This is a genomic window from Sulfurimonas gotlandica GD1 (assembly GCF_000242915.1).
Lineage (GTDB): Bacteria > Campylobacterota > Campylobacteria > Campylobacterales > Sulfurimonadaceae > Sulfurimonas > Sulfurimonas gotlandica.
Map to the genome: position 1 here is coordinate 865,071 of NZ_AFRZ01000001.1, position 56,993 is coordinate 922,063.

At 33.2% G+C, this 56,993-nt stretch carries 65 protein-coding genes (1 of these 65 only partly in view); 35 read left to right on the forward strand and 30 right to left on the reverse strand.

The window, feature by feature from the left end; translation table 11 throughout:
- Both SMGD1_RS04075 and hpf (SMGD1_RS04080) read left to right on the forward strand, forming a co-directional pair.
- Positions 1 to 10 carry the 3' end of a hypothetical protein gene (locus tag SMGD1_RS04075; RefSeq protein ID WP_008338888.1) on the forward strand. 467 nt of this gene lie to the left of the window's left edge, so only the last 10 of its 477 coding nucleotides appear in the window; its start codon lies beyond the left edge, outside the window; its stop codon occupies positions 8 to 10.
- 56 nt (positions 11 to 66) lie between these two features.
- A complete protein-coding gene (gene hpf / locus SMGD1_RS04080; RefSeq protein WP_008338709.1) occupies positions 67 to 600 on the forward strand; it encodes a ribosome hibernation-promoting factor, HPF/YfiA family in 534 nt (177 codons plus the stop codon).
- On the opposite strand, the gene recG is transcribed toward hpf (SMGD1_RS04080), so the two are convergent.
- The 9 genes from recG to SMGD1_RS04125 form a co-directional block, all read right to left on the reverse strand.
- Positions 597 to 2,396, reverse strand: coding sequence for an ATP-dependent DNA helicase RecG (gene recG, locus SMGD1_RS04085; protein ID WP_008338790.1), 1,800 nt, complete (start codon positions 2,394 to 2,396; stop codon positions 597 to 599). The genes hpf (SMGD1_RS04080) and recG overlap by 4 nt on opposite strands.
- Before the next feature lie 71 nt (positions 2,397 to 2,467).
- Positions 2,468 to 3,751, reverse strand: coding sequence for a M16 family metallopeptidase (locus SMGD1_RS04090; RefSeq protein WP_008339051.1), 1,284 nt, complete (start codon positions 3,749 to 3,751; stop codon positions 2,468 to 2,470).
- A complete protein-coding gene (locus tag SMGD1_RS04095; RefSeq protein ID WP_008338811.1) occupies positions 3,751 to 4,803 on the reverse strand; it encodes a dehypoxanthine futalosine cyclase in 1,053 nt (350 codons plus the stop codon). The genes SMGD1_RS04090 and SMGD1_RS04095 overlap by 1 nt, the downstream gene beginning before the upstream one ends.
- Positions 4,788 to 5,231 carry a DUF302 domain-containing protein gene (locus tag SMGD1_RS04100; RefSeq protein ID WP_008339071.1) on the reverse strand — a complete coding sequence of 148 codons (444 nt, stop codon included), beginning with the start codon at positions 5,229 to 5,231 and terminating at the stop codon, positions 4,788 to 4,790. The genes SMGD1_RS04095 and SMGD1_RS04100 overlap by 16 nt, the downstream gene beginning before the upstream one ends.
- Positions 5,231 to 7,636, reverse strand: coding sequence for a multiheme c-type cytochrome (locus SMGD1_RS04105; protein WP_008339173.1), 2,406 nt, complete (start codon positions 7,634 to 7,636; stop codon positions 5,231 to 5,233). The genes SMGD1_RS04100 and SMGD1_RS04105 overlap by 1 nt, the downstream gene beginning before the upstream one ends.
- 3 nt (positions 7,637 to 7,639) lie before the next feature.
- Complete coding sequence (gene nusB, locus SMGD1_RS04110; protein WP_008338849.1) at positions 7,640 to 8,044, reverse strand: transcription antitermination factor NusB; 405 nt, start codon at positions 8,042 to 8,044, stop codon at positions 7,640 to 7,642.
- On the reverse strand, positions 8,044 to 8,508 hold the full coding sequence (gene ribH / locus SMGD1_RS04115; RefSeq protein ID WP_008338954.1) for a 6,7-dimethyl-8-ribityllumazine synthase: 465 nt from the start codon (positions 8,506 to 8,508) through the stop codon (positions 8,044 to 8,046). The genes nusB and ribH overlap by 1 nt, the downstream gene beginning before the upstream one ends.
- Positions 8,509 to 8,524: 16 nt before the next feature.
- On the reverse strand, positions 8,525 to 9,319 hold the full coding sequence (kdsA, locus tag SMGD1_RS04120) for a 3-deoxy-8-phosphooctulonate synthase (RefSeq protein ID WP_008338833.1): 795 nt from the start codon (positions 9,317 to 9,319) through the stop codon (positions 8,525 to 8,527).
- Positions 9,320 to 9,384: 65 nt separating this feature from the next.
- On the reverse strand, positions 9,385 to 10,290 hold the full coding sequence (locus SMGD1_RS04125; RefSeq protein ID WP_008338698.1) for a DMT family transporter: 906 nt from the start codon (positions 10,288 to 10,290) through the stop codon (positions 9,385 to 9,387).
- A 47-nt stretch (positions 10,291 to 10,337) separates the two neighbouring features.
- Here SMGD1_RS04125 and SMGD1_RS04130 point away from each other — a divergent pair, with 47 nt between their 5' ends.
- Positions 10,338 to 11,090 (forward strand): DnaJ domain-containing protein, encoded by a 753-nt coding sequence (locus SMGD1_RS04130; RefSeq protein WP_008338749.1) that lies wholly within the window; start codon positions 10,338 to 10,340, stop codon positions 11,088 to 11,090.
- 62 nt (positions 11,091 to 11,152) lie between these two features.
- Positions 11,153 to 11,446, forward strand: coding sequence for a hypothetical protein (locus SMGD1_RS04135; protein ID WP_008338878.1), 294 nt, complete (start codon positions 11,153 to 11,155; stop codon positions 11,444 to 11,446).
- 47 nt (positions 11,447 to 11,493) lie between these two features.
- On the opposite strand, the gene SMGD1_RS04140 is transcribed toward SMGD1_RS04135, so the two are convergent.
- Positions 11,494 to 11,940: a phosphoribosyltransferase gene (locus SMGD1_RS04140; RefSeq protein ID WP_008339107.1), complete on the reverse strand. Its 447-nt coding sequence runs from the start codon at positions 11,938 to 11,940 to the stop codon at positions 11,494 to 11,496.
- A 61-nt stretch (positions 11,941 to 12,001) separates the two neighbouring features.
- On the opposite strand from SMGD1_RS04140, the gene SMGD1_RS04145 reads away from it, so the two are divergent.
- The 4 genes from SMGD1_RS04145 to der all read left to right on the forward strand — a co-directional run bounded on the left by SMGD1_RS04145 (position 12,002) and on the right by der (position 15,636).
- A complete protein-coding gene (locus tag SMGD1_RS04145) occupies positions 12,002 to 12,979 on the forward strand; it encodes a hypothetical protein (RefSeq protein ID WP_008338807.1) in 978 nt (325 codons plus the stop codon).
- Positions 12,980 to 13,051: 72 nt separating this feature from the next.
- A complete protein-coding gene (locus SMGD1_RS04150; protein ID WP_008340722.1) occupies positions 13,052 to 13,636 on the forward strand; it encodes an LPP20 family lipoprotein in 585 nt (194 codons plus the stop codon).
- Complete coding sequence (locus tag SMGD1_RS04155) at positions 13,636 to 14,037, forward strand: hypothetical protein (protein WP_008339157.1); 402 nt, start codon at positions 13,636 to 13,638, stop codon at positions 14,035 to 14,037. The genes SMGD1_RS04150 and SMGD1_RS04155 overlap by 1 nt, the downstream gene beginning before the upstream one ends.
- Positions 14,038 to 14,145: 108 nt before the next feature.
- On the forward strand, positions 14,146 to 15,636 hold the full coding sequence (gene der / locus SMGD1_RS04160) for a ribosome biogenesis GTPase Der (RefSeq protein ID WP_008338923.1): 1,491 nt from the start codon (positions 14,146 to 14,148) through the stop codon (positions 15,634 to 15,636).
- Between the two features lie 31 nt (positions 15,637 to 15,667).
- Here der and hemJ read toward each other — a convergent pair whose 3' ends face one another.
- The 3 genes from hemJ to hpf (SMGD1_RS04175) all read right to left on the reverse strand — a co-directional run bounded on the left by hemJ (position 15,668) and on the right by hpf (SMGD1_RS04175) (position 17,211).
- Entirely contained in the window at positions 15,668 to 16,183 is a 516-nt protein-coding gene (gene hemJ, locus SMGD1_RS04165) for a protoporphyrinogen oxidase HemJ (protein WP_171801014.1), read from the reverse strand.
- A 22-nt stretch (positions 16,184 to 16,205) separates the two neighbouring features.
- Entirely contained in the window at positions 16,206 to 16,805 is a 600-nt protein-coding gene (locus SMGD1_RS04170; protein ID WP_008338777.1) for a hypothetical protein, read from the reverse strand.
- Between the two features lie 76 nt (positions 16,806 to 16,881).
- A complete protein-coding gene (hpf, locus tag SMGD1_RS04175) occupies positions 16,882 to 17,211 on the reverse strand; it encodes a ribosome hibernation-promoting factor, HPF/YfiA family (RefSeq protein ID WP_008338770.1) in 330 nt (109 codons plus the stop codon).
- A gap of 110 nt (positions 17,212 to 17,321) precedes the next feature.
- On the opposite strand from hpf (SMGD1_RS04175), the gene trpS reads away from it, so the two are divergent.
- Both trpS and SMGD1_RS04185 read left to right on the forward strand, forming a co-directional pair.
- Positions 17,322 to 18,287 (forward strand): tryptophan--tRNA ligase, encoded by a 966-nt coding sequence (gene trpS, locus SMGD1_RS04180; RefSeq protein WP_008338822.1) that lies wholly within the window; start codon positions 17,322 to 17,324, stop codon positions 18,285 to 18,287.
- A gap of 84 nt (positions 18,288 to 18,371) precedes the next feature.
- Positions 18,372 to 19,226: a nitrate- and nitrite sensing domain-containing protein gene (locus SMGD1_RS04185; RefSeq protein WP_008339159.1), complete on the forward strand. Its 855-nt coding sequence runs from the start codon at positions 18,372 to 18,374 to the stop codon at positions 19,224 to 19,226.
- A 10-nt stretch (positions 19,227 to 19,236) separates the two neighbouring features.
- Here the strand turns inward: SMGD1_RS04185 and SMGD1_RS04190 are convergent, their stop codons facing one another.
- From SMGD1_RS04190 to hemB, 3 genes are all read right to left on the reverse strand, one after another.
- Positions 19,237 to 20,427 (reverse strand): multiheme c-type cytochrome, encoded by a 1,191-nt coding sequence (locus SMGD1_RS04190; protein ID WP_008338771.1) that lies wholly within the window; start codon positions 20,425 to 20,427, stop codon positions 19,237 to 19,239.
- Between the two features lie 141 nt (positions 20,428 to 20,568).
- Positions 20,569 to 21,489, reverse strand: coding sequence for an ornithine carbamoyltransferase (gene argF / locus SMGD1_RS04195; protein WP_008338829.1), 921 nt, complete (start codon positions 21,487 to 21,489; stop codon positions 20,569 to 20,571).
- 43 nt (positions 21,490 to 21,532) lie between these two features.
- Positions 21,533 to 22,504 (reverse strand): porphobilinogen synthase, encoded by a 972-nt coding sequence (hemB, locus tag SMGD1_RS04200; protein WP_008338879.1) that lies wholly within the window; start codon positions 22,502 to 22,504, stop codon positions 21,533 to 21,535.
- Between the two features lie 72 nt (positions 22,505 to 22,576).
- Between hemB and ribA the strand changes: the two genes are divergently transcribed.
- Together ribA and SMGD1_RS04210 are read left to right on the forward strand one after the other, a co-directional pair.
- Positions 22,577 to 23,140 (forward strand): GTP cyclohydrolase II, encoded by a 564-nt coding sequence (gene ribA, locus SMGD1_RS04205; protein WP_008338816.1) that lies wholly within the window; start codon positions 22,577 to 22,579, stop codon positions 23,138 to 23,140.
- A gap of 178 nt (positions 23,141 to 23,318) precedes the next feature.
- Positions 23,319 to 24,452, forward strand: a complete 1,134-nt coding sequence (locus tag SMGD1_RS04210; RefSeq protein WP_008338944.1) for a tyrosine-type recombinase/integrase — start codon at positions 23,319 to 23,321, stop codon at positions 24,450 to 24,452.
- Between the two features lie 185 nt (positions 24,453 to 24,637).
- On the opposite strand, the gene SMGD1_RS04215 is transcribed toward SMGD1_RS04210, so the two are convergent.
- The 4 genes from SMGD1_RS04215 to SMGD1_RS04230 are packed head-to-tail and all read right to left on the reverse strand — an operon-like array spanning position 24,638 to position 26,814.
- On the reverse strand, positions 24,638 to 25,411 hold the full coding sequence (locus tag SMGD1_RS04215; protein ID WP_008340730.1) for a hypothetical protein: 774 nt from the start codon (positions 25,409 to 25,411) through the stop codon (positions 24,638 to 24,640).
- A 15-nt stretch (positions 25,412 to 25,426) separates the two neighbouring features.
- Positions 25,427 to 25,645 carry a hypothetical protein gene (locus SMGD1_RS04220; protein ID WP_008340732.1) on the reverse strand — a complete coding sequence of 73 codons (219 nt, stop codon included), beginning with the start codon at positions 25,643 to 25,645 and terminating at the stop codon, positions 25,427 to 25,429.
- The gene (locus SMGD1_RS04225; protein WP_008340733.1) at positions 25,646 to 26,158 is read right to left on the reverse strand and encodes a DUF1493 family protein; all 513 of its coding nucleotides are present in this window, start codon (positions 26,156 to 26,158) and stop codon (positions 25,646 to 25,648) included. It abuts the gene before it with no gap.
- The gene (locus tag SMGD1_RS04230; protein ID WP_008339183.1) at positions 26,158 to 26,814 is read right to left on the reverse strand and encodes an N-6 DNA methylase family protein; all 657 of its coding nucleotides are present in this window, start codon (positions 26,812 to 26,814) and stop codon (positions 26,158 to 26,160) included. The genes SMGD1_RS04225 and SMGD1_RS04230 overlap by 1 nt, the downstream gene beginning before the upstream one ends.
- 499 nt (positions 26,815 to 27,313) lie before the next feature.
- On the opposite strand from SMGD1_RS04230, the gene SMGD1_RS04235 reads away from it, so the two are divergent.
- From SMGD1_RS04235 to SMGD1_RS04245, 3 genes are read left to right on the forward strand one after another with little or no spacing between them, the layout of a single operon-like run.
- Positions 27,314 to 28,285, forward strand: coding sequence for a hypothetical protein (locus SMGD1_RS04235; protein ID WP_008338827.1), 972 nt, complete (start codon positions 27,314 to 27,316; stop codon positions 28,283 to 28,285).
- Positions 28,286 to 28,331: 46 nt separating this feature from the next.
- Positions 28,332 to 28,667 carry a hypothetical protein gene (locus tag SMGD1_RS04240; protein WP_008340737.1) on the forward strand — a complete coding sequence of 112 codons (336 nt, stop codon included), beginning with the start codon at positions 28,332 to 28,334 and terminating at the stop codon, positions 28,665 to 28,667.
- The gene (locus tag SMGD1_RS04245; RefSeq protein ID WP_008340740.1) at positions 28,660 to 28,962 is read left to right on the forward strand and encodes a hypothetical protein; all 303 of its coding nucleotides are present in this window, start codon (positions 28,660 to 28,662) and stop codon (positions 28,960 to 28,962) included. Before SMGD1_RS04240 ends, SMGD1_RS04245 begins: the two co-directional genes overlap by 8 nt.
- Here SMGD1_RS04245 and SMGD1_RS04250 read toward each other — a convergent pair.
- Entirely contained in the window at positions 28,959 to 29,423 is a 465-nt protein-coding gene (locus SMGD1_RS04250; protein WP_008338985.1) for a J domain-containing protein, read from the reverse strand. The genes SMGD1_RS04245 and SMGD1_RS04250 overlap by 4 nt on opposite strands.
- Before the next feature lie 370 nt (positions 29,424 to 29,793).
- On the opposite strand from SMGD1_RS04250, the gene SMGD1_RS04255 reads away from it, so the two are divergent.
- The 3 genes from SMGD1_RS04255 to SMGD1_RS04265 are packed head-to-tail and all read left to right on the forward strand — an operon-like array spanning position 29,794 to position 34,238.
- The gene (locus SMGD1_RS04255; protein WP_008339045.1) at positions 29,794 to 31,446 is read left to right on the forward strand and encodes a site-specific DNA-methyltransferase; all 1,653 of its coding nucleotides are present in this window, start codon (positions 29,794 to 29,796) and stop codon (positions 31,444 to 31,446) included.
- Positions 31,443 to 33,740 carry a DEAD/DEAH box helicase gene (locus SMGD1_RS04260; RefSeq protein ID WP_008338924.1) on the forward strand — a complete coding sequence of 766 codons (2,298 nt, stop codon included), beginning with the start codon at positions 31,443 to 31,445 and terminating at the stop codon, positions 33,738 to 33,740. The genes SMGD1_RS04255 and SMGD1_RS04260 overlap by 4 nt, the downstream gene beginning before the upstream one ends.
- A gap of 24 nt (positions 33,741 to 33,764) precedes the next feature.
- Entirely contained in the window at positions 33,765 to 34,238 is a 474-nt protein-coding gene (locus SMGD1_RS04265; protein ID WP_008340744.1) for a hypothetical protein, read from the forward strand.
- A gap of 118 nt (positions 34,239 to 34,356) precedes the next feature.
- Here SMGD1_RS04265 and SMGD1_RS04270 read toward each other — a convergent pair whose 3' ends face one another.
- The gene (locus SMGD1_RS04270; RefSeq protein WP_241761439.1) at positions 34,357 to 34,830 is read right to left on the reverse strand and encodes a CZB domain-containing protein; all 474 of its coding nucleotides are present in this window, start codon (positions 34,828 to 34,830) and stop codon (positions 34,357 to 34,359) included.
- 65 nt (positions 34,831 to 34,895) lie between these two features.
- Between SMGD1_RS04270 and SMGD1_RS04275 the strand changes: the two genes are divergently transcribed.
- The 6 genes from SMGD1_RS04275 (at position 34,896) to SMGD1_RS04300 (ending at position 37,665) form a co-directional block, all read left to right on the forward strand.
- Positions 34,896 to 35,459, forward strand: a complete 564-nt coding sequence (locus SMGD1_RS04275) for a PAS domain-containing protein (protein WP_008339130.1) — start codon at positions 34,896 to 34,898, stop codon at positions 35,457 to 35,459.
- A gap of 33 nt (positions 35,460 to 35,492) precedes the next feature.
- Positions 35,493 to 36,071 carry a 16S rRNA (guanine(527)-N(7))-methyltransferase RsmG gene (gene rsmG, locus SMGD1_RS04280; RefSeq protein ID WP_008338835.1) on the forward strand — a complete coding sequence of 193 codons (579 nt, stop codon included), beginning with the start codon at positions 35,493 to 35,495 and terminating at the stop codon, positions 36,069 to 36,071.
- Positions 36,071 to 36,310 (forward strand): PP0621 family protein, encoded by a 240-nt coding sequence (locus tag SMGD1_RS04285; RefSeq protein ID WP_008340747.1) that lies wholly within the window; start codon positions 36,071 to 36,073, stop codon positions 36,308 to 36,310. The genes rsmG and SMGD1_RS04285 overlap by 1 nt, the downstream gene beginning before the upstream one ends.
- Positions 36,310 to 36,702: a hypothetical protein gene (locus SMGD1_RS04290; RefSeq protein ID WP_008339181.1), complete on the forward strand. Its 393-nt coding sequence runs from the start codon at positions 36,310 to 36,312 to the stop codon at positions 36,700 to 36,702. Before SMGD1_RS04285 ends, SMGD1_RS04290 begins: the two co-directional genes overlap by 1 nt.
- 14 nt (positions 36,703 to 36,716) lie before the next feature.
- On the forward strand, positions 36,717 to 37,238 hold the full coding sequence (locus SMGD1_RS04295) for a C40 family peptidase (protein ID WP_008338883.1): 522 nt from the start codon (positions 36,717 to 36,719) through the stop codon (positions 37,236 to 37,238).
- A 73-nt stretch (positions 37,239 to 37,311) separates the two neighbouring features.
- Positions 37,312 to 37,665, forward strand: a complete 354-nt coding sequence (locus tag SMGD1_RS04300; protein ID WP_008338785.1) for a c-type cytochrome — start codon at positions 37,312 to 37,314, stop codon at positions 37,663 to 37,665.
- Here SMGD1_RS04300 and SMGD1_RS04305 read toward each other — a convergent pair.
- Positions 37,662 to 38,663 carry an alanine racemase gene (locus SMGD1_RS04305; RefSeq protein WP_008339168.1) on the reverse strand — a complete coding sequence of 334 codons (1,002 nt, stop codon included), beginning with the start codon at positions 38,661 to 38,663 and terminating at the stop codon, positions 37,662 to 37,664. The two genes, SMGD1_RS04300 and SMGD1_RS04305, sit on opposite strands and share 4 nt — an antisense overlap.
- Positions 38,664 to 38,681: 18 nt before the next feature.
- Positions 38,682 to 39,746, reverse strand: a complete 1,065-nt coding sequence (locus tag SMGD1_RS04310) for a PAS domain-containing protein (protein WP_008339036.1) — start codon at positions 39,744 to 39,746, stop codon at positions 38,682 to 38,684.
- A 78-nt stretch (positions 39,747 to 39,824) separates the two neighbouring features.
- Between SMGD1_RS04310 and SMGD1_RS04315 the strand changes: the two genes are divergently transcribed.
- From SMGD1_RS04315 to SMGD1_RS04340, 6 genes are all read left to right on the forward strand, one after another.
- Positions 39,825 to 40,823 carry an agmatine deiminase family protein gene (locus tag SMGD1_RS04315; protein WP_008339017.1) on the forward strand — a complete coding sequence of 333 codons (999 nt, stop codon included), beginning with the start codon at positions 39,825 to 39,827 and terminating at the stop codon, positions 40,821 to 40,823.
- Positions 40,824 to 41,030: 207 nt separating this feature from the next.
- Positions 41,031 to 43,046 carry a TonB-dependent receptor gene (locus SMGD1_RS04320; RefSeq protein ID WP_008338970.1) on the forward strand — a complete coding sequence of 672 codons (2,016 nt, stop codon included), beginning with the start codon at positions 41,031 to 41,033 and terminating at the stop codon, positions 43,044 to 43,046.
- A 96-nt stretch (positions 43,047 to 43,142) separates the two neighbouring features.
- Positions 43,143 to 43,889, forward strand: a complete 747-nt coding sequence (locus SMGD1_RS04325; RefSeq protein WP_008338699.1) for a GGDEF domain-containing protein — start codon at positions 43,143 to 43,145, stop codon at positions 43,887 to 43,889.
- A 67-nt stretch (positions 43,890 to 43,956) separates the two neighbouring features.
- Entirely contained in the window at positions 43,957 to 45,018 is a 1,062-nt protein-coding gene (gene ispG / locus SMGD1_RS04330) for a flavodoxin-dependent (E)-4-hydroxy-3-methylbut-2-enyl-diphosphate synthase (protein ID WP_008339178.1), read from the forward strand.
- Positions 45,018 to 46,466 carry a replicative DNA helicase gene (locus tag SMGD1_RS04335; RefSeq protein WP_008339119.1) on the forward strand — a complete coding sequence of 483 codons (1,449 nt, stop codon included), beginning with the start codon at positions 45,018 to 45,020 and terminating at the stop codon, positions 46,464 to 46,466. Before ispG ends, SMGD1_RS04335 begins: the two co-directional genes overlap by 1 nt.
- 152 nt (positions 46,467 to 46,618) lie before the next feature.
- Positions 46,619 to 47,728, forward strand: a complete 1,110-nt coding sequence (locus SMGD1_RS04340) for a ComEC/Rec2 family competence protein (protein WP_241761440.1) — start codon at positions 46,619 to 46,621, stop codon at positions 47,726 to 47,728.
- Here SMGD1_RS04340 and SMGD1_RS04345 read toward each other — a convergent pair.
- Genes SMGD1_RS04345 through SMGD1_RS04355 form a run of 3 tightly spaced genes read right to left on the reverse strand, consistent with a single transcriptional unit; the run spans position 47,675 to position 50,690 of the window.
- A complete protein-coding gene (locus tag SMGD1_RS04345) occupies positions 47,675 to 48,508 on the reverse strand; it encodes a YihY family inner membrane protein (protein ID WP_008340752.1) in 834 nt (277 codons plus the stop codon). The genes SMGD1_RS04340 and SMGD1_RS04345 overlap by 54 nt on opposite strands.
- Before the next feature lie 26 nt (positions 48,509 to 48,534).
- Complete coding sequence (locus SMGD1_RS04350) at positions 48,535 to 49,920, reverse strand: FAD-linked oxidase C-terminal domain-containing protein (protein ID WP_008338718.1); 1,386 nt, start codon at positions 49,918 to 49,920, stop codon at positions 48,535 to 48,537.
- The gene (locus tag SMGD1_RS04355) at positions 49,917 to 50,690 is read right to left on the reverse strand and encodes a plasminogen-binding N-terminal domain-containing protein (protein ID WP_008339079.1); all 774 of its coding nucleotides are present in this window, start codon (positions 50,688 to 50,690) and stop codon (positions 49,917 to 49,919) included. The genes SMGD1_RS04350 and SMGD1_RS04355 overlap by 4 nt, the downstream gene beginning before the upstream one ends.
- 111 nt (positions 50,691 to 50,801) lie before the next feature.
- On the opposite strand from SMGD1_RS04355, the gene SMGD1_RS04360 reads away from it, so the two are divergent.
- The gene (locus tag SMGD1_RS04360) at positions 50,802 to 51,986 is read left to right on the forward strand and encodes a peptidoglycan DD-metalloendopeptidase family protein (RefSeq protein ID WP_008338964.1); all 1,185 of its coding nucleotides are present in this window, start codon (positions 50,802 to 50,804) and stop codon (positions 51,984 to 51,986) included.
- The gene (locus SMGD1_RS04365) at positions 51,979 to 52,542 is read left to right on the forward strand and encodes an NUDIX domain-containing protein (protein ID WP_008338885.1); all 564 of its coding nucleotides are present in this window, start codon (positions 51,979 to 51,981) and stop codon (positions 52,540 to 52,542) included. The genes SMGD1_RS04360 and SMGD1_RS04365 overlap by 8 nt, the downstream gene beginning before the upstream one ends.
- Here the strand turns inward: SMGD1_RS04365 and SMGD1_RS04370 are convergent.
- The 3 genes from SMGD1_RS04370 to SMGD1_RS04380 all read right to left on the reverse strand — a co-directional run bounded on the left by SMGD1_RS04370 (position 52,539) and on the right by SMGD1_RS04380 (position 55,527).
- Positions 52,539 to 54,395, reverse strand: a complete 1,857-nt coding sequence (locus SMGD1_RS04370) for a primosomal protein N' (protein ID WP_008338854.1) — start codon at positions 54,393 to 54,395, stop codon at positions 52,539 to 52,541. The genes SMGD1_RS04365 and SMGD1_RS04370 overlap by 4 nt on opposite strands.
- A 10-nt stretch (positions 54,396 to 54,405) precedes the next feature.
- Complete coding sequence (locus SMGD1_RS04375; protein ID WP_008338766.1) at positions 54,406 to 54,873, reverse strand: pilin; 468 nt, start codon at positions 54,871 to 54,873, stop codon at positions 54,406 to 54,408.
- Positions 54,874 to 55,041: 168 nt separating this feature from the next.
- Positions 55,042 to 55,527, reverse strand: a complete 486-nt coding sequence (locus SMGD1_RS04380) for a type II secretion system protein (RefSeq protein ID WP_008338812.1) — start codon at positions 55,525 to 55,527, stop codon at positions 55,042 to 55,044.
- 197 nt (positions 55,528 to 55,724) lie between these two features.
- On the opposite strand from SMGD1_RS04380, the gene flgB reads away from it, so the two are divergent.
- From flgB to fliE, 3 genes are read left to right on the forward strand one after another with little or no spacing between them, the layout of a single operon-like run.
- A complete protein-coding gene (flgB, locus tag SMGD1_RS04385) occupies positions 55,725 to 56,156 on the forward strand; it encodes a flagellar basal body rod protein FlgB (protein WP_008339011.1) in 432 nt (143 codons plus the stop codon).
- 9 nt (positions 56,157 to 56,165) lie between these two features.
- Complete coding sequence (gene flgC, locus SMGD1_RS04390; protein ID WP_008338793.1) at positions 56,166 to 56,657, forward strand: flagellar basal body rod protein FlgC; 492 nt, start codon at positions 56,166 to 56,168, stop codon at positions 56,655 to 56,657.
- A gap of 14 nt (positions 56,658 to 56,671) precedes the next feature.
- Entirely contained in the window at positions 56,672 to 56,980 is a 309-nt protein-coding gene (fliE, locus tag SMGD1_RS04395; protein WP_008339134.1) for a flagellar hook-basal body complex protein FliE, read from the forward strand.
- Positions 56,981 to 56,993 lie beyond the last annotated feature (13 nt).

Below are 56,993 nucleotides of genomic sequence, written 5' to 3' on the forward strand. Positions count from 1 at the left end.
GAAATTATAATTTATATAAACCTTTTAATGCTATAATTCGAAATTAAAATATTAAAAGGTCATATTATGAATATTTCTCTTACGGGAAGACAGTTAGAACTTACTGAGCCTATCAAAGCTCATATGAATACATCTATCGAAACACTTAGCAAATATAACATGGATATTATTTCTGTAAATGTTGTTGCTTCTGCGCAAACAAAAAAAGGTAAAGAGCACTCAGTAGTTGAGTTTGTTATCAACCTTGCTCACAAAAACTCAGTAATCATCAAACAAAACGATGATGATTTATATGCTGCTATTGACTTAGCTATTGCTAGAGCTCAAAAAGCTTTACGTCGAATGCATGACAAAGAAGTTGGTCATCGTGTAGTTGGTCTTAACGAGATTAAATCAGAAACTGTAAATCTTAAAGAAGAAGCGGAAGCTAACGAAGATGAAATCGTACCAGTAGAACTTGATCTTTACAAACCTCGTGAAGTTGAAGATGTTCTAAACGACTTAAAAGAAACTGGCAAACTGTTTGAAATCTTTTTAGATAACGAAGATAAAACTCGTGTTCTTTACAAAAGAAACGACGGTAAATTCGGACTTTATTAGCCACTACCCAGAAGTAAAGATTTCTTTACTTCTGACACTATCTCAATATCCTCTGACAAATCAACCCATTTAAACTGACTTCCACTTTGAGAAGCACCTTTAAGTAAATCACCACTTTTTCTAAACTTTAAATCTAAATTTGCAATATCAAAACCACTTGTAGTATCTACAAATCTATCCAGTCTATCTGTTGTACTTTGATTTGTATAGAGATAACAGTAGCCTTTTAAACCTGTTCTACTAACTCTACCTCTTAGCTGATGAAGAGTCGATAATCCTAATCTCTCAGCTCCAACTATGACAACAGTAGTAAGTCTAGGAAGAGATATACCAACTTCTACAACCGTAGTAGCGATTAAAAGACTTCCCTTTTCACGAAAGTCTAAAAGCACTTCCTCTTTTTGTTTATCTTTTCCATGAGTTACATAGACATTATCAAAGCTTTTTTCCCAATATCCTCGTGCCTCATCAATACTCTGATAGTCTAAAACTTCACTCTGCTCCACTAATGGATAGACTAAAAGGACTTGATTATTTTTAGCTATTTCTTCTTCTATATGCTCTAGTAAATCTTTAAAATCATTTTTATGTATTACTTTACTTGTTATATCTTTTGTAAATGGTGTAGAAGTAATCAAGCTAACATCTATGTGAGCTGTCTCTATCATGGCCTGTGTTCTTGGAATTGGAGTAGCACTAAACTGTAAAAAATGCGGTTTCTTAGCTCCACTACTAACTAACTTCTCAAGCATATTTCTTTGAGCCGTTCCAAACCTGTGCTGCTCATCTACCATAACAAGACCTGCATCTGGAAGTTCTCTGTATAAAAGAGCATGAGTACCGATGATAAAATCAAACTCTTGTAAGTCTATTTTTTTAGTTTTATTAGTTACCAAAACACTTTTTGCATCTGGTAAAAACTTTTGTGCTTCTTCAAATAACTGATTTGCAAGTATGGTAGTTGGAGCCATTAAAATAGAGCGACGTGGCAACATCATAGATGCAGACGCTAAAATCACCATAGTCTTACCACTTCCAACATCACCCACTATCATACGTCTAGATGCTACATCTTTTTTAAAGTCATTTTTTATGTCATCTATTGCATCTGTCTGTTCATTTGTAAGTTTAAAAGGAAGAGAAGAGTTCCAAGTTTCATAGTCAGCATCTACTTTAACTATTGGCTCAAAGTATCTTCGTTTTGCTGATAGTTGTTTCATATAAGTGAATAGTTCTAAATATTTAAGTGCATCTATGGTTTTGGCATCTAACTCTTTTAAGTTCACAAGAGTAGTAGGAAAGTGAAGTTTCAATATCTCCTGTGCTATCTCTTCTTTTAAGCCCTCTGAGAGCAAGTTTTCTAGTGTTAGGTTATTTTGTACAAGGCGAAGCATAACGTCGCTTCTAAGCGCTGATTTGTACTTTGGAGTGATAGAACCTACAGTTGTAGTTTTTCTAGGCATGCTCATACTACAGTTTCCGGTTTTGCAGTCTATGACGCCATAGAAATAATCTCTATCTCCAACTTTAAACTGATGCATCATATATGGTTTTGGACGAAATAGTACACCGCTTATAGTATGTCCTAAATTGTGAGAGTAAAAAGTTATCTGGATTGTATTTGGAGCGCGAAAAACTGACTCAACTGTCGCATCTATTAGTTGAGGCTTGCCAATTTGGATTCTATTATGAAGAGTCAAGTCTTCATAGGAGTGAGGAATATTAAGAGCGAGTTCACACCAAGAGTTGACACCTAGCTTTTTAAACTTTGACTCTAAATCTTTTGTGAGGTTCATATTATTTCCTTGAGTTGCTAATACTACCTCTTTTTCTGAACCTCATCTAAAAATATTTCAAATTGCAATAATTATTTAGTAACTATTGCAAAACTCATCTCTAAAATCTCTTTATGATTTTTAATAAACTCATTAAGATCTTTTAGTTTTAACTCTTTTATTAGCTCTAACTCTTTTACAGAGTGTCCCAGTTCTTGACCTTTGTAAAAATCCATAAAAGTGCGGTTAAGTCTTTGACTCATTGTCTCAACTCTTAAAGGCTCACTTCCAAGAAGGAATTTTTTAGTCTGTTGTAACTCATCTTTTGTCACACCATTTTTTACAAACTCTGCAACAACTTCTCTAACAGTTTTTTGCGCATCTTCAAGAGACTCCAGTTTAGTCTGTAGGTAACCTGTCATATAACTGCTAGATTGACTAACGCTTACTCTTGCGTAAGCAGAATAAGCCAGACCTTTTTTAACTCTTATCTCTTCCATCAGACGTGAGCCAAAACCACCAGTTCCTAAAATATAAGTAGCAACTCTGGCTTTATAGTAATCCTCTGAATCATACTTAATATTATATGGTGATCCAAAATATACATAGGCCTGTTTAGTATCTCTTTTTAAAACAGACTCAGAAGCTTTTTCAGTTACATTATAGCTCTCTAATGGAATCAACTTACCCTTAGGCATAGCATTGATAATTATTTCTATCTCAGCCTTTGCAGAATTAATATCTACATCACCACCAACTACTACAATAAGTCTTGAACTCACAAGATGCTCTTTTACAAATTCTTCTACATCTTCAAGCTCTATGCTTTGAACACTCTCTAGTGTTCCAGATCCTGGATTCGCAAGTGGTGTCCCTTTAAATAGAACCGCTTTTAACTCATTAGATGCTACATAATCAAAATCATTTGCCTTTGAACTTAGTGAACCCAGAGTTGTAGTTTTTACTTTGCTTATAGCTTCCTCTGAAAAGTTAGGATCTTTTAGTAGAGCATTAAATTTCTTTAAACCCTCAGAAAACTCCTCTTTTAAACAACCGACTTCCATAACAAAAGTCTCTTGACCAGTAGAAGATGCAATATGAATAGCTTTGCTCTCAAGTGACTCTGCAAAAGCAGATGAACCCAGCTTTTTAGTTCCCTCGCCCATAACTCTTGCACTGAACTTTGCAAGTCCTGCTTTTGTAGTATCTGTTATACTTCCGCTGTTTTGAAAGATAAACTGCATAGTGACAAGAGGAAGTCTCTTGTCTTCTTCAAAAATCACAGGTACTCTCAATCCGTTTGTTTCAATATATTCTATAGTTGCTGCCATAATTATTTGTCCTGTTATTAGTAAAGTAAAAATTAATTTTTTCATTATGCAAACTTCTCTAAAGTTTCATAAGCTGTATTGCGTACTGCCGGTATCTCACCTATATCTTTGATAAGAGCTACCATCTCTTCTTTAGCCATTGAGTAAGCTGCACCTGCACTGCTTACAACATTCTCTTCCATCATAGTCGAGCCTAAGTCATTTGCTCCAAACCTAAGAGCCATCTGACCGATGTAAGCACCCTGAGTTACCCATGAGCTTTGGATATTTGGCACATTATCAAGGTAGAGTCTAGCTACTGCTAAAAGTCTTAAGTATCTGTTTGATGATGGTTTGTCCATATCTGGAATAAGTCTTAGAAGCTCAGTGTTCTGACCTTGAAAACTCCACATAATGAATGCACGGAATCCCCCTGTCTCATCTTGAAGTTTTCTAACCATTTCAAAGTGGTCAATAATATCTTCATCACTCTCAACAGTTCCATACATCATAGTTGCAGTTGACATGATACCAAGCTTATGAGCTTTCCTGTGAATATCAATCCAAACTTCAGAGTCAATCTTCTTAGGTGCGATAATATCACGAACCTTATCACTAAGTATCTCAGCTCCAGCGCCAGGAATAGATGCAAGACCTTTTACTTTTAGTCTCTCTAAAACCTCTTCAACACTGATGCGAGAGACTTTAGCTATAAAGTCTATCTCAATGGATGAGAAACCATGTATAGTAATTTCTGGATATTTAGTATGGATATGCTCAACTAAATCCTCATACCACTCTATCTTTAGCTTTGGATGTACTCCACCTTGAAATAATATCTGAGTTCCGCCAATCTCTAAAAGCTCATCTATCTTTGCATCTATCTCATCGAAAGTAAGTACATAAGCATCTGCATCTTTTTCGTGTCTGTAAAAAGCACAAAACTTACAATCAACCCAACAGATATTTGTGTAGTTAATGTTTCTATCTACAACAAAAGTAGTTATACCTTTTGGATGAAGCTCTTTTTTACGAGCCGAAGCCATCTTTCCAAGTTCTTTTAAGTCAGCATTTTTTATTAGATCTAATGCTTCTTCTTTAGTTAATCTTTTTTGCATTTTCCCGCTCTAGTAGTTATTTTATCCATACTGTTATTTATCTTTTCAACTTTTTTTGGTGCATTTACTATATGCTTATCTGCTAGCCAAGAGCCATCTCTATAAGCCATTTTAACTTTAGAATCGCTGTCTCTGTAAACTAAAATTCTCAGTGGCAAATCAAGACCAACTGTCATGTCCTGCTGCATAAGTGCAGTACCAAGTTTAGCATTTCCAAAAATTACCATCTTAGACTCATTTAATTTCATATCAACCATCTTTGCATTCCCATGATGATTGATAAGAGCAAATACACTCAATCCTTTTTCTTGAACAATTCTTTTAATATTTTCAGCCGTTTCATCAACACTGCAACTACTCTCTTTGACAATGATATCATTTGCTAAAAGAGATGTTGCAAGTGCTATTAAAGTTATGATTTTTCTCACTATTTCCAGCCTTCATTTCTTGGATTTCTTGGCTCTTTTTTTAAAAAGAATATATATATTGCAAACATTATAAGTAGTGTTACTAAAAATCCGCCTATTACTTGAAACCACGCTCCAATATTTAAGAGTTTGTTTAGCATTCCTGAGTGTGTTTTTGTATCTATATTTATCTCAGCCATTTCTGATATATGTGCTATTGCAGAAACTGCAAGATTACCTTTTGGTATATCTTGGTGACAAGAGATACAAACGCCACGGCGGTCAAGCTTTTCTCTCTGCTCTTTACTAAGCGGCCCAGAGAGTTTGAAGTGATGACCGACTGTCATAAGCTGAGTTCCATTTTCATCTATAAACTGAGAGTAGTCATGTTTTAGATTTGGGATTGCCGGAATCTGCTCATCTGTAGTCTTTGGGAGTATTTTTCTATCAGGGCTCATCAAGTCAATGATAGTAGTCTTACTTGGATCAGCATTTAGTTTTCCGCCACCAATACCAAGTCCGAGAGCTTTGTCAGAGGTATGACAAGACTCACAGCTTCTTGACTCTTTTTGAATTGTGTGAGGCTGAATTGGTGCCATATCTATAGCGTTTTGTCCCTCTTCACCAGCACCCTCAACATTTGGAATCTTAAAGATATGATTTTGAAGAAGTGCTTTTCCATCTTTACCTATAACTGTAATAGTAGTCTGACAACCTGGAACAACAGGAGATACTCTACCCTCACCGTTTTGAGCTAAGGCTGGGTCTTCCCATCTCAGGTAACTTCTAGTCTCTGTCACTTGCCCTGGAACCAGATACTTTTTCAAGTCTCTCATCCCACCAGTAGTCCCGTGAATATCTTTATCATGTGAAGCTTTTAAAAAATCAGGATTTTGCCTACCTTCTGAATAATCAATCTTTACATGACAACCGTAACACTGAGGAGCCCAAGTCGCATGACAAGTATAACACTCCATCTTTGTTGTATGTGGTTCAACTACATCCATAGCAATAAGTGCTTTTTTAGAGAGTGCTTCTGTTTCTTTTAATAGTTTAAGTGGTTTTAGCTCTATATCTTTTCCAGATGCCAGATGCATAATGATCTTGTTACCTTTTTTTACCGCTTTTGGAAGTGGATTTCCACGAGCAGTTAAAATATAACCATCTTCTGGTTCTGGGACATAACCCTGTTTTAGATACTCAGCTACGCTCGATGCTACACCTCTACCTTTGCCAGTTGCGGCAGTTGTATTAAACTCATCAGAGTAACCGATAGGCAACTCCCAAGGATATTTCTTTGTAGTACCGTGACAATCCTGACACTCTATCTCAACAGCTGCCAGATTTGCACCACTCAAGAAACCATCACCGTGAAGGTCATTTGAAGTGTGACAATCCTGACATAGCATCCCTTTTTGGTAGTGTATATCTTCTTTCATATGCAAGTAACGTTTTGTATGAAGTTTAGGTTGTCCATTTCCCTCTGAGTCAAATGTTGACTGATACTCAGTCTCCATAAGTCCTTGGTAAGAAACACCGATGCGTTTTCCACGGTTATGACAAGTCGAACATGTCTCAACTGGAACACCAGAGTAGTTTACGTCGTGAACTTGTACTTTTACTTTTCTTGAACTCTGGATTTGGTGAGTTAAAAGGTGACCGCTTTTCTTAGAAATCTTCTTATCTCCACCCTCATAAAAGCCCTCATTTGAGTAAGGTATGTGACAAGATGCACACCCTATTCCTCTGTAATCACCTCTTTTTTGTCTGCCTTTAGAACCAGTATGGCATCTAAGACACTCTTGGCGAAGGTAGGTAAAAACAGCTAAAGATGGGTCTTTATGAACTTCTTCTACAGTAGGTGCATCTGGGAGTTCATGCATCTCCTCTGGAAAAGCTTGCGGTTCCATAGTTGCAAGCTTTTGCATATATTTTTTATATACATCAGTTCCAAGACGCTTATCTGGATTATCTGGATTTTTGGTGTCGTAAGTTCCAGCACTGTGCTGATAACCCTCTTTTGCACCAAAACTCCACATAGCCCCTTGAATTTTGCCCTGCTCTGTCATCATAAGTGAGTTCATTTGAGCGCCCACTTGATTTGGATGACATGTTCCACAAGTGTTTTTATTTATCCATGTACTTCCCGGTGCAGGATAATAATCTTTTGGTCCCTTATTTGTTTTAAAATACTTAACTGTACCTTTATGTGCATACTCTACACTTTTGTTGTACGGGTTTCCACCGTGACAAACGATACAATCGTTGCCTTTATGACCAGCCTTCTCGGCGACTTCTAAAATTGCCTTCATCATACCAGAGTCTCTATCTCTGATATCTTCGATACCTTTATGACAAACTATACATTCGTTAGCGCCAAAAAGCAAAGAAGATAGAAGTATGATAAAAAAAGCAATTTTATTCATAAATTATTCGGGCTTATCTTTTGAGATAGCATCAAGAACACCATTGATAAACTTAGGAGACTGCTCAGTTCCAAAAGCTTTTGTAATCTCTACGGCTTCATTTATAACTACAGCTGAATCAAGCTCACCAAAAAGAATCTCATAAGTAGCTAGTCTCAGAGTTGCTCTTTCTATAGCTCCAAGTCTCTCAAAATCCCACTCTTTTAAATGTTCGATGATAGCTTTGTCACAAGCTTCAAGATTCTCCATAACACCTTCAAAAAGTGCCAATGCAAAATCTTTTTGTTTGTTACGAATCTTTTTCTCTTCTAAAATCTCATCTGTATGATCTGCAATACTTCCATTTCCCAAGTCATAAGCGTAAAGCAGACTAACAACTGCCATTCTTGCGTGATGTCTAGTTGCCATTAGATGTTCTCATATAGGTCTAGCATCTCAATAACTGTTGTCATTGCTTCAAAACCTTTGTTACCAGCTTTTGTACCGGCTCTCTCAATAGCTTGCTCGATAGTGTCAGTTGTTAAAAGACCAAATGAAACTGGTTTTTGGTACTTAAGACTCATAGTAGCGATACCTTTAGTTGCTTCAGCAGAAACATAATCAAAGTGAGGAGTTGCTCCACGGATAACTGCGCCTAAAGCACAAATTGCATCGTACTTGCCAGATGCTAAAAGTTGGTCAACTACCATTGGAAGCTCAAATGCACCAGGAAGCAGAACGTGTGTTAAATCCTCTTCATTGCCACCATGACGAAGAAATGCATCTTTTGAACCCTCAACTAATCTATCAACAATAAAGTGATTCCATCTTGTACTAACTATTGCAATTTTTTTGCCGTTTATAACTTTTAACTTACCTTCAACTAACTTCATCTATTTTCCTTATATTTTATTTTATTTCTTGAATCTTTTTAATTTTTTCTATTAAATTCTCAAGCTCATCTAGTTTTATCATGTTTGGACCATCGCTTAGTGCTACACTTGGGTCAAAATGTGTCTCCATAAAAAAACCATCCACACCAACTGCAGCAGCACCAGATGCAAGATATGGAACCATAGAAGAATCTCCGCCTGTTTTTCCACCTACAGCCGTTGGCATCTGAACAGAGTGGGTTGCATCGAAAATAACCGGTGCAAAATTTCTCATAATTACTAAGTTTCTCATATCAACTACCATGTTGCCATAGCCAAAAGAGTTTCCTCTCTCGCAAAGATATACTCCGTGCTTTTTAGAGTTTTCATACGTAGCCTCATTACAACCTCTAGTTTGAAGAACTTTGAGAACTGGATAAAGCATAGCATCTCCGCTTAAAAACTGCCCTTTTTTGATGTTTACAATTTTATCAGTCTGCCCACAAGCAACTAACAAATCTGTTTGACGACATAAAAAAGCTGGGATTTGAAGCATATCTACAACCTCAGCAACAGTCGGTACTTGAACTGATTCATGTACATCTGTAACGATTTTATAACCAAAATCATCTTTTACTTTTTGTAGGATTCTTAGACCCTCTTGCATGCCAAGCCCGCGAAAGCTCTCCAAAGATGTTCTATTTGCTTTGTCAAAACTGGCTTTAAAATAAAAATCTATAGACTCATCTGCATGATACTTCTCTAAAGATTTAGCAATTTTAAAGATATTTTCTTCACTCTCAATGACACAAGGCCCCGTAAGTAATACCATCAATTTACCTCTATATATCGTTTAAAAATAAAGGGAGATTATATCATAATGGTATTAATCTAAATTTATTTTGCTCTTGCCACCATAATCCCAGCAATTACAATGAGAATTATTCCAGATGCTGTTGTCATACTCGGCAGTGAATCACCTAAAAACAAGCCTACTAAAATGGCAAAAACTATATTTGTGTAGCTCACAGCTCCGACTATTCCAGCCTTTGTTTCTCCATATGCTTTTGTCATATAGTATTGAGAAAGAGTTCCTAAAAGTCCGAGTCCAATGACATATAGCCAGACTACGCCACTTGGCATCACAAACTCGCCTAACATAAAATCCAACTCTGGCATCTGGATGTATTCTGAGAGTATAAAAAGAAATATAGGACCTATTGTTCCAACAAGAGTAAAAGAGAGAACAATCGCTCTAGTATCATAATAGTTTCTAAGTTCTCTAACAGAAGTGTATGCCAAAGCTGCCCCTATACCGCTAAATATTCCCAGTATATCGTACTTTGTAAATCCTATGGCACTCGGCTGCGCTATAAGTAAAATACCACCAAAACCTACAAAAACAGCTAACCATGCAGATGCTGAGAGTTTCTCTTTTAAGAAAAGCCATGCGAAAATGGCTGTAAAGATAGGAGCAGTTTTACTAAATGTAACTGCATCTCCTAGTGGAATATTTGCGATGTTGTAAAAGTATGCAAGAAGTGCAGTAAAACCCATCACACCGCGAAAAAGAAGCAGGAAAGGTTTTCCGCCTTTATGAGTCATAGGGTTTTTATAAACAGCGTAGCCAATCAAAACTACGCCAAAAACATTTCTAAAAAACACTACTTCGAGTGAAGACATATGCTCAGATGCAAGCTTAGCAAATGCACCCATAATTGCGAACATAAATGATGCCATAAGCATATACTTAACACCACTGTTTAAATTTTTAATTCTATTCATAGATGCAATTATACCCATCTATTAACTTCCATTTTATATAATTATGCGAATTATTAAGGATTATTATGGGAAATTTATTACTACTGCTCATCGTGGGTGGTTTTTTTTACTGGATATTTCAGAGCTACTCTAGATACACTTCATACTCCAAAGAAGCTTTTAAAAACTTCTCTGTTTCAAAAGAGTCTTTAGAAAAAAGTGACTTAGGTCTTTTTGTAGCACTTGTTGCAAAAGTGGCTAAAGCTGATGGCAGAGTTGATGTACTTGAAGCCGAGCTTATCGGCATCATGTTTGATGATATTTCAAATGTTTTTCCAGAGCCTGCAAAGACTAAAGATATCTTAAAAGATATATTTAATCAAGAAAAAGACAGAACTGACAACATTCAAGATATCGCTTTCAAACTTGGTTCTGCTATAAAAAGAGACAGAGCTAAACAACAGCAGTTTATGGGCTTCTTAATTCAGTTGGCATTTATTGATGGTGAAGTGTCAAAAAGTGAAGATATGGTTCTTCAAACTATCGCTTTGGCATTTGAGTTTGATCCAAATGCTTACCACGCTATATTTGAGCAGTTTGAAAAAATGATGAAAAACATTCATCCAAAAGCAAATATCGCAGATGCATATAAGCTTCTGGGTGTGAATTCTAGTGATGATATAAACACGATAAAAAAAGCTTATAGAAAACTCATACGAGAGTACCATCCTGACATTATTAAGTCTCAAGGAAAAGGTGAAGCATATATGCAAGAAGCTACAGCAAAAACACAAGAGATAAACCAAGCCTATGAAATGATAAAAAAGGCTAAACAATAAAAAAACTAATCATTTTCCTAGCTACTATTATTAATGTTTTTGCAAGTGATTATGGTTCTCTTTTGTTTCATGGAAACTGTGTAACATGTCATTTTGAGACAAAAGCTGTCTCAGCACCTTCAATGATTGAGATAAGAGAACACTATATGAGAGCATTTTCAAAAAAAGAAGATTTTGTAGCATATATGTCAACATGGGTAAAAGACCCTAAAGAAGAGACTTCTATAATGTTAGATGCAATAAAGAAGTATGAGCTTATGCCCTATCTACATTTTGATTTGGAATCTTTGCAAGAAATATCTGCTTATATTTATGAGACTGACTTTTCAAAAGAGCATAATGGACATAAGGAATAAAACTCAATTCACCTTGCAGCCCAGGCTGTTCTCTCTTGAGCTAACACTCAATTCACCTTAAAGTCCCTCTCCCAAAAAAAATCAATCCAGTCATCTGCTTCATTTACCCAAAAATTCGGTTCAAATACAGAGCTCTTTTTATAAAAAAGAGTAGCTGATTTAAACTCAATATCTTTATGTAGAGATTTTAGATGTGGAATCACTGCTTTTAGTGTATCTCCACTGTCGGCTATATCATCAACTATCAAAACTCTAGATGTATCCCTAAAATTACAATCACCAAAGATGCTAATAGTTTCTCTCTTTTGAGTCTTGTCATAAAGTTCTGTTCTAATAGTCTGAACTTCGCGTATGTCTAGTCCTTCTGCAATAGCATGAGCCAAGGTAAGTCCACCTCTAGCTATTGCGACTATAACCTCAGGTTTGAACTCTTTAACATCTAAGAGTAACTTTTTTGTATCGATTCTAAAATCTTCATAAGAGTAATATTTCATAATTGAATTATACTTAATTTAAAACTCTTAAGGTAAAATTTTAAAAAAACTGGAAAATGAAATGTATAAAAATATCTTATTTGCTGTAATAATTGCTATCTTTGCTGGGTGTTCTGCTCCAAAACCACAACAAGCACCTAGCTGGTTCACAAATCTACCAAAAGATTACAAAAACTTTTATGCAGTTGCAGCTGCAAGCGATGAAACAAAGGCAAAAAGTATTGCTATAAATGAACTTAGAAAAAATATTATCAAAGATTTAGATGCTTCGTTTAGCACTCCAAATCACAGCCTCTCTCCAAGTTCTCAAATGCTAAACGAGATTATTAGTGCTAATTTGCATCTAGCTAACACGCTATCTATGAGAGCTATTAAGGTAGAAAAAACTGAGCTATTCAACGGGCAAATTTTAATGCTAATTTCAATACAAAGAGAAGAACTTTTTAAAAAAATTAACTCTGATTTAAACACTAAGATAAAAAGATTAGGACAATTCTACAGTTTAAATAAAGATACAATCCCTATAAAAAGATATGTATATCTAAAACCATTAATGTCTCAATATGCTTACCTTGCTTCTAGAACAGCATTTGCACAAATCAGCATCTCTACATATAACTCAAATAACAACTTTAGGCTCTTAAAAGAACTTGAAAATGAATACAACAATTTGCAAACATCAATCAACTTCTACATACTAAGTGATGGAAATTCAAGAGTATATACAAAGACTATTAAAGATGCGATTGAAAAAGATGGACTTAGTGTTTCAAATAAATCTAAAGATAGCCATACACTAAAACTTCTTATTAGTTCTTCAACAGATAACACTAATGAATACACTTTTAATGTAAGTAAAAATCTAGTAAAGTTTACAACTTTTGATGCTAATAAAAACCAAATTCTTTTTAGACAGCATACATTTATCGGTAAGTCTAGAAAAAATCACCAAGATGCAAAAGAGCAAACAATAGAGCATATTAATGCAAAAGTAAAACAATTAGGTATATTTGACTTTATAGGCATACAAAGCAAATAAATTTTCTAGTTAATAAATATTGTTTAAGATTAGTCATAGTATAATCAATCATAATTTAAAAAAGGAGATCATATGATCAAAACTTTATCGTCAATAGCATTAGCAGGTATTATAGCTGCAACAATTACAGGATGTGGTGGCGCTACGCCTGCACCTCAAGCAGAAGAAGAATTTGATAACCGTTGTAAACAAGAAAATGTATTAGCTCCAAAGTGGACTTGTGTTCCTATGGTTGAAGGTGCTTATGCGGGTGTTGGTGTTGCTGCAAAAAGTGCTGCAGGTATGGGTCATATGAGAAGAGTTGCTTTAGCTAACGGTCGTTCAGATTTAGCTCAACAAATCAAGTCTCAAGTAAAAGACAAAGTTGAAACATTCACTCGTACAACTGGCGTTGCTGAGGGTGAAACTGTAGATCAAGTAAATACTGCTGTTTCTAAACAAATTGCAAAAGTTGATTTACAAGGTTCAAAAGGTGTTGATGCTTGGACTGCTCCATCAGGTTCTCTATACATGTTAGTTACTGTTCCAGAAGCTACTGTAAATGGTGAAGTAAAAGAAGCTGTTAAAAATAGCTTTAAAAATGACCAAGCACTATGGCAACAATTTCAATCTAAAAATGCTTTAGAAGGTTTAGATAAAGAGTTTCCAACTAACTAATGAACACGTTTTTAAGCTCTTTATTACTCGTGCTGTTTGTTTTTGCAGGTTGTAACTCTCAACCTGCTCCAAAAATCAGTGCCACACCGACTTGGATTTTAAATCCCAATCAAGATGGAAAAAATGGTGCGGTTGGAAGTTCTATGAGAACTTATGACCAAAAGACATCTACTCAAAGAAAACTTGCAATTACTCGAGCACTCGATGAGCTTTCACTCCAAAGAGGTGTAAAAGTTGAAATGAGCTTGACTAAGCAAGAAAGTTACAAAAATGGTAATGGAAGCACTCAGATGGATGTAGGAGCCAATTACCAAACTAACAGTACAATTACTGCACATATAGAAAATGTTTACGAAGATAAAATCTCTGGAGAACTTTTTATATGGATGGTAATGGACTAAAAGCTTCTCTCTTTTGAGAGAACTTCTCCAAACAATTCCTTAATCCCCGATAAATTAGATATAATTCCAAAAATATTTCTACTTTTATATATTCACAAGGCAATTATCATGAAAAAAATCGCAATTATCGGTCGTCCAAATGTTGGAAAAAGCTCACTTTTTAATCGTTTAGTTAAAAAAAGAGATGCCATTACATCTGACATTGCTGGAACCACAAGAGATGTGAAAAGAAGAAATACCGTGATTATAAACAAAGAAGTAGAACTTCTTGATACAGGCGGACTGGATAAAGGCTGTGAACTATTTGACAAGATAAAAGAGATGTCACTAAAAGCTGCTTATAAAGCTGACATAATTTTATATATGGTAGATGGCAAAAGTATACCTGAAGATGAAGATAAAAAACTTTTTTACGAACTTCAAAATCTTGGAAAAGAGGTAGCCTTAGTTGTTAACAAAATAGATAACGACAAGATGAAAGAAAACCTTTGGGACTATTATGAGTTTGGGACAGATGCTATCTTTGGTATTTCAGTAGCTCACAACAGAAACACTGTTGAACTTCTTGATTGGATTGCTTCTAAAATTCCAGATAGTGATATTATTAAAGAAGATGAAGAGGGTGAAGATGAGATCCAAATCATTGAGCCAGAACTTGATGATGAAGATTTCTTTGCTAATGCAAGAAAGCATGATGAAGATGATGATGGATTTACTTATTGGGATGATGATGAGATGGATGGAGTCATTCAGGATGATACTATCTATGGAAATAATGACCGTATAAAAGAATTTAATGAAGAAGATGTAAACCATATTAAAATTGCGATTATTGGTCGTACAAATGTTGGTAAAAGTTCCCTTTTAAATGCTCTTTTAGGTGAAGAACGTTCAGTAGTAAGTAGTGTAGCTGGAACGACAATAGACCCTATTGATGAGACAATAGACTATAAAGGCAAGCAACTTACTTTTGTTGATACGGCAGGTCTAAGAAGAAGAGGTAAGATTTTAGGTATTGAAAAATACGCTCTAATGAGAACTACAGAGATGCTAGATAATTCTAACATGGCACTAATAGTTTTAGATGCAAGTGAACCTTTTTTAGATTTAGATGAAAAAATTGCTGGTCTTGTAGATAGCAATAGACTAGCTTCTATAATTGTTTTAAACAAGTGGGATATATCTAAAAGAGAAGAGCATGACAAAATTATTAAAGAAGTAAGAGAGAGATTTAAATTTTTAGCATATGCACCAATCATTACTATCTCTGCAAAATCACATCAAAGAGTTGATAAACTTCACGATATGATTTTAGAGATAAATGAAAACTACTCTCAGAGAATTCCAACTTCAAAAATAAATGAAGTACTTGAACGTGCACTTCGTCGTCACACACTTCCAAGTGTTAGTGGACAAGTTATCCGTATCTACTATGCAACGCAGTATGAGACACGACCACCGAAGATAGCAATTGTTATGAATAAACCAAGCGGTCTGCACTTCACATATAGACGATATTTAACTAATCAGATGAGAGAAGCATTTAACTTTACGGGGACTCCGCTTCTGTTTAAAGCTAAAAAACGCGGAGAGAAGTAAACCACTTTTGGCTTGAAGAGCTAGTTAGTTCCTAAGCCTCTTTGGGTATTTGTTTTATCACTCTGTAAATAACAAAAGCACCAATTGCCAAGGTTATGAAAGTGAAAACAAAAGAAAATGTTTTAGTAATTACATAACCTACAATTAACAAAGATAATACAGTCGGGACTTCATTATAAGCTCTAAAAAAGTTTCCACTTTTAGAATAGTTATCACGTTCTAGTTGAACTCTATAGTATTCTAAAGAAAATGAATATACCATTAGTACAATAACCACTAAAATTTTAGCATACATCCATATATCGTCTTGTAATAACTCTGGTCTTAGAAATAGCATCCAAAGTCCGCTAATTACAGTTGCCCACATTGCAGGAAGTCCTATATATTTGTACATTTTATATTCTTGAATTTTTACAACTTCTACAAAATCAGGTTTATTTTTATGTTCTGTGTGATACACATATAATCTTGGCTGATAAAAAAGCATTGCCATCCATGACAAAACTGCCATAATATGAAATACTACAATCCATAAATAATAATCCATAATATTCATCTCTATAACCCTATTAAAAGTTTTTTTCTAAAGAGAAAGCATAGTAGTTAGACCCACCCTTATTAACATTATTAATCAAACCAAAAACACCTGAACGATGCTTTACGGCAAAACCAAGATAAGTCTCTTTTAAAGGTTCATATCTAACCAACCTGCCAATATCAAAATCAAAACTAAAATCTATATAATTTAGAAATTTAGAGTTGTTATCATTGTTTTGAATTGCTTCTTGTTTTTCAAAATATAAAATGTCACTTGTATAAGAAACACCCTCACCAAATCCAAGTCTAACTCTATTACTTAAAAAATCTATATTCCAATAAACTTTTACATACAATGTAGCTTCATAGATATCATCTTGTAATCCAGCTTCATCAAAGTAAGATAAACCACTTTTTACATAAAAATCTAACGGAAGTTCAAAAGCATCTTTCTTAAGAAGGTAGCCACCATCAAGGGCAGTTACTTTTAAATCTTGAGGATATGATTTAACATCCAAAAAAAGTACTTCACCAAAATCACTATTAGTAACTGGCCCATGGGCAATTCTAAGTGAATAATTATTATCTGCACTCAAGTTTAAAAACAAAAATAATAAAACTATGTATTTCAAAAGTATTTCCTATTGAGGGTATGTTGGAGAGTTTTGTACACCCAAAAGCGGGCGTACAATTATTGAATAAACTTGATTAAGCGTCAAGAGTTTCTAAATCTTTTACGGAAGAATTGTTGTGATCAATAACTTTTGTATGTAGGCGACGAAGTGCTTTAGAAGCTCTATCAATTGCTAAATCAATTGCAGCGTCTAGATTATCATCGCTTTGATTAATAACAACTGGTTCAGCGTGTGCAATATGAATATCGAATTCAACTGAAACACCTTTTTTTTCAGCTTTAAGGCTAACATTTACTGTAGTAATATCTAATGTATATTTTGAAAATCCTTCAATCGCAGACTCAATGTGAGCTCTAGTATTGTCGTGAAGTGTAATATCTTTTGCGCGAACTTGTACATTCATAATAAATCCTTTAAGTGGGGTGGCTTCTAGCTACCCCTATATATAAGCAATAATAACAGAATAAAGCTGAGATTGGTATAATACGACTTAAAAATTTAGGATTTTTACAAATGAGAGTATTTACAGGTATTCAACCCTCTGGAGATTTACATATAGGAAACTATTTTGGCTCTATAAAGCAAATGGTTGACGCTCAAAAAGATAGTGAAACTTTTGCTTTTATTGCAAATTACCATGCACAAACAAGTGTTAATGACGGAAAACGACTTGCTGAGCTTACTATGCAATGTGCAACTGACTTTCTTGCACTTGGAATTGATCCAAATAAATCAACATTCTGGGTTCAATCAGATGTAAAAGAAGTTTTAGAACTTTACTGGGTATTGTCATCATTTACTCCAATGGGCCTACTTGAAAGAGCTCATAGTTACAAAGACAAAACTGCTCGTGGTCAAGCTACTAACCATTCACTTTTTTCTTACCCTGTACTTATGGCAGCGGACATCTTACTTTTTAGCTCAGATGTTGTTCCAGTTGGAAAAGATCAAATACAACATGTTGAAATCGCTAGAGATATTGCTACAAAATTCAACAATCAATATGGTGATATTTTAGTAATGCCTGAATTTCGCGTTCAAGAAGATGTCCAAACAGTTCCTGGAATTGATGGACAAAAAATGTCTAAGAGTTATGGGAACATTGTTAACATCTTTGGTGAAGAAAAAGCACAAATGAAAACAATTAAAAAAATTGTTACAGAGAATGTTGCTATGGAAGAACCAAAAGAGTTTGAAAACTGTAATGTATACAATATGGCTAAACTATTTTTAGAAGGTGATAATCTTATAGCTCTTCAAAACAGATATAAAAATGGTGGGGAGGGTCACGGTCACTTTAAAATCTATCTTGGTGAAGTAATGTGGGAATATTTTAGAGAGTATAGAGAAAAACGTGCCTACTATGAAAAGAACCAAGATGAAGTTAGAGAGATTTTAAACATGGGAGCAGTTAAAGCAAGAGAAGTATCTATGCCTATGATTGAGAAAATTAGAAGTGCTACAGGAATTAAATACTAATAATTTTTATTACTTGCCCTAAGACAAGAAAATTTCCCTGAAATGTCGTTATAATAATTAGACAAAAATTTCAGGGAGACAGTTATGCGTATCTTTCTTTTAATAGCCGCGTTAATTTTTAGCCTAAATGCTAAGTCACTATTTAGTAATTCTAACCAAGCAGACAATTCAAAGTATATCGGTGCCTTAAAAGACCTTATAATTTCAACACAAAAAACACGTGGTCTTACAAACAACTATTTAAATGGAAATACTACTTCCATGCTGTTAGTTTATGGCAACAGAAAAGAGATGAAAAAAGCTATTGGTATAATGGAATCACTGCCTCTAGCATCTGATCCTATTATTAACAATAGAGCAACAAACATTAGTGAATCACTTATCAAGCTAAACCGAAAAGCTTTTAAAAAAGAGCCTGCTGTAGTGTTTGAACAGTATACAGAATTAATAGAGCAGACACTAATGCTTGCACAGACAGTAAGTAAGCATGGTTCAAAAAATCTCAATCCACTTGGTAAAAAACTATCAACTGTAATGATGGAAGTTATCTTACCACTATCTGAGTATGTAGGGCAAATGAGAGGTATGGGTTCTGGTATCGTTGCAAAAGGTGCGATTACAAAGATTCAAAAAGCTCAAATGCAAGCTATAATGCACGAAGTAAATACTCTAACGACTCAACTAATTCTGGATATAAAAGTGATTGCTTCTAGTAATAAAAAAAGTTTTACTTCAAACATAGATGCTAAACTGAGCTCGATTGAAGAGTCTAGCAAAGATTATGTCTCATTGACAAATGCTGAACTTATGGGGAATAAACAAATTGCTTTTGATACAGACACATATTTTAATAAGGGAACAGATTTGATTTCATTGCTTATTGATGTTTATAATATTAACAATAAGATTATACTTGATGATTCTAAGGGATGGTTGTAAACCATCCTAACTATTTAAGTCTTAAATTTTCAGATGTTATTAAACTCTTTGTAGACCAAATAGCTTCTTTTAGATTCAAGATAGAACGAACTTCATCGTTAACAAGACGATAATAAACTTTCACATTTATACTTGTAGCATCAGCAATATTTTTTACTTTTAAAACTTTTTTACCAAGAGCTGGAATGCTCATGTCTTCGGAAGCTTCTACTGCCAAGTGAGGGATAGTTGCTTTTGCTCTTTTTCTTTTGTAATATCTAGTTAAAGATATGGACTTACTATCTATATCTTTATCACCTTTTTTATAAGTTACATCTACAATCAACTCTCTTGAACCAAAACCGCTTGGAATATTATGAGGCTGTGGATTATTAAGAACTATAATTATTTCACCATCTTTTTGCCACATATTAAGATTTAATGCTTCACTCCACATTTTTTGAACATGAGCACCGGAAAATGTGTGTGATCTTACATCTCTCTTTTTAGTTTCACCATCAACTGATCTTAGCGTAGCAGCTACCCCAGAGACTTTAGGCCCCATATGGCAATCTATACACTCTTTGTCACTTTTTTGGTATTCACTTTGCATATCTGTAAATACTAGTCCCTCTACAGACTTGTCGTTAGCATGACATACAAAACACAATTGATCAGATTTTTCATCCATAAAGTCGCGATGCTCTATCTTATGATATGGTGATTTAGCGTCACTAAATGGACCTACCATTGTTCCAGACTTAGTCCAAGAAACACGGTTCATGCCTCTGTGAGAGCTATCTCTATCATCATGTATCTTATCTATGTTATGACATACCACACAGTTTATACCTTCACTGATAGCACTGTTTTGAGTTGCTTTGTTTACTGCTGAGTCTTTATCTAACTTCATCAAGACTTTAACTTCATAATCAAGGTCTGTGCTCGTTACAGAGATTCTTGGATTATGACATGTGGCACACTCTATTTTTACACTGTTTAAACTTTTTCTTGTTTTTCTTGCAACATATTCTAATGTAGCTCTAAAGTATTCATCTTTTAAGTAATGACTTTTGGAGTGCCAAGATTGTTCCCAATCTTTTACAATTTGCAAATGACAAGATTTACACTTTTGTGAGGTTTGATATTCTTTGGAGACTTCTACTACTTTGGCGGCATATAATGCTGTTACTATAGCAACAATAATCAAAACAACTCTCATTTTGTTTCTTCCTATTGAGCATACTTTAATTAAAGTATTTCTACTCTCTAGCATGTCTCATAAATATGACAAAATTCTAACAGAAAGAAGCTGAGAGTGACATTATTATGACAAAATCTTAATTTTGTTAGAGAAAGTTTTTTACCTTTGTTTGTCTAACCAGACCATTAATCCCTTTTGTGCGTGCAGTCTATTTTCTGCTTCATCAAAAATAATCTCTGAATATTTTTCAAATACTGATTCACTTACTTCTAATCCTCTGTACGCTGGCAAACAATGTAAAAATCTAGCATCTTTTGTAGCAAGCATCATCATCTTTTCATCAACCATAAAGCCTTTGAAAATTTTTATTCTTTCTTCTTTTTCTTCTTCTTGTCCCATTGAAGTCCATGTATCCGTTGTGATTACAGTAGCACCTCTAACCGCTTCATTTGGGTCATTCATTGTCTTAATAACAGCTCCGCTCTCTTTTGCTAAAACAAGAACTTCTTTTAAGATCTTCTCATTAACTTCATAGCCCTTAGGCGTTGCTATTCTAAGTTCAAATCCAAGTTTAGCAGCAAGCATCATCCATGAGTGTGTCATGTTATTTCCATCACCGATATATGCACATACAATATTTTCATTTGCACTGTGTTCTACTAAAGTCATATAGTCAGCTAATAGTTGTACGGGATGATATGAATCTGTTAAACCATTTATTACCGGAACTTTAGAGTAAGAAGCGAACTCTTCTATCATAGAGTGTTCGAACGTTCTTATCATTACCATATCACACATGCTAGATATTACTCTTGCTGTATCTTTTACAGGTTCACCACGGCCTAGATGAATATCGCGGTTTGATAAAAACAGGGCGTGACCGCCAAGTTGAAACATTCCTGTCTCAAAACTCACTCTTGTTCTTGTTGAACTTTTCTCAAATATCATTCCAAGAGTCTGGTTTTCTAGCTCTTTTTTGTAAATTTTAGATTTTAGATTTTTCTTGATTTCAAGACCAATATCTATTATTTCTAATATCTCTTCTTTTGTAAAATCTTTAAGTGTTAAAAAATGTCTCAAAACTTTCCCCAAATTTTCAAATAAGCTATCATTTTATAGTAATTTACTTTAATAACATCTTGGCAACTTCTTTGGCATGATACGAGATAATAATATCCGCTCCTGCTCTTTTAAAACTAATCATAGTCTCCATAACAACTCTGTCATAATCAATCAAATCATGCTTACCGGCAAGCTTTAACATTGCATATTCGCCGCTCACGTTGTAAACTGCCATTGGAAGCGATGTATTATCTTTAATCTCACGAACAATGTCTAAGTAAGCAAGAGCAGGTTTTACCATTAAGATATCAGCACCCTGCATCTCATCAGATATAGACTCACTTATAGCTTCTCTTCTGTTTGCCGGATCCATCTGATATGAGGCACGATCACCAAAACTTGGTGTTGACTCTGCAACATCACGGAAAGGTCCATAATATCCAGATGCAAATTTCGTAGAATAACTCATAATAGGGATATTCTCATATCCACCTGCATCTAGAGCATCTCTTAGAGTCTCAATGATTCCATCCATCATACCAGAAGGTGCGATCATATCTGCACCAGCTTTTGCATGAACTATAGCTTGCTGTGCTGAAATCTCTAAAGTAGCATCGTTGTTTACCGTTTCATTTGCTTCATCAATAATTCCACAATGTCCATGATCAGTATACTCACAAAAACATAAGTCAGTCACAACAAACATGTCAGGATGCTCTTTTTTTACAGCACGAACTGCAGATGCAATGATTCCATGTTCACATAGAGAATCTGAACCGATAGAGTCTTTGACATCTGGAATTCCAAAAAGGATAATTGAGTAAAGTCCAAGCTTTTTCAGCTCTACACACTCTTTTAAAATTTCATCTAAACTCATTTGAAACACACCAGGCATCGAAGCGACTTCTGTTTTTATACCCTCACCAGAGCGAACAAAAAGTGGGTAGATAAAATCATCTGTAGTAACACTTGTCTCTCTTACTAATGAACGAAGATGCTTATTTAAACGAGTTCTGCGAAATCTTTGAAACATAATAAACCTTTTTTAGCTATAATTTTGAAAAATTTATTTTATCGTTTTAAAGTTTAAATTAGGGTACATTAATTGAATATAGAGATTTCAGAAGTAGCAAATTTGCCATCAAAGTTTGGCGACTTCAAAGTAAAAGCCTTTAAAGAAGGCCAAAAAGAGCACCTTGTTATATACTCAGACAACTTAGCCGAAGTTCCAACTGTACGAGTTCACTCAGAGTGTTTAACTGGAGATGCAATAGGCAGTTTAAAGTGTGACTGTAGAGACCAACTTGAATATGCGTTAAAGCTAGCATCTTCTAGTGATGGGATGGTTATATATCTAAGACAGGAGGGGCGTAACATTGGTCTTTTAAACAAGATAAATGCTTATGCTCTGCAAGATAAAGGTCTAAATACTATTGAGGCAAACCATCAACTTGGCTTTCGTACAGATGAGAGAACTTACGAAATCGTTACATATATCCTGCATCACTTTGGCGTTAAAAAAATAAAACTACTAACTAATAACCCTGATAAAATCAATTCTATCAGTGACATAGAAATTGTAGAGAGAGTTCCTATTATTATGGACTCAAATAAATACAATATAGATTACTTAAATGTAAAAAAAGATGAGATGGGTCATCTACTATAAGCAATATTCCGCACTCCCCACAAGCAGGGAGCATATCCCTTAATATAGGGAACTATAAGACATTTTAAAACTATTCTATTCCTTTTTAATCCCTTTAAATCCTTTCTAAGTCTATATACCTTACAATATAAAACTCCATATACCAATATTAGTATATGAATTAAACAGAGGATTATATATGGCTATGAAATATAACTTAGAAATCACTAAGTATAAAAATATTTACTCTCTAAAAAAAGACAATGGGAAAGATGAGTATTACACTACTTTTATGTTGAAAGGTATTACTTATCAAAAGAAAAACCTCACTGCTGAGTTTAATGCTACTACTGCAAAACAAGCAAGTGAAACATTAGAATTTATCAAATCTGAAATACGAGAAGGAAGAGAGCCTTTTCAATCAAACGGTGGAGATAAAGTAAGAAATATTATTCTTAATGATATAGCAACTAAAAAGCCTAAAAATAAAGGTGGCGACAATTCACATTATAAGAGAAGCTTAGAGCTATTTTTCAACAAATACATTAATCCGACAATAGGTCATTTGACAATGGAGAATGTAAAAGACAGCCATATAAAAAAAATATTAAATAGCTTGGAGGGTAATACAAAAAGCTATAAGCTTACAGTAAATGTGTTAATGCTGAAAATATTTGAAAATGCTTTTAGAAAGGGAGCAATTAAAACTAACCCTTTTTATGATTTAGATTATGGAACACACGAGCCAAAAGCTGAGTTTGATATAAGACTCAACGAGGATATGGAAGATACCGCTAAAAAAATATATAATGCAACTATAAACTTTGATATGTCTCATAGATTATTATTTTTATTGTCAATTATGTCAGTAAGAAGAATTGGAGAAATCTGGAAGCTAAGATTTTCTCATTTTAAAAAATACAGTGATGGAAGTTGGTATGTATTAGCAACAAAGGACATCACTAAAACTGGAATTGAGGAAAAATATCCTATTCCATTAGAAGTTGTCGAACTACTTCCTGAAGAAGTATTAGATGATGAATATAAAGATGAAAAACTATTCCATTTTTGCTATTCAGGAATGTTTTTAAAAGAAGCCAAGCTCATAAAAAATGCGAAGGTTGAAATAAATAAGGGATACAAAATCACATCTCACGACAACAGAAACTTATTTATTTCGATTCTTTCTTCATTAGGAATAGATAGTGACTTAGCCGATAGATGTCTATCTCATAATAACAAAAAAAATATAAAGCAAGTCTATTTAGATGTTCCTTATAAAAAAAGAAAAGAGATATTTGAAAAGTGGTGGAACTTTTTAAGAGCAAAATAAATTCACACTTTTTATCACTTTTTACCACATAATTACTTATAATGAGGTTCTTATAGAACGCTATTTTCATAAAAACCAAATTTATAGCTAAAAAAGCCCCTATTTTTAGCATTTTTTTCACTCTAAATATACCCCTTTTAATTATATTCTTATATCCTATTGTTTTATACATATAGGTATCTATACTATTCATATAACATACTCTCTATATCTATCATAATAGACTTATTATTAACAACTATATAATCATCAGATAATGTAGAATCTTTCTCTTCTATAATAATATTTTTCTTATCAATCTGCTTTAAAATATATAGATAGTTTTCTTCATTCTTAAAGGTTTTCCATATGTATTTTAAATGTATGTTTAGATAACGATATATATATTTAATTACATAATTAGGTAGTTCTTTTCTACTTGCCGTATACATAGGCTTGCCCATAAGCCTTTCTTTCTTTCTAATTTCATATTCTTCATCATACGGACGATAATACTCTTTAATAACATACTCATACTTAGTAAGTTTATTACACTTAGGATGAGTAACATCACTATTTTTATATATGCAGTTTTCTTTTAAAAATAATAATGTCTTTTCAATAGGTGCGAAGTCATCATAAAAAAATTGGATATGAATATGTGGATTAAACGAGTAGCCTTTTGATGGTTTAAATTCTCCATCACTCTCACCGAACTCTATTTGAGTAAAGTATGCTATTGATGTTTTATTTTTATCTTTGGCTCGTGAATATGATTTCAGCTTTTTCATCATCACTTTCCTTAATTCAAATAGAGAATCGAGACATTCATCTCCTATGCTACTATTTCTTTCATTACCAAGTGTTATTGATACCAAAGCTTTTTTTCTATGCTTATTCTCATAAAATAAAGATTTATAAATAGCTCTTGTGAGTCTATTCTTATAATCATAGTCTTGCTCTTGTAAACTTATTTTCATAGCTATTATAGATAATCAATATTCACTTGGACAAGTTAGTTTTGCTAAGTGTGTAATAAGTTCTCTCTTATCTCCAGTGATTTGATCGCAACCGATACCTTTAATATAATCATTGAACTCTGCTTTTGTAGTTCTTTTAAGAACTTTTTCCCAACCTATTAATAATGGATTTCCAACAGCATATGCCTCTATTAAATTTTCAATATCATCTATTCTTTTTTTTCTACTTCGCATTTATGCTACCTTCCCAATAGTAATTATTTCAGGCAAAAGTCCATTATTCGTCATTTTAAGATTATATATTTTTTTGATATCAACTCCTTTTACACCTAAAAAATCAACTATTTCGCATATCCCATTTTTAATACTCAAGTCTGCTTCTTTCTTCTTTTTTTTAGGAATATGTTTCCATATACTCGCCGCATTTCTATGCCATTTTTTAACATATTTACGATAATTAACATCATTAATATCAACTTCTCCATAGTCTAATCCAAATCTTGATTTAAATTTATGTAAAACATAAATATTTGAATTAAGAGAAAGACTCAAATCAGTATGAAGCACATCATCTAAATCTATTTCTCTTTCTTTATATTTAAAGTTAGTAGAATAGTTTAAAACTAATCCATCTGGACTAAGCTCTGGCACTATTATTAAGTCGATATTAATATTTTCTCGTTCAGTAAAGTTTTTTATTTGCTCTAAAATATCATTCATAACTTGATTTCTGTCATAAGGTTTCATTATGCTACCCTCTCAATATCTATAAAACTTTGATTATTCACTGGTAATAAGTTAAGTTTTGCCTTTGATTCATCATAAATGTAAAAAGGTTTTAGTTTTGGCATATTGAAAAATAAAACTTGTGCATTAAATTTAATACCATTAAATACATCTAAGGGAAGAGTCATAAGACTTGTAATATCAAAATTACCATCAGAGACATATTTCAGTCTTGCAGACTTTAATCTATTATTATTTAAAAAATTATCGCCCGTAATCATCACTACTGGAATATCTTCGCCAAATCTATCAAACATAGTTTTTAGGAATAGATGAGGAAATAATAAATTCTTACCTCTGCCATTACCGTTAAACGGTGGGTTCATAATAATCAAATCAGGTTTCACATTCTCAGGTATATCTGAGTTCTTAATATCTTGATGGAAAAAAACATTACATTGATTTTTTGCATTTTTATCAATATCTGCTCCAATAACTTCAACGCCATTTTCAAGGTAATATTTAGTCATACCACCACTTATACCGATACAAGGGTCAAAGACAGTTTTAAAGTCATATTCAGAAGTAATTATCTTATATAGTTCATAACTTAACTCTTTTGGAGTAAACACAGTTGATTTTTTTTGTTTTTTATCTTTTTTATTAATGTTAGACATAATAATAGATCCTTTTTATTTTTTTATTTTGTATATTTTTTGGCATAGATATCCCTTTGGAAATATATGCTTTTTTAAATATTTAGCAAAAAATTGGCATAGATATCCCTTTATGAGATATGCTTTTTTTTCACTTTCGTGTTAAGTCCTTAATGGGTGAATAATTATGTAGGGGAACAAATACTAAAGTTAATCATAGTATTTGTGGTTCAATAATTACAACAAATAAAGCAATTCAAAAAGCTAAACTAATTAGCTTTTTGCTTTGCCTTGGATATTATTGCGTAACAATGCTTAAAAACAACTTTATTCAAGGAAAATATATAATTTTCTTTTTATGTCTCTTAAGAAAAGAGGGTTTCAAAAGGGTGTTAATCCCTTTGCAGTGTCGTAATGGTTGGGGTTTCCCCACACTTTTACTATCCTGCTATATGCATAGTGCTATAAAACATGAAATTAAAAATAGTTTTTATAATCTCAGAAAAGAGAGGTTATAGAAATGGAATTAAAAGATTTAAAGTTTGATGATTGTTTTTTTAAAGTGAATCGAATAAGAGGAATGGCACATTTTGGAACATACAATGAGTATCTTGATAAAGATAACGCAACAATGTATTCAAAAATGAGTTATAAACAATTAGCAGAGATAGCAACAAGGCATATAAAAAGGGATGTTAAAAAATTAAAAGGTGGTCGCCCTGGGGATATGGCAAAGAACTTTATCTTTTCTCTTCCTCCTAAGATGGAAAGTGTGATTAATAGAAAAGATAAAAAACAGATGGCTGACTTTGTGAAAACAATCACAGAAGCTTTTTTAAACTCAGTCCAAGCTAATCATCCAGAGATAAGTATAAAGTGGCTTAGAGAACATTTAACAGTATCTTTACATACAGATACTAAACATACTCATTTCCATGTCTTAGCACCTACATTAGCTTCTAATAATGGTCTATTAAACAATGATTACACTTTAATTGATTACGGAAAAAGAAATATAAGTAAGCTATCTCGCAAAGCAATATACAACTGGTGCAGAAAGATAATAGGAGAACAGCCTATAACTCCTGAACTATTTATGCAATATGCCAAAATTGAAAGTAAATCTAAGAACAAAGCAAAATGGAAAACTTATAAAGAGAGGATGAAAGACGCCACTATTGAACTTGAAGAAGCAACGATTGAATATAAACGAGGCTCTGCCGAGTATGAGGCACAATCTCAAAGACTTAGAGAGCAATACGAAGAGATAGAAGAGAAAAATGAGAAATGGATTAGGAAGATTTTCAATATCTTAGCAAAAGTGGAGCGAATTGCAGAAGATCCGAAAACTACCTATCAACAAATCGAAACTAAGTTTGAGCGTTTAGAAACGCATATAGAGAAAACAGAGGATGAAAAATTAAAAGAAACGATAGCAACAGAAGTTAAAAAAGTGAAAGCTAAGATTTTACATCATAGCCCAAAATTATAATTTTTCATTTTTTTCATTATAACAATCTAAATATAAGGAGTTAAACATGTATGAATTTATAGAATATTGGATAGTGGGTATTGTTTCTTTCTTGGTAGGATTTATCATTGCCCTACTTACCAAAAAGTGTGAAGATAAAGAAGAATTAAAAGAGCTTTTAAATGATGTTAAAAGTAATTTGAATAGTGTCACTATACATTTATCAGAGAGTGAGACAGAGCGAATGGCTATGTTAAGAAATCAAGATAATATTCAGCAGATGATAGAAAAATTAAAAACGACTATCTTTAACCGTTCTAGGGATGAAGAAAAAAACAGAATAAAAAATAAAAAACTCAAATCTATCAAAAATAAAAACAATCAAGGAAATGACCTTGAATAACTATTATGATGACTTTGATTATTACAAATTAAAAACTGGATTATACGATGGCGAAGCATTAAGCCAAAATTGTAAAAGAGAACAAAAAGAAATTATTGCTCTATGGAATAAACTCGATGAACTAAGTGGTAACGCTTCTGCATATAATTTGAGAGATTTTTGGAGAAATCTACTCCTTGATGAATGGCTTGATAATTCAAATCATAAAGATAAGACTCGCATTGAACATACAATTTACTATATCTTCAAGATTAAGCCTATAATTTTGAAGCACATAGAGGATTTATCCTCTTAGCAAGAGATTTTCTCTCTTGTTTTACTATGGACTGTTTGACAGCCATATTTAGCCTTTATATCACTCATAGACTTCTGTTTAGGATTTCTCCCTTTCATCTCTCCGTAATACCACATCTTTTTCTTATTAGCCCACTTAAAACCAAGCTCTTTCAACTCATCTTTAATACTCTTAGAATTACCACTAACCCAAATCCAAGAACCGACAACTTCAATGATAATATCTTGATAATGCAGTATCTTTGATATTATTTTCTCTATCTCTAAATCAAACTCTGTATCACTCGCAAAGCTAATGCCATTTTCTAAAATACTATTGTATATCTCATTTAACATCTTAAATAGCTCAGTAGAGCCTCCCACGTCAGGATGAAGCCTCTTAGCTAACTCTTTGTATATCTTCTTTGCTTCGTTTATGCCCTCAATGCCTAAAAACTCGTTTTTAATCTCTATATTTGTCATCTCTTGTCCTTTAAATCAAATATCTATTTGAAGATTTTGAGGGTTTGCTCTTTTCTTCTTAACTTTTTAATTTTAAGAACTTCAAACATAATCTCTTAATCTTTCAAATATCTCTTCGTTAGTTTCTCGGGTTTGTAGGATTGTGGGGAATGAATTTTTACTTAGAATAAAATATAAATATGCAGTATTTTAATTTAGTATCAGGGAATAATTTTTTACACTTAAATGACGAAAACTGGAACTAATGATTGAGTTTTGCAAGATTGTTGATTTTGGTTGATGTTTTGTTGCTTAGTAAAAATTAAACATAAGATTGTTATTAAAATATTGTATAATCCTTTAACTTTAAACACTTAAGAGAATCAAATTAATGAATAAATATGAAAACTTATCAAAAGAACAGTTATTACAAAAAATAAAAACTTTAGAGTCCAAGAAATATGGCTTATTTTGGGATGATGAAAAAGAACCAGAGAACGTAGTAATTGAATGTCAAAACAATATACCGATTTTAAATAATATAAAGACTAATACGATTAGCACTAATATATTAAGACCAAGTAATATACTAATTGAGGGGGATAATTATCACTCACTTCAAGTTTTAAATTATACTCATAATGGTAAAATTGATGTTATATACATAGACCCACCCTACAATACAAAGAATAAAGATTTTATTTATAATGACACTTATGTAGATGCAGAAGATGGGTACAAACATAGTAAATGGCTTAATTTTATGGAAAAAAGATTAAGGTTAGCACATAACTTATTAACTGAGAAAGGGGTAATGTTTATAAGTATAGATGACAATGAAATGCCAAGACTAAATTTATTATGTAAAAAAATCTTTGGCGAAAATAATGTTGAAACTTATATATGGGATTTAAGAGATTTTGAAGAAAGCTCTTTTACAAAAACAGCTTCTCATACAGTTAGATTTGAGCACGAATATATTATTGCTTGCTATAAGAATAATAAAAAATTGTCAAGGTTTACGGAATATAGATTTAAGGATAGAGAAGACTTTTCTAATATTGACAATGACCCAAGGGGGGAGTGGATGTCAGGAAATATATCAAGAAATGGAATAAAATCTACAAGTGGTTCAAAATATTTTACAATCACGACTCCAACAGGTATTAAATATAGTAGAAATTGGACTTTATCTAAGAAAGAATATAAAGAACTTATAGATGATAATAGAATATATTTTTCAAAAAATGGTGATGGAGTACCACGATTAAAAATATTTAAAAGTGAAAGCTCACAATCAATACAAAGTTCTATTTTTACTGGATTAAAAACTTCTATTACTGGTAAAAATGAAATTAAAGAATTATTTGATGGTAATGAATTGTTTAATTTTCCAAAGCCAACAACACTTATTAAGAGACTTGTTGAACTTAGTTCAAATCAAACTTCTATTATATTGGACTTTTTCGCTGGTTCTGGAACAACTGGACAAGCCATATTAAACTTAAATCAAGAAGACGGTGGGAATAGACAATTCATACTTTGTACAAATAATGAAAATAATATTTGCTCCGAAATAACATACCCAAGAATTAAAAAAATAATAAATGGCTATACTAATCCAAAGAATGAAAAAGTAGAAGGATTAACTGGTAACTTACATTACTATATGACAGATTTAATTCCAATAGACGGGTATGTAAACATTAGTGACGCTAATAGAGAAGATTTAACTCTAAAGGCAAGCAATATGATAGCTATAAAAGAAAACACACATATTGAAGTAGAATCAAACCAAAGCTATCAAATATTTAAAGATGAAGCAACTAATAAATATACAGCTATTTACTCAACAGAGGATTTAGAGTTCTTTGATGAACTAATAAAAAAAGTTGAAAAATTTAATACTACATTATATATTTATAGTTATGGAAAAATTGATAAATCATCATACAACTATTTAGGTACTAATTTTCAAATAGAAGATATACCTGAACCAATAATAAATATTTATAAAGAAATAAACAAAGAGGGACTGATATGAAATTAATGGAGTTTCAAAAAAAAGCAGTAGATGACTTAAGTGAAAGTTTTTTTAATCTTTGGAAAACTAATGAAAATAAATTACCATTAGTATTTAAAGCACCTACTGGTGCGGGGAAAACAATTATGATGGCAGAGTTTTTAAGAACTCTTGATACAAACTATCATTTTGATGAAGATAAAGCTTATATCTGGATTTCATTTGGTGGAGACGAGTCATATATGCAGTCAAAAAAGAAACTATATAAATATTTCAATGATGGCACAGATATGGCATTAAAAGATAAAGATGATTTATCTCAAAAAGAACTTGGAAAGAATAATATTTTTTTTATTAACTGGTCAAAAATAAAATCCAGCACGAAAGATGGTAAGGTTTTAAGAAAGGATAATGAGCTCACAGATGGCGACTATGGGATATTTGACGAATATATCAAAAATACAAAAGCAAAAAGAGATTTAGTTTTAATTGTTGATGAAGCACATACTGAAACAAGCACTGGATTAGCCACGGAGGTTATTGATTTAATTGACCCAAGAATTATAATAAAAGTAACAGCTACCCCAAAAACAACTCCAAGTGCAGATGATATTGATGATAATAAAGCTGGGTATATTAGGGTCAAAGAAGATGAAGTAATACAAAGCGGTCTGATAAAAGATAGCATTATTATTCAAACAAAGGAAGAGATAGAATCTATTGAGTCTGGCTCTTTGAGCGAAGATGAACTAATGATAGAACTTGCCATAAAAAGAAGAGACGAACTCTTAGGATATTACCAAGACTTAAAGCTTGATATAAATCCATTAGTATTGATTCAACTTCCAAACGATATGGATGAAAAAGAACAGGTTACAACTAATAAAAAAGCAGTAGTGTTAAATTATCTGAAATCAAAAGGGATAAGTAACGATAAGATAGCAATTTGGTTAAGTAATGAAAAAATAAACTTAGATTTAATAGAATTAAATAATAGTGATGTAGATTTTATGCTTTTTAAAGCAGCTGCAGCTACTGGATGGGATTGCCCAAGAGCATCAATTTTAGTGATGTTTAGAGAAATTAAAACACCTACATTTCATACACAAATAATTGGTAGAATTAAAAGAATGCCTGAAGCAAAGCATTACGAAAATGGAATACTAAATAAAGCTTATATTTACACTAACTATAATAAGTCACATATACAAGATATAAAAGATAAAACTGAAAATAAAGTTCCTTGTTTTAATTCAGTAATTAAACCTGAAATAGAACAAATTGAATTACAAAGTATGTATCATAATAGAGTAGATTTTAATACTTTAACTCCAGAAAATAAATGGCAAAAATATATGCTGAGTATTCTTGATGAAAATAAAGAATTGATACTTGAAAGAATAGATACAACAGTAACGGCAATAGATAATAAAATAGTCGTAGATACTACGATAGATAGTTTTGATAACTTTATTGTGCAACTTAAAGCAAAAGCAAATGAAACTAATTTCCATTTTAGTAGGAATGACATTGAAAAACTTTATAACTTATTGTGTTTTGAAGAACTACAAAAACAAGACCTTGAATTAGCTAAATATAATCCATCAAGGTCGTGGAGTGCTTTAAAAAAATCATTGAATGTTTGGTTTAATAAGAGGCTTAATCTTCATAAAGAAAAGTTCTATACTATCATCGTAAATGATATGTTGAAAAGTGATAATAAAAGTGTCTTAAAACAGATGATACATAAAGCATTAGTTGGTTTTAGAGAGATTTTTGAAGCAGAAACAGAAAGCAAAGATGGTAAGGAAGAAATAATTGTAATTGCACCTCCACAAGAACTTAGTTTTACAGATGATTATGAACTTATAGAATGTAATAAAAATGTATATAACCTTTTTTACAATGCTAAAAAATACTTAGGAAAAGAGAATGAAGAAAAATTTATTACTTTTCTTGAAGAACAAGATAATGTTCAATGGTGGCATAAACAAAGCAATAGTGGAAAAGATGCTTTTGCAGTAGAATACTATGACGCACAAGAGAGTAAAGATAGACTCTTTTTTCCTGATTTTATCATAAAGACAAAAGATAAACTTTACATTTTAGATACTAAAAAAGATGGCACCGCTAAATCTACTGAAACAAAATCTAAAAGTGAAGCACTTCAAAAATGGATTAAAGAAAATCAAGATAAGTATGATTTAGAGTTAATTGGTGGTATAGCCATCATTAAACACCCACATTGGAAACTTAACAGTCAAGATGAGTATATTTATGAGAATGATAGTGAGTGGATTAATATAGAGTTTTAACCAAAATTGGATAAACTAACACTTATGAAAAATAATGAATTAAATCAGCTATATAAAATGTTTGAAGAACTAAGTGAAGAAAGTAAAAAAAACATAATACTTCTTCCAAGGTTTAAGTTTAACCATAGAGATTTAAGACTGGATTACATTTCAAAAAGTGATTATATTTTTCTAAGTAATATATTAGATAATTACACTTCTACAATAAAAGAAAAAGAAAAATCAGATAAAGAACAGATTGACCTTCTAAGTTTAAAAGATGAGATAAGCAGTCAAATAAAAGAACTTGCAACTTCAATTAATGTTAGTAATAAAAAATTAATTACTGGTAAAGATTTTGAAGATATATATTCTATCCCAGAAAAAAAACAGGGAATATTAAGAGGAAAAATGAAAGACCCATTACCACATATTCAAACAGCAAGCCGTGGAAATGTATTATATGATACAAAAATTGTTGATAAATGGTTAGAAAATTATAAAAAGAATACTTTGTAAAATGTTTTAAATATCTATATACTTATCTATACACCAATTTTTAAAATCGCCACAGGGACCTATTTTATGTTGCTAATCAATTTTATAAATGAGATGGGTCATCTAATCTAGATAGAATCTAATAAAATTTAGATTCTGGTAGTGCCCCTATTCTTCTCTCAGAAGAGCCTAAAGCTTTTAAGAGTTCTTGTGTAGTAGCTTGAAGTTCACTATAGTAAAGTTTCGCTCTATCCAATTCCATCTCACTTATTTTAGAAGATCCAAGAATTTTTGATAAAAAACCTTTTTTCTGATCTTTAAAAAATATCTCAAATACTCTTAAATACTCACTATGCCACCTTGCATGAAGTACTTCCATATTATCATAAAACAGTGAGCCAAGAATATCGCGCAGGTGGTTTTCATCATCATAGAGCCATTGACCAAATGCGCACTTTGTCTTTGCTACTGCTGTTGGATTATCTACTTTTTCGCCATCTATAGCTGCTTTAATTTTAGTCATTTGAGCTTCATGTGCTCTTCTAGCATTTTGAATTGATTCTAGTGTTTTTACTTTATCCATTATCTTAAATACTCTGATTAAATTTAGCATAATTATTACATAAAATTAATAAAAAAAGTATATAATTGTTTTAATAACTTTTTAAGGACATTCAAGTGACACATCCTGAACCCATAAATAATGAAATAAAACTAAGTCAAAAAAGATATATTGTTTCTAAAACAGACGCAAAGGGTATTATCGAGTATGGAAATGATTACTTTGTTGAGATATCTGGGTACAGTGAAGCTGAACTAATTGGTAAACCGCACTCTATTGTAAGACATCCTGATATGCCTCGTATTGCGTTTAAACTTATGTGGGACAGAATTAAACAGGGTAAAAACTTCATGGCTATTGTTAAAAATTTAGCAAAAGATGGAAGTTACTACTGGGTTGTAACTGATTTTGAACCAAAAATAGATCCTATAACAAATGAAATAATTTCACACACTGCTTTTAGAAAAGCTGCACCTCAAAAAGCAATAGATACTATGATTCCAATCTATGCAAAACTTTTAGATATAGAAAAAGAAGGTGGAATGGAAGCCAGCGAAAAATATCTTCGTGGATTTTTAGAAGAAAACAATACTACATATGATGATTTTGTAAACGATTTAGTTGGAAACAGCGGTCTATTTAAAGTGTTTTTTGCAGCTATGAAAAAGATGTTCTCATAATATGATAAAATATCCTTTTAAAAGGATATTTTAGTGGATTTAAAAGCTATACTCGCTCAAGACAATATTATATTACCCGACGACTTTTTTTATAATATACAAAAATACAAAGAGCACCTATTTAAATGGAACAAAATCCATAATCTAACTGGTGCAAAAGATTCAAACTCTATCGATGAATTTATATACGATGCAGTTTTCCCTGTAAGTTTTCTTCCAAAAGCAAAGAATCTTTTAGACATAGGTACTGGAGCCGGTTTCCCAGGTATGATTTTAGCACTTGCTCTTCCAGATACACAAGTAACCCTAGTTGAACCATTAACAAAAAGAGCCAGTTTTTTACAGTTTATAAAAGCTGACTTGGAGCTTGATAATGTAAGAGTTGTAAAAAAACGTGTTGAAGATATGGAAGCTGAAATATTTGATATTGTAACCTCTAGGGCTGTTACAGATACACAGATGCTCCTAAACTTAAGCAAAAACTTTCGTGATGAAAAATCAAAACTTCTTTTTTACAAAGGTGAGAGAGTTTATGACGAAGTCGATGAAAGTATTAAACATAAAATAATAAAAACTAAAAATAGACACTACTTATTAATAGGAGAAGATTAATGTCACCACAATGGATTGTAGTTATTGTACTTATCGCTGTTGTATACTTTATATTCATAAAAAAGAGACCTGCCCTAAGACAAAACAAAAAAAGTTCCAGTGAGAAAAAAAGCAAAGAAGAAGTTCAAAGTAACGATATGATTGAGTGTGCTGAATGTGGCATTTACTGTGAAGTTGATGATACAATCCTCAGCAATAACAAATACTACTGCTCGCAAGAGTGTTTAAAGAAATCATAATGTATATATATGGACATAGATTTATAGAGAGTGATAGTTTCTACCATATACCAAATATTGATGCTATTGCTAATACTCCGTCAAACTCTACAGTTTACTTAGATTTTAGCGAGGATAATCTAGAAACGATTAATTATGCAATTTCAAATGAAGTAATCTTAGCTCTTGGAGCTGTTAATGTAACTGAGATTGTATACGCTTCATCACTGGGAGCTTCTTTTATAGTGGTGCCAAGGGAGCTAGCAAAAACAGCTCAAAACATTGCGAACAACTATCTTTTTGATGCAAAGGTTCTTGTACATATTAGTGAAGAATCAGAAATAGAAGAGTTAGCTATCTTAGGTGTAGACGGTGTTGTTTTCTCAAACGCCATCATAAAAATAAACTCTTAGTTTAGGCAAAAGAGATGATACGATTAACTCTTATTATCTCTCTCATACTTATCTTTAACGGATGTTCTACAAAGCATCTAAGACAACACTCAAAACCTCAAGAAGAAATTCAAAATATAACTTCTAAACCAAAAGCTATTCCATCATACAAACCAAAAAATAAGAACTGGATAACAACAGCTCTATATAATGAATATAAAAAATGGTATAAAACTCCGCATAAACTTGGTGGGATAAATACAAATGGATTGGATTGTTCATCATTAATACAAATTGTTTACAGAGACGCTTTTAGTATCTCTCTCCCAAGAACTACTAAAGATCAGGTCAAACAAGGTTATCTAATTAGTAGAAATTCTACCAAAGAAGGTGATTTGGTTTTTTTCAAAACTGGCTTTAATAAAAGACATGCGGGCATAATTATTGAAGAAGATAAGTTTATGCATACTTCAAAAAAATATGGAGTCAGCATCTCTAGTATGAGTAATCCATATTGGAAAAGCAGATACTGGCAGAGTCGAAGAGTTTTACCTTAATTATATTATATTAACTTATATTTATAAACAATATGATACCTTTTCTCATAAACTTAGTTGATGGAGAAAAGTTATGCGTTTAGTTCTAATATTACTCTCTATATTTATCTTGAGCGGATGTGAAAAAAATGAAAAAATAGTCTTTGATACTCCAAATACACAAGTAGAAAATGAAAGAGCAAAGGTTATATTTCAAAGATGCCAGAGATGCCATGGTATGAAAGCCGAGATACAAGCATTAACAAGATCTGACATCATAGCTCACTATAGTAAAAATGATTTAATCCAAGCACTTACGCTATATCAAAAAGGAAAAAGAGACAGACATAGATTTGGCTTTTTGATGAAAGGTATAATTGTTGACTTGTCTAGTGATGATATAAGAGTTCTCTCAGACTACATATCAAAAATAGAAGACAAAAACTAAACTATCTCTCTTTTTAGAGATGCTTTTAAAGATGTCAGGATTTCATAACTTATAGTCCCTGCAGATTTTGCTGCATCTATAGCGTTGTTAAAAATTAAAAGATTCTCTTCGTTTGTAATGAAAGAGCTGTTATCCATAGAGATTCTGCCAACCTGCTCCACTCCATTTGAAGTTACAAATTCATTAGAAGAGTTTCTTAAAAAACCATCTCCATAACCAAAGTCATAGTTAGATACTACACAGTTGTCTTTTGCGACAAATGTACCGCCGTAACCAACTCTCTGACCCCTCTTGACTTCTCTTGATGATATCTTATCAGCATACAGTGAGAGAACAGGAGCGAATCCTTCATAGCCTTCTAAACATCCATAAGAAGCGATACCTACCCTAGCCATATCTTCATCAAAAGAATCCGTTCTAAATAGTGAAGCCGAATTTGCAGAGTGAAATCTAAGAGAGCCAAATCCAAACTCCTCTGCCAAATACGCAGCTTCTTGTTTTACTTTTTTAAAGTTGTCATTTTGCCAAAACCATTCACTTGTAAGCTCATCAGAAGATCTGTGATGGGTAAAAACTGCTTCTAAAATAAGTCCAGCTTCTTTAATTTGCATAAATGCATCATGAAGCTCACTCATAGAGATGCCATTGCGATGCATTCCAGTGTCTACTTTAAGTTCTACAAGTGTCTCTTTGGGAAATTTACTAATACTCTTAATATCGTTGATTGTATATCTCATTTTAGAGCTTGGCTCTTTAGGTATATCACCCAAAACCAATATATACTCAAAAAATTCTTCTATACTTTTAGCTTCATCATTACTTCGAACAACAGCTTTTTTTACTCCATACTCTTTTGCTAGAGATGCCATTTCCGATATTCCATGACCATAAGCATTATCTTTTAAAACTATTGCTATTTTATCTTTGCTTTTAGTATGTTTTGAAATCAAATCGAGGTTGTTGAAAAAATTATTTTTATTTAGAATTATATTAGCCATAAATGCAATTATACCTTACTAAAGTGTAACTTTTTGAGCAACTACAATATAAAATTTTGAAGCCTCTTGTTTGCCACTCAACATTTTTACATTCACCTTTATTTTAAGGTTCTCACCACGAATAATATGATTGATTTTATAACTCATTTCTTTTATAAGTTTTATGTGCTCCTGCATCTTATCAAATCCTATCTTCTCTTTAAATACCGGTATTTGATCAAACTTTATTTTGCTATTCTCATCTTTTATGCGGAACATCTTTACAAAGCTAGAGTTCATTTTAATAAACTCACCATTTGAGTTCATATATCCTATAGCAAACGGAAAATAATCAAAGCCTACTTTAATGCTTTGTATTTGTTTCTTTAAACTTGTGTTTTGCTCCACAAATTTACTAATATCACTCCCAACAGCGATAATAAAGTTTTGATTTTGTTTTACAACCTTAGATACTTGCCAATTTATCTTAAAAACCTCATCATTTAAACCTTTCATAGGTGTAACAAACTGTTGATGTGCAGATTCCTCCGACATCAACTCTTCTAAATAAGCATTTAATATTTTCATATCACTTGGAATAAAAGTCTCAAAGAAAGGTTTTGCATAAGCATCTTCTTTGCTCATGCCTACAAAATTTAAAAAACAATCATTCATATCTATAAGTTTGCCTTCTGCATCCAATACAACGACGATGGCATTACAAGCTCCGCTAAGATCATGGAAAGTGATATTATCAAATAGTTTTTCTATGCTGATTTCTATAAAAGTTATAAATATATTATTGGAGTTTCTACTAAAATTGATGTTATATAGTTTGTTAAAAATCTCTACATCATAAAGAGTAAAATTATTAGATTTAGATTGACTATTGTACGAGTTCATCACTTCAAGAAAATCTTCTGTGAATTTTAATTCTTCAGACTCTTGTGATTCTTCAGAGTTTTCTTCTTTTTCACTTTTCAAGAGTTTTTGCATCTCTTCATTGGCGTAAAGTAGCGTATACTCAGCTTCTTTTGACTCTAGCAGAATTACAGGAGACGAAAGTGTGTTAATTACATCAAATAATAAATCCCTGTATTCCATGTTAGCAACTCCATAAAAAGATAAAATAAACAGATAAATTTATACGATTATAACAAAGTTTATAGATATAATACGCCTATGAAAAAAAGATTTATAGCAGAATTTGAAAAACAAAGTTTTACACAAATAATATTTCCGCACGCAAATACTGACTGGGCGCCATATCTGGATGAAGCTCAAAAGAATTTTGTCAATATAGTTAACGAGATTGTAAAATATCAAAAATGTTTGGTCGTTAGCTACGATATACAATCAGTTAAAAAACATTTTCAAGATAACGATAATTTATACTTCGCAGAGTATATAAGTGATGACACATGGGCAAGAGACTGCTCAGCTTTGTCTATATCAGAATCTAATAAGACTAAACTTCTTGATTTTACGTTTAATGCTTGGGGAAATAAGTTTGAAGCCTCTAAAGATGACTTGATGAGTAGAAGTATCTCAAATCATTATTCATCTGAATTAGAGACAATTAACTTTTCTCTTGAGGGCGGAGCAGTTGAGAGTAACGGGAATGGCATCTTACTAACCACTTCTGCGTGTATGTTAAATGAAAATAGAAACCCTGAGCTAGAAGACGCACAAATCACACAAAGACTAAAAGATTATTTTGGCTCATCTGAGATTTTATACCTAGATCACGGCTACTTATCAGGTGATGATACAGACTCTCATGTGGATACATTAGCCAGATTTGTTGATGAAAAAACAATTATGTACGTTAAATGTGAAGATACAAATGATGAGCATTATCAAGAGCTAAAACTTATGGAAGAAGAACTTCAAGAGTTAGCATCTACTCATAATTTTAAACTTATCTCTCTACCTATGACAGATGCTGTATATTACGAAGATGAGAGATTGCCCGCAACTTATGCAAACTTTCTTTTTGTAAATGGAGCTGTGTTAGTTCCGACTTATGGTGTAAGACAAGACGAAGTTGCTCTAGATATATTTAGAGCAACATTTGAAGATAGAGATGTTATTGGAATTGATTGCTCAACTCTTATCAGACAACACGGCTCACTTCACTGTGTTACTATGAACTTCGCTAGTGACATTGCTCTCAACTAAAGAGGACTTCTCCTCTTTGTCTAACACCGCCATCCCGCTCATTATTAAATAGGTTGCTAACCCAAAACCTAAAGATATTAAGACTACTCTTTTTATTTTTTCTATTTTACTCATGGCAGAATTTTATCACTAATTTATAAACAATTTAACACTTGTGTAACACTATTATTATATTATAAAGTAATTTTAAAATTTAAGGGAAGTTATATGAAGAAAATTATTCCTCTATCTCTAATAGCTATCGCTTCACTATATGCAAGTGAAGTTCAATTAGCACCAATTAGCGTAGAATCAACTGTGATTACAGAAGTTAGCCAAAATGCTCAAGTCTCAGCAGATTTGGCACAAGCACTAAGCACTAGTGTACCAAGTATAGATATGAACCGTCGTAGCGGTATTGCTAATGATGTTTATATTCGTGGTCAAAAAAGAGATAATATCTCTGTTGATGTTGATGGAACAAAAGTTCAGGGTGCATGTGTAAACAGAATGGATCCTCCTATCTCTCATATTATCACTAGTCAAATTGATGAAATCGAAGTAATCGAAGGTCCATATGATGTTGAAAACATGGGAACACTAAGCGGTGGTATAAGAATCAAGACCAAAAAACCTACAAAAGACCTTCATGGGTCAGTTGATTTTGGTTTTGGTAGTTTCAACTACACTAAAATCGGTGCTACAATTAGTGGTGGTAATGATACGGTTCGTGTTTTAGTAAGTGGTTCAAGTGAATCTAGTGATCAATATAAAGATGGTAATGGTGACACTATTGCTGAACAAATAGACAAATATGCAGTAGCTAACCCTGCAGCAGCAGGAATGAAGTTTAAACCAGCACATAAAGAGATGCCGGCATATAAGAAAAAAAGTATTATGGCTAAGGCATTTGTAAATGTAACAGACAATCAAGAGCTTCGTTTGAGCGTTACAAAAAACAAAAGTGATGATGTTCTTTACGGTAACTCGAAAATGGACGCCCTGTATGATGACTCAAATATCTATGCAGTAGAATATAACATCAAAAATGTTAGTGATATATACAAAAACATTAACTTAAAATACTATTACTCTGATGTTGACCATCCAATGGCTACAACATATAGAATGTCATCAAATGTAGCAGCACAAGATAATACAAATCATCTTAAAACAACTATGCAGGGACTTAAACTAAAAAATGACTTTGATATCAATAGTTTTAAACTTTTAGTTGGTTTTGATGGAAGTAAAAGAACTTGGGATGGTAACTATTACAACACAACAACTGGTGCAGCTTTAGCAGCAGGAAATTCTAAAAGTTTAGATGATGCTCTGACAAAAAATGGAGCAATATTTGCAAAACTTGACAAAAAGTATGGTTCTTTTGGTTTTAGTCTTGGTGCTAGATATGACTCTACAAAAATCACACATGCGACACTACAGTCAAATGACTATACATCTTTTGGTGCAAACCTAATGACTTCTTATAACTTAGATAAAGAAAATAAAGTATTTTTAGGTTTTGGTCAAGCTTCTCGTGTTCCGGATGCAAGAGAATTATACTTTAGAAGCTCAAACGGTGCATGGAGCGGTACAGCAAATTTAAATCAAACAACAAACAGAGAAATTGACTTAGGATACGAAACTGACAACAGTGCATTTAAGCTAAAAATCAAAGGTTTTTATTCTATGCTAAGTGATTATATCTACTACCAAAAACAAGCTAATGGAGTAGCAATTACTACTAACAACTTTAAAAACCTTGATGCAACTGTTTATGGTACAGAATTAACTACTTCATACTATGCTACTGACGATGTAACGGTTGATTTAGGTGCTTCATACAAAGTTGGTAAAAAAGACAAAGCTTTAACTGGTCAGACTGATACAGATTTAGCAGATATGGCACCATTAAGAGGTAATGTAGCTCTAAATTATGAGTATATGAAAGGTTCTATTGCAACTGCTGAAGTACAAGCTTCTGACAAATGGAGTAAAATAGATTCAGATAATGGCGAGCAAGAGTTAAAGGCTTGGACGATACTTAACCTAAAGGTTAAACATGCTGTTAATAAAAACTTTAACTTCACTCTAGGTGTTAATAACCTTCTTGATGAGACATATGCTATGAACAACACTTATGCTGATTTAATTCTAGTTACAGCCGGTGGTACTTCAGATATAATGCTTATGAATGAGCCTGGAAGATACGTTTACACAAACCTTAACTTCAAATTCTAATCTCTATATATAACAAGTCTCTACATCTTGTAGATTCTTGTTAATAATTCCCTCTCATAAAGTAAGAATAAAAGACAATTCATATAAAATGACTTAATGAAAGCAATAACAAATATTTACAACAGCTTTATTCATACAAACATATTGGCTACAATTTTCATCTTTACATTTTTTAGTATCATAGCCTCTTTTATATTTGTTATGTTTGTCATGATATTAATTGACCTTACTGTAGGTTCAGAGTCTATTAGTTACTACAATACTGGTATTATACTCTCTTTGATTATTCCGACCATTGCTACACCTATACTCTCATATAAAATCATTTCTCTGACAAATAAACTAAAACAAGCGGACAAAAAACTCTCCTATCATATTCAATATGACAAGCTGACTAAAATATACAATCAACGTCATACACTAGAGTTGGCAAACTATGAATTTGCTATCTCCAAAAGAACTAAATCACCAATATCTGCTCTATTTGTAGAATATGATTATTTCAAAGAAGTAAATAAAAATTATGGACAGGAGATAGGAGACATAGTCCTTATAGAACTAACAAGATCAATAAATAATACAATCAGAACTACAGATATATTTGGAAGATACAAGGGAGCTAAGTTTCTTTTGATTTGCCCTATGCTTGATTTAAAGACAGCACAAAATTTAGCTAAAAAAATAAAATCAGAATCTGAACAAATTCTACATATAAATGATGATGATATTAAAATGTCAGTGAGTATTGGATGCGCCCAAATACAGGATTTTGGAGAAAGCACTTTACAAACACTTTTAGACAAAGCAGATGCTGATCTTTTAAAAGAAAAAACAGCTCTGTAAAGAGAGTAGATAGATAAACAAAAATTTATAAAGCACCCTTTTATAACAAACAAGATAAAATCTCTTCATGATAAAAAGAGTACAAACTAAACAGATTTTTGTAGGTAATGTAGCAGTTGGAGGAGATGCTCCAATCTCTACACAATCTATGACATTCTCAAAAACTTCAGATGTAGCGACTACGGTTGAACAGATAAAAAGACTTCACTTCGCAGGTTGCGATATTGTTCGTTGTGCTGTTCCGGATATGGAAGATGCATTAGCACTTAAATCTATTAAAGAACAGATTGATTTACCTCTAGTTGCAGACATCCACTTCAACCATAAACTGGCACTAATTGCTGCTGAAGTAGTTGATTGTATACGAATCAACCCTGGAAATATTGGGTCTAAAGAGAAAGTTGCCCAAGTTGTAAAAGCTTGTCAAGCTCGTAATATTCCTATTCGTATCGGTGTAAATGCAGGCTCACTTGAAAAAGAATTTCTAAATAAATACGGACAAACTGCCAAAGGTATGGTTGCATCTGCTGAATACAACATCAAATTTCTCGAAGACCTGGGTTTTAGCGATATAAAAGTATCTCTAAAGGCAAGCGACGTTCAAAGAACTGTAGATGCATACAGAATGTTGCGTCCAAAAAACTCTTACCCATTTCATTTGGGCGTGACAGAAGCCGGAACTCTTTTTCACGCCACTGTAAAGAGTTCTATCGGACTTGGAGCACTTTTACTTGATGGTATTGGCGATACAATGCGTGTATCTATTACAGGCGAACTAGAAGAAGAGATAAATGTTGCCCGTGCAATTCTTAAAGACAGTGGTGCGATGCCAGATGGGCTTAACATCATCTCTTGCCCTACATGTGGGCGCATCGAAGCAGATCTGGTTTCGGCAGTTGCTGAAATAGAAAAAAGAACAGCTCACATAAAAACACCCCTAAATGTTTCTGTTATGGGATGTGTTGTAAATGCTATAGGCGAGGCAGCTCATGCTGATGTTGCTATTGCTTATGGAAAAGGTAAAGGTCTTGTGATGGTAAAAGGTGAAGTAGTCGCTAACCTAAATGAAGATGAACTTGTTGATAGATTTGTTTATGAGGTAGAAAAGATGTCAGAGGAATCAAATTAATGCAGGACAATCTATACAACTTATCTTTTGAGCGCTCAATATTAAGCTCAATTGTTTTTGAACCTCAACAATTTGATGAACTAAGTGTTGCCATAAAAAAAGATGATTTTTACCTTCCGGCTCACCAAGATATATTTGGAGCTATGATCACTCTTCTTCAAAAAGATCAGCCAATTGATGAAGAGTTTATAAAAAAAGAGCTTATTAAAATTAAAAAATTTGATGAACAGGTTATGATTGAGATTTTATCTGCCAATCCTATCTCAAATACTAAAGCTTATGTTGATGAGATAAAAGATAAATCTCTAAAACGAAAACTCCTAACACTCACAACAGAGATAAAAAGAGTTACAGTTGAAGAAGAACTTCCGTCTGCTGAAGTTGTAGACATAGTAGAGAAAAAACTCTATGAAATAACTCAAGACAACCAGACAAGTGACTTTAAAGACTCTCCAAAAATGACATTTGACACTATGGAGTACATCAGAGAGATGAAAGCCCGTGGAAACAGTGTACTTGTTGGAGTAGATACAGGTTTTCATGAACTAAATAAGATGACTACAGGTTTTGGTAAAGGGGATCTTGTTATTATTGCAGCACGTCCTGCAATGGGTAAAACTTCTTTTATTTTGAACACTGTAAACTCTCTTATCATGCAAGGAAAAGGTGTTGCTTTTTTCTCTTTAGAAATGCCAGCTGAGCAGTTGATGCTAAGACTACTTTCTATTCAGACTTCCATTCCGCTTCAAAAACTTCGTGTTGGAGATATGAGTGATGACCAGTGGAGTTCGCTAAATGGTGCTATTGATAAGATGAATAGCGCTAAACTTTTTGTGGATGACCAAGGTAGTCTCAACATTAATCAACTTAGATCTAAACTTAGAAAACTAAAAAATCAGCATCCGGAGATTGAGATAGCGGTAATTGATTACCTGCAGATTATGCAGGGCATCGGTAACCAAGACAGACACATTCAAGTATCTGAAATCTCTAGGGGTCTAAAAATGCTTGCACGTGAGCTTGAGATGCCTGTAGTGGCGCTTTCACAGCTAAACCGTGGTCTAGAAGCTAGAAATGACAAACGCCCTATGCTGAGTGATATTCGTGAGTCTGGTTCAATTGAGCAAGACGCGGATATTATTCTTTTTGTTTATCGTGATGATGTCTACCTTTACAAAGAGGAAAAAGAGCGAGAAAAAGCAGCTAAAAATGACGGAAAAGAGTTTATCTCTGAGTATGTTGAAAAAGAAGAAGAAGAAGCTGAGATTATCATTGGAAAACAGAGAAATGGTCCAACCGGTCATGTTAAGCTTGTTTTCCAGAAAAAGCTTACTCGCTTCGTAGATGCTCAACCAAAGGCCATAGAAACTACTTATGAGCATATAGACACTAGGTCTGCCAACATAGATGTTGGAAGTAATGACTCAATCTCCATGACAATGATCTAATGGCGCTAGAAAGGGTCGAACTTTTTAATAAAAAAGAGTTCCTCTCCTTCTTGCTTTTCTGCCTATTTATACTATCCTACTCTCTACTTATAAACTTTCAAGACTATAAAAATTTAACCAGATTTGACACTGTTGTAGTAGAAGCAACTCTCTTGAAACAATACACAAAGACAAAAGATGAGAAGAGCTATCAATTACTGAAACTAAAAACTGATGAGGGAATCAATTTTTATACCACGGCAAAAGAGTCATTTCCTGATGCCAAAGGTAAAAGACTTACTCTTGAGATATATTCAGACAAGATAACTTTTTATGGATATCTTACAAGCTTTTATGCATACAGCAAAACTAAACAGATTCATCAATCGCAGACTATAAAACAAAGACTTAACTCTGCTATAGCATCTGAGCATAAAAATGAAGATATTACAAATATTTACCAAGCACTCTTTAGTGCAGCACCACTAAACAAAGGTTTGCAAACTACATTCTCTACTCTTGGAGTATCACATCTTTTAGCAATTAGCGGGTTTCACTTAGGAGTTCTAAGTGCTCTGCTTTTCTTTTTATTTAAACCAATTTATAGCTACTTTCAAAACAGGTATTTTCCATATAGAAACTCCAAGTCAGATATCTTTTTGGCAGTTGCTTTATCTCTGCTTGTCTATCTGAATTTTCTAGACTCCCCTCCATCTTTGCTTCGAGCTTTTGCTATGCTTGTAATTGGCTTTGTACTTTATGACAGAGGTATAAAAATAATCTCTATGCAGACTCTACTTCTTACAGTTATACTGCTTTTGGTATTATTTCCAAAACTATTATTCTCTCTTGGCTTTTGGTTATCAATTGCGGGAGTATTTTATATATTCTTGTTTCTCATACACTTCAAGCACCTAGGTAAGTTATGGCAATTTATCTTGATACCGTTTTGGGTATATATTTTGATGTTGCCATTCTCTTTAGTTATCTTTGGAAATTTCAGCATCTACCATCCCCTCTCAATTATCTGGACAACACTTTTTACTCTTTTTTATCCTCTTAGTATTTTCTTGCATCTGATAGGTCAGGGAGATTTACTTGATGGGGTTTTGGAGTCTCTTATGCTCTTAGCTCAAAGCCAGTCAACCATAGAACTGGATGACGTGTGGCTAGTCTTGCATATTGTACTATCACTCATCAGCATCTTTAAAAAGAGTTTTGTCCCTCTACTACTCTTCTTTAGTCTCTCTTTTTTGATATACGCGATTAATCATGTAACATAGCTTCAGTCCGTAGATAAAAATAATCCAAGAGACATAAATCCATAAAAATAAAAACATCATAATCGCAAAAGAACCATACATAGTTGTATACGCTTTGTTGTAAAAAACATACTCTATGAAGGCATTCTTAGAGATGCTAAATACTATGGAGATAATAAACGAGCTTATCAGAGATGCTCTTGGATTTATCTTAGTGTTTGCACCGATTTGAAAGATAAGAAAAAATAGTGCCCAAATTATCATATATGGAACAATAGGAAGAATATTCAGTCCTGAAGTCATTGTGTTAGATGATATCATAATCGCTAATTGTGCTGTTATGTAAAAAGAAGCCCCAAGTGCTATTGGCGTAAGTGTGAGCATCGTCCAGTAAGTTGTAACTGACTCCCACAGTGTCCTTGATTTTGCATGAAAAATCTTATTTGCAATATACTCAAAATTTTTAAAAAACAGAAGTGAAGCAACTAAAATCATGACAAGACCAATAACTCCCATTTTTGCTGAGTTTGCCAAAAATCCATCAATATGACCCATTATAGCTTCAGAATTTACAGGCATCAGATTGGAGAATATAAATGTTTTTATACTCTCATAATGCTCAGCGAATGAGGGTAAAGAAGTAAGAAGTGTCATCATAATTAACAGTAAGGGGATAATCGTAAAGATTGTATAGAAGCTAAGACTAGCTGCAAACAGTGTTAGTTCCTTATCAACAAAAGTGCTGATAAAGAACTTCACATGTCTATAAAGATAATTAGCATTGATTTTATCTCTAATCATAGTAATATCCTTTTTAAATTATATATTTAGTTTAGCCCCATCTTAGCAGGATTCAAAATATTATTAGGGTCAAATGCTTTTTTAATTGACTTAAATAGATTCATCTCTTCATCTGTAAATGCCATATGCATATATGGTGCTTTTGCAAGCCCTATTCCATGCTCACCTGAGAGAGTTCCACCTAAGTCAATAGTAGCTTGGAAAACCTCTTCAATGGCCTTGTAAGCGATTTTAACCTGCTCAGGATCGCTTCCATCAACCATAACGTTTGTGTGAACATTGCCATCGCCTGTATGACCAAAACATGGAATCTTTATTTGGTACTTATCAGCAATAGCATAAAACTTCTCTAATAGCTCCGGCAGAGCAGAACGAGGAACTGTAACATCCTCATTTAGCTTTTTACTTCCATAAACACTAAGTGCCGGAGATGCATTACGACGAGCAAACCAGATATCAGCAGCTTCTTTTTTATCTTTTGCTATTTTAAATTCACTGCATCCATTTTCACGAAAAACTTTCTCTATCTGAGCCAGTTGAAAATTTAGATCATCTTCTAAATTTCCATCAACATCTGTAACCAAAAGTGCTCCAGCATCTACTGGAAGACCTTTGTTAAAAGTTTGCTCAACTGCTCTAATTGTCAAGTTATCTAAAAATTCCATAGCAACTGGTGTAATACCGCTTGCCATCGTTTTATAAACTGCTTCCATCGCATCATTTACAGTAGGAAAAATCCCCATTGCTGTTTTGGTAAGTTTTGGTTTTGGAATAAGTCTTAGAGTTATCTCAGTTAAAACAGCTAAAGTTCCCTCAGATGCTATGAGTATTCCACTGATGTTATAGCCGGCAACATCTTTGATAGTTCTCTTTCCAGCTTTAATAATATCGCCATTAGGAAGTACTGCACGAGTAGCCATTACATAATCTTTTGTGATTCCGTACTTCGCAGCTCTCATACCACCAGCATTTTCACTAACATTTCCACCTAGAGTTGAGTACTCTTGGCTAGCTGGGTCTGGCGGATAAAAAAGTCCTACCTCTTCTACAGCACGTTGCAAGTCCATATTGATAACGCCAGGCTGAACAATTGCAACCATGTTTTTCATATCTATCTCTAAAATCTTATTCATATGTTTTTCCATAGCTAAAACAATACCACCGGAACTAGGAAGTGCTCCACCTGTAAAACCACTTCCGGCACCACGCGGTACTATAATTATTCTATGCTCATTACAATACTTTAAAATCTCACTAATCTCTTGCTCATTTCTTGGGAAGATTACAGCATCTGGCTCAAAGTGTTCTCTGGTTGCATCATATGAGTAAGCTATTAAGTGTGCTTTATCGCTATAGATATTATCATCACCAACGATGTTTGTAAAATGTTTTATATGTTTTGAATCAATCATTCTGAAACCTTTGGTTTGAAATTTTTCACTATATTTTGTAGTTCTTTGTTGTTTGGATTTGCCTCTGTTAACAACTCGTAGTAATAAGGTTCGTATGACTCTAATTCATCACTTCCTTCTCCCCACCAGGCAGCTTCTATCTCTTCGATTCTTGTGTAAAAAGGCAGTTTTGTACTATCTTGATTTAACTGAGCCTCCGTAATCGTTAATATTTTAAAACTTTTAGCATCAATTGTAAAAAGCTTTTTCTCTAAATATATAAAGACTAAACCAACAGATGCAGCAATTGAAAGTTTTGTAAAATCTTCTCTAAGTGGCGTCGGGTGTCCATTAAAAGATAAAATAGTCGCGAAAATATCTGGATGAACCCATTGTAAGTCTTTTACACTTCTTGTAATCCTATGATAAATCTCTTCATTTGGAGAGATTAAAATACCTCTTGTGTATCCAAAAGCTAAAATAGCTTCATCCCCAACTTTTACACTCCACTTACCACTAGGAAGTGCATTATTTTTTAGAGCATCGTATGGACTCATTTTAAGAGTTGCCACCTTGCTCTGCTCATCATAATTAGTAACTACAATATTTTTTAAAATAACCGTGTGGTCCTGAGCAATTTTATGAGATATAAAACCACTCATACCAACATCAATCTTATCTATCTCGATTGTTGCAATACTATTTTGTTCATCAACACTGATAAGAGGTGACTTTACAATTCCAGCTATAAGCTCTAAGGCAAGAAATAAAACTAAAAATATATACTTCATTAACTATCCTACTATTATTTATGCGATTATAGCAAAGCAAACCTCATACTAAGCCAACTTTTGTTAGAGTTTCTAAATTATTTCAAAAAATTTAATATTTATGGTTATTTAATGATACGATTTTTTCTACTTTTTCTACTGACAACCTCTCTTTTTAGCTCTCAAGTTGAGAGATTCAGATGGCTTAACGGCGAAACTTATCTAATATTTTTAGAAAAGCAGAACCTTCCTGTTAAAAAACTATATTATGACCTTGACAAAGATGATCAAAGGCTGACAGAAGAGATGAGAACAGGTGTCCACTGTCAGATTTTAAAAGATAACAATGGAGCTATTGAACAAATTTTACTTCCACTAAATGATGAGCTTCAAATTCATATATTTAAACATAAAGATGAGTATAATTTTGAAGCAATTCCCATTATTTCTAGCACAAAGACAGAAGCATTTACTCTTAAAATAGACAACTCTCCATACTATGACATCATCAAAGCAACAGGCTCTAAAAAATTAGCACAAATTTTTGTATCAAATTTTAGAAACTCTCTAAATTTTAAAAGAGACCTAAGAAAAGGTGATACACTAGTAATGGTTTATGATCAAAAATATCGTCTTGGCCGTCCTTTCTCAATGCCAACACTAAAAGTTGCCATGATAGAAATGAGAAATAAAAAACACTTTATATATTTAAATGATGATGATAGATATTATGATGAAAAAGGTCATGAAGTAGAAGGATTCTTACTAGCTCGTCCGGTACGTGGGGCTAGAGTTTCATCACACTTCACAAATAGAAGGTTTCATCCTGTGTTGAAAAAATGGAAGGCTCACCTTGGCATTGACTATGCAGCAAGACGTGGAACACCTGTCATTGCAGCAGGAAGTGGAACAATAATTTACTCAGCATATCTGGGAAGCTATGGCAACTTAGTTAAAATACGTCATGCTGATGGATATGAGACTAGATATGCTCACCTAAAATCATTTCGCAGAGGTATAAAAAGAGGCAAGCATGTTAAAAAAGGTGACACTATAGGCTATGTTGGAAACACTGGCCGTTCTACTGGTCCACACCTTCATTTTGAACTTAGAACAGACGGTCGTGCTATTAACCCTCTTCGCGTCGTTCAAGTTACAACGAAGAAGCTAAAAGGCAATGAGAGTAAGGCGTTTTTTAAACTAAAAGAAAACTATGATCAAAGAATAAATCTACATTTGGTTAATAAAACACCTTTTGAGAAACCTCAAAAAGTAGAACAAGTTTGTTACTTCTATAACGGAGCACACTGTGAGTAAAATAGACTCTATAGAACAACTCTCAAATCCAAAGTTTATAAAGCCAATAAAAATAAACTACACTCAAAATAAAAAGAAAAAAGTCTGGGAAGCAGTAATCTCTCATGATAGTGTCGCAGTGCTTCTTTGGCATCGGGACAAAGACGCATTTGTTCTAGTAAAACAGTTAAGAGCTACCGTTTTAAACAAGAATAAAATAGATGGCATGATGTATGAACTGTGTGCAGGCATAGTAGATAAAAAAACAACAAATGTGCAAATAGCAAAAGAAGAGATTCATGAAGAGTGCGGATATGATGTACCTGTAGAAAATCTAGAAAAAATCAGTTCTTTTTACACGAGTGTTGGTATCTCAGGTACACATCAGACTCTCTATTATGCTGAAATAGATGAAAGTATGATGGTTCATGAAGGTGGTGGATTAGAGGAAGAAGAGATAGAAGTCATATATATTCCGACTCAAGAAGCTAAAACTTTTATGTTTGATGAGAGTTATCAAAAGACTACAGGAGTCATGCTCTCTATCTACTGGTTTTTTGAGAACAAAACTACTTAGCCAAACTCTATAGGGTCCATATCTACTTCAGCTAAATCTACTTTGCATCTAGATATTGCCTTGATTATGTCCGTACTTTTATCTGAGCGAAGAAGTATTTCAAATCTATATTTATCAGATATTCTCTCAACAGCGCACTTACCAAATCCTACTATTTCTACATTTGATTCATGAGATAAAAGCTCTTGCATCTTTCGCATCTGCTCTTGAGCTTTTGCTCCATTTTTATGAGAAAAAAGAATTCGACATAATTTTTTATATGGAGGATAGAGATCTTGTCTGTAAATCTTTTCCTCTTCCAAAAACTCTTCATACTTATCCATGTAAGCACTGAAAAACTCTTCATTAAAACTCTGAACTAAAACCTTGGCATTTTTCGCCCTACCACTTCTGCCAGACACTTGGATGAGTGAAGATAGAGCTTTTTCTCTGGCTCTGTAGTCACTCATATTTAACATATTGTCCATTCCCAGAACAACTGCTAAAGTAACACCATGATAATCATGTCCTTTACTTAGCATCTGTGTTCCTACAAGAATATCCGTTTCATTATCGTTAAAGCGTTTAAGAGCTTTTTTGAGCTTGCTGGCAGTTGTTATAGCATCACGATCGAACTGCTCAACCCTTGCATCTACGAACTCTTCACTTATAACTTTTACTGCCTCAGCTGTTCCAAGACGCGAACTAACTAAAGATGGACTTCTACACTCACTACATACCTGAGGAATAGCTTGAGTATAGTTACAGTAGTGACACTTCAAAGCGCGAGATTTTTGATGTATGCTCATCCCAATACTGCAAAACACACACTGAGTTGTATGACCGCAATCTTGGCAGATTAAGTACTTAAAATTTGCCCTAGTTGGAAGAAAAACAATCGATTGATCTTTTGCTTTTAAAGTACTTTTTAAGCTCTGTAAAATAAGTGGAGATAAAGCTTCGGCTGACTTTTCATAAATAAACTCTCTGTTTGCACTAAAGAAACCACCTTTAAGTCTAAAGTATGGAAATTTTGTAAAAGAGTTCAAAGATGGTGTAGCACTTCCTAAAACAACAGGGACATCATAAAGTTTACCCATATAAATAGCTATATCTCGAGCATTATAACGAGGTCTTGATGATGATTTATAGCTGTCATCATGTTCTTCATCTACAACTATCAGACCTAAATCATTTACAGGTAAAAAGAGAGTTGAACGTGGCCCTGCTATTATCTTTGCATTTCCATTATAAATCTTCTCAAGAGCTTTTCTTTTTTGAAGGGGAGTTAGTTTAGAATGCCACATAACAACTGCTTCACCAAAATGGTGTTCTAGTCTTTGACTCATCTGAGGTGTTAGGGAAATTTCTGGCATCAGAAAAATTGAGCGTTTAGCAGATGCTATCATCTCCTCAAAATATTTCATATATATTTCAGTCTTTCCACTACCTGTATCTCCAAAAAGCAGTGAAGTTTTATGGGTTTTTAAAAAAACTAATGCTTCTTCTTGTTTTTGAGAGAGTTCTATTTGGCTATGTAATGGTTTTGTTATATTATTTTCTAGTTCCACCTCTTCTGAGGTGGAACTAGAAAAAGGAGTCATAACACCAAGTGCTTCACCCACAGAACAAACATAATAAGTTGAGATAAATCTGGCTAATTCTATTTGTTTTTTAGAGTAAATGAAATCACTTATTTCTATGACTTTTAAAGTTTTAAATTCTGGTTCATCTGTTTTTAAGAGAACAACACCATTTAGAATTCTATTTCTAACATTTACACTTACTCTAGTGCCTATGCTTATGGTTTGCAATGAGTTATATGTAAATGGCTCAAGAGGCGAGCCAAGAAGAGAAATATTATAAAATTTCAATAATTTATATCTAATTAATTAGATTTTCACATAGTGCATTTTGTGCTGCACTTCCAGCTGTTGTACTACATGTAAACCTACCATTTGCTACAGTATACGTGAAAGTAAGTGTTACTCCGTTAATGGTAATAGTATATGTATCTGTTGTTCCAGCGTTAACTATGCCTTGAGCCCAATCACCAGCAGATACACCATACATTAAAAGTGTTCTGTTTGCATCACTACCAGTAAAAAGGTTATCTCCTGCTACACCCGTACTAAGTCTAGGCATATATGTACTAACGCCTCTTATTAACTGAGTTTGTCTCTCACTAACAATAGCAGAACGAATAGAAGCAATATCTGAACGGCCCTTAGCTATTTCTGCATCTGTACGAGTTGCCGCAAATCTAGGAATAGCAATGGCTGCCAAAATACCTAAAATCACAATAACAAATACCATTTCTATCATTGTAAAAGCGTTTTTTGATTTTTGCATGAAGAACTCCTTGTAAAAAAAGGTTTAGATTATTTAGTTTACTATATTAACATTATTTAGATTATTTTAGTTTAAAGTTTTATGTTTATGATTTTTAAATGAAAGAAGATTCTATTATATGCGTTCCATCTCGGGAGAGATGGAACGAGAAGGAAGAAAAGTAACTATTTAGTAAGCTACACCAACACCACCAAAGGCATGTACTTTTGCTGTACCATCAGCAGCACAAACATTATTTTTTAATGCTGCTGCTTTAGCACCAACACATACTGGATCTGTTCCGCCAGCAAGAGCTGTTACTGAAACATTTCCATCTGTTGTTGCTGATATACTGAAACAACTTTTTGCAGCTGTAGTACCGTCATTAAGGTAAACTGCTGTTCCTGTCGCCCATGCTCCAGATGCAGTACCACCTGCAGCAGTAGTATCAAGACGAACATTAGTCATATCCGACCAATTTGCTCCAGTAAAAGTACCCTTTGATGTATAGTAGGCACCAATATCACTCACAGCAGTAGCAATGTTTGAAGCTACTTTAGACACACCAGCATCTGTACGTGTAGCAGCAAGCTTTGGAATAGCTACAGCAGCTAAAATACCTAAAATAACGATAACAAAGATCAATTCGATCATAGTAAAACCAGCTCTTTTCATAAGAACTCCTTTGAATTAAAAAAATGGGCTACTCTAGTAACCGTGGAACAATTATCCGCCAGATAGCATTAATTCTTGCTTAAAGTAAACTATTTTGTTGTTATTATCTATTTTGTTATAAAAAATTAACAAATATAAAATAACTATAGTATTTTGGAACTAAAATTGCTTACTTCCTTTAAAATAAAGGAGTAGTTATGAGCGTAGAAATTTCTCGTACACATGGATTGATCTCAGATGCACTTGATTACAGAGCTATGAGACAAGATATGATATCTTCAAACATCGCAAATGCTGATACTCCTTTTTATAGACCAAGAGATATAAGTTTTGCTGATGCTTTAGCTGCAAAGAAAGCTGACATCTTAAACGAAGGCAGTGATAAACTAGCACTGGCTCAAACAAATGGTGCGCATATTCCTCTTCACAATGAAAAAGGCAACTATAAGCCTACGACATTTTACAGAGATGGACATATGGCAAGAAATGATGGCAATAGTGTTGACTTAGATGTTGAAACAACTGAGATGAGTAAAAACTCGGTAATGTTCAACGCCTTAATTCAAGCAAATAAAAAAGATAGCATGATCTTCAAAAGTGTTATCGACGCATCATCAAAAGTAAGTTAAGGATAAACAATGTCATTTTTAAGCAGTTTTGATATTAGCGGTTACGGACTAAGTGCTCAGCGTGTTCGTGTAAATACAATCTCTCAAAATATCGCAAATGCACAGACAACAAGAACTGAAGAGGGTGGACCATACAGAAGAAAAGAGGTAGTTTTCAAAGCTATTGATTTTAATGAACAGTTCAATAAAGCTATAGGGAAGATGACAGATAGTGCTAAATTTGAAGATCCTTTAAATGAAGGTGATTTTGGTAAAAAAGTGAATCCTGCTATAATGAGTGTAATAGTCGATAAAATCTCTAGAGATGACAGTGAACCTAAGATGAAATTTGACCCGTCACATCCGGATGCAGATGCAAATGGGTATGTCGCGTATCCAAATATTAATCCTGTTATAGAAATGGCCGATTTAGTAGAAGCGACTCGTTCTTATCAAGCAAATGTAGCTGCATTTGAGAGTTCGAAAAATATGGCAAACTCTGCAATTTCGTTATTGCAGTAAAAGAAGGATAGATTGTGAGTGAATTTGGAAAGATTAACGGCTTATCAGGAACATCGACAGCCGAACTTTTAAAACAAAAGAATAAGATTGACGGTGCTGGTGGTGAAGCTTTTGCCGATCATCTTAAATCTGCACTAAATGAAGTAAATGATCTTCAAGAAATAAGTGAAAAAGCTATTGGTGATATGGCTACAGGTCAGGTAAAAGACCTGCACCAAGCAGCTCTTGCAATAGGAAAAGCTGAAACAAGCATGAAACTAATGCTTGAGATTAGAAACAAAGCTCTAAATGCCTATAAAGAGCTAGGAAGAACACAACTGTAATTAGTCCTTAAAA

Coding starts and splice junctions, on each gene's coding strand:
- SMGD1_RS04145 (WP_008338807.1), top strand. CDS start 12,002: ATGTATAAAAATATCTTATTTGCTGTAATAATTGCTATCTTTGCTGGG.
- SMGD1_RS04345 (WP_008340752.1), bottom strand. CDS start 48,508: ATGATTAGAGATAAAATCAATGCTAATTATCTTTATAGACATGTGAAG.
- hpf (WP_008338770.1), bottom strand. CDS start 17,211: ATGAATGTACAAGTTCGCGCAAAAGATATTACACTTCACGACAATACT.
- trpS (WP_008338822.1), top strand. CDS start 17,322: ATGAGAGTATTTACAGGTATTCAACCCTCTGGAGATTTACATATAGGA.
- SMGD1_RS04240 (WP_008340737.1), top strand. CDS start 28,332: ATGTATGAATTTATAGAATATTGGATAGTGGGTATTGTTTCTTTCTTG.
- ribH (WP_008338954.1), bottom strand. CDS start 8,508: ATGAAGTTAGTTGAAGGTAAGTTAAAAGTTATAAACGGCAAAAAAATT.
- SMGD1_RS04125 (WP_008338698.1), bottom strand. CDS start 10,290: ATGGGTATAATTGCATCTATGAATAGAATTAAAAATTTAAACAGTGGT.
- SMGD1_RS04320 (WP_008338970.1), top strand. CDS start 41,031: ATGAAGAAAATTATTCCTCTATCTCTAATAGCTATCGCTTCACTATAT.
- SMGD1_RS04130 (WP_008338749.1), top strand. CDS start 10,338: ATGGGAAATTTATTACTACTGCTCATCGTGGGTGGTTTTTTTTACTGG.
- SMGD1_RS04285 (WP_008340747.1), top strand. CDS start 36,071: ATGTCACCACAATGGATTGTAGTTATTGTACTTATCGCTGTTGTATAC.
- SMGD1_RS04150 (WP_008340722.1), top strand. CDS start 13,052: ATGATCAAAACTTTATCGTCAATAGCATTAGCAGGTATTATAGCTGCA.
- der (WP_008338923.1), top strand. CDS start 14,146: ATGAAAAAAATCGCAATTATCGGTCGTCCAAATGTTGGAAAAAGCTCA.
- SMGD1_RS04300 (WP_008338785.1), top strand. CDS start 37,312: ATGCGTTTAGTTCTAATATTACTCTCTATATTTATCTTGAGCGGATGT.
- SMGD1_RS04190 (WP_008338771.1), bottom strand. CDS start 20,427: ATGAGAGTTGTTTTGATTATTGTTGCTATAGTAACAGCATTATATGCC.
- hpf (WP_008338709.1), top strand. CDS start 67: ATGAATATTTCTCTTACGGGAAGACAGTTAGAACTTACTGAGCCTATC.
- SMGD1_RS04210 (WP_008338944.1), top strand. CDS start 23,319: ATGGCTATGAAATATAACTTAGAAATCACTAAGTATAAAAATATTTAC.
- SMGD1_RS04235 (WP_008338827.1), top strand. CDS start 27,314: ATGGAATTAAAAGATTTAAAGTTTGATGATTGTTTTTTTAAAGTGAAT.
- SMGD1_RS04260 (WP_008338924.1), top strand. CDS start 31,443: ATGAAATTAATGGAGTTTCAAAAAAAAGCAGTAGATGACTTAAGTGAA.
- SMGD1_RS04325 (WP_008338699.1), top strand. CDS start 43,143: ATGAAAGCAATAACAAATATTTACAACAGCTTTATTCATACAAACATA.
- SMGD1_RS04140 (WP_008339107.1), bottom strand. CDS start 11,940: ATGAAATATTACTCTTATGAAGATTTTAGAATCGATACAAAAAAGTTA.
- SMGD1_RS04305 (WP_008339168.1), bottom strand. CDS start 38,663: ATGGCTAATATAATTCTAAATAAAAATAATTTTTTCAACAACCTCGAT.
- SMGD1_RS04225 (WP_008340733.1), bottom strand. CDS start 26,158: ATGAAACCTTATGACAGAAATCAAGTTATGAATGATATTTTAGAGCAA.
- hemB (WP_008338879.1), bottom strand. CDS start 22,504: ATGTTTCAAAGATTTCGCAGAACTCGTTTAAATAAGCATCTTCGTTCA.
- kdsA (WP_008338833.1), bottom strand. CDS start 9,319: ATGGTATTACTTACGGGGCCTTGTGTCATTGAGAGTGAAGAAAATATC.
- hemJ (WP_171801014.1), bottom strand. CDS start 16,183: ATGGATTATTATTTATGGATTGTAGTATTTCATATTATGGCAGTTTTG.
- SMGD1_RS04375 (WP_008338766.1), bottom strand. CDS start 54,873: ATGCAAAAATCAAAAAACGCTTTTACAATGATAGAAATGGTATTTGTT.
- SMGD1_RS04295 (WP_008338883.1), top strand. CDS start 36,717: ATGATACGATTAACTCTTATTATCTCTCTCATACTTATCTTTAACGGA.
- flgB (WP_008339011.1), top strand. CDS start 55,725: ATGAGCGTAGAAATTTCTCGTACACATGGATTGATCTCAGATGCACTT.
- SMGD1_RS04095 (WP_008338811.1), bottom strand. CDS start 4,803: ATGCAAAAAAGATTAACTAAAGAAGAAGCATTAGATCTAATAAAAAAT.
- ispG (WP_008339178.1), top strand. CDS start 43,957: ATGATAAAAAGAGTACAAACTAAACAGATTTTTGTAGGTAATGTAGCA.
- nusB (WP_008338849.1), bottom strand. CDS start 8,044: ATGGCAACTAGACATCACGCAAGAATGGCAGTTGTTAGTCTGCTTTAC.
- SMGD1_RS04230 (WP_008339183.1), bottom strand. CDS start 26,814: ATGTCTAACATTAATAAAAAAGATAAAAAACAAAAAAAATCAACTGTG.
- SMGD1_RS04155 (WP_008339157.1), top strand. CDS start 13,636: ATGAACACGTTTTTAAGCTCTTTATTACTCGTGCTGTTTGTTTTTGCA.
- SMGD1_RS04265 (WP_008340744.1), top strand. CDS start 33,765: ATGAAAAATAATGAATTAAATCAGCTATATAAAATGTTTGAAGAACTA.
- SMGD1_RS04350 (WP_008338718.1), bottom strand. CDS start 49,920: ATGATTGATTCAAAACATATAAAACATTTTACAAACATCGTTGGTGAT.
- SMGD1_RS04360 (WP_008338964.1), top strand. CDS start 50,802: ATGATACGATTTTTTCTACTTTTTCTACTGACAACCTCTCTTTTTAGC.
- SMGD1_RS04335 (WP_008339119.1), top strand. CDS start 45,018: ATGCAGGACAATCTATACAACTTATCTTTTGAGCGCTCAATATTAAGC.
- SMGD1_RS04290 (WP_008339181.1), top strand. CDS start 36,310: ATGTATATATATGGACATAGATTTATAGAGAGTGATAGTTTCTACCAT.
- recG (WP_008338790.1), bottom strand. CDS start 2,396: ATGAACCTCACAAAAGATTTAGAGTCAAAGTTTAAAAAGCTAGGTGTC.
- SMGD1_RS04105 (WP_008339173.1), bottom strand. CDS start 7,636: ATGAATAAAATTGCTTTTTTTATCATACTTCTATCTTCTTTGCTTTTT.
- SMGD1_RS04315 (WP_008339017.1), top strand. CDS start 39,825: ATGAAAAAAAGATTTATAGCAGAATTTGAAAAACAAAGTTTTACACAA.
- SMGD1_RS04215 (WP_008340730.1), bottom strand. CDS start 25,411: ATGAAAATAAGTTTACAAGAGCAAGACTATGATTATAAGAATAGACTC.
- SMGD1_RS04270 (WP_241761439.1), bottom strand. CDS start 34,830: ATGCTAAATTTAATCAGAGTATTTAAGATAATGGATAAAGTAAAAACA.
- SMGD1_RS04185 (WP_008339159.1), top strand. CDS start 18,372: ATGCGTATCTTTCTTTTAATAGCCGCGTTAATTTTTAGCCTAAATGCT.
- SMGD1_RS04220 (WP_008340732.1), bottom strand. CDS start 25,645: ATGCGAAGTAGAAAAAAAAGAATAGATGATATTGAAAATTTAATAGAG.
- SMGD1_RS04255 (WP_008339045.1), top strand. CDS start 29,794: ATGAATAAATATGAAAACTTATCAAAAGAACAGTTATTACAAAAAATA.
- SMGD1_RS04310 (WP_008339036.1), bottom strand. CDS start 39,746: ATGGAATACAGGGATTTATTATTTGATGTAATTAACACACTTTCGTCT.
- SMGD1_RS04380 (WP_008338812.1), bottom strand. CDS start 55,527: ATGAAAAGAGCTGGTTTTACTATGATCGAATTGATCTTTGTTATCGTT.
- SMGD1_RS04090 (WP_008339051.1), bottom strand. CDS start 3,751: ATGAAAAAATTAATTTTTACTTTACTAATAACAGGACAAATAATTATG.
- flgC (WP_008338793.1), top strand. CDS start 56,166: ATGTCATTTTTAAGCAGTTTTGATATTAGCGGTTACGGACTAAGTGCT.
- SMGD1_RS04250 (WP_008338985.1), bottom strand. CDS start 29,423: ATGACAAATATAGAGATTAAAAACGAGTTTTTAGGCATTGAGGGCATA.
- SMGD1_RS04355 (WP_008339079.1), bottom strand. CDS start 50,690: ATGAAGTATATATTTTTAGTTTTATTTCTTGCCTTAGAGCTTATAGCT.